This is a genomic window from Streptomyces sp. NPDC020845 (assembly GCF_044334165.1).
In the GTDB taxonomy this organism is placed as follows: domain Bacteria; phylum Actinomycetota; class Actinomycetes; order Streptomycetales; family Streptomycetaceae; genus Streptomyces.
Window position 1 is genome coordinate 1 of sequence record NZ_JBIRSJ010000017.1, and the last position, 51,732, is coordinate 51,732.

The window sequence follows — 51,732 nt, forward strand, 5'->3', positions numbered from 1 at the left end:
TTCACCCGGAAGCAATAGCCGACGGAACCTCCACCAGCGACCTTGCGCCCACCCCCAGCCGGAAACGGACATAGCCTTACGAACCGCCCACTCAGACGGGCTTACTGCTTCCCATTCACGGGGAGCAAGGCCGAGTAGGTGTCCGGGGATACGTAAGGCATCGGCAATCGTTGCGATCTTTTGGAATGAGCTAATGCGACCCTGGCCACGTGCCAGGGTGCCCACTCGCTCGGGCTTGATGTCACACTCAGCAGCGATCTTCGAATAGCTGATCTTGGCCAGGTCACGGGCCAGTGAGAAGACAGCACCGAAGTCGTGAGCCACGATCGCAGCCCGCATCTCCGCGTGGTTGAGCAGTTCACGCGGTAGCGCTGTCGGTGGTTGGTAAACGGTCATAGGTACCCCGTCGCGCCTGCTGGTGACAGTGTGTCGCAATGCCCGGAACGTCAGCCTACCCATGATGGGGATACCCACGGTCGGGAAGTCAGTGCCGTTGGAAGAAAGCACAGTTGGCAGACACGCCAGACCCCCGCGACCGGGCGTGGTCCGGGGGCACGGCCAACGCTGTGTAGGAGCGTCAACATGCAGAAGAATATCCCCCGAATCGTGGACGGGCTCTTGCGGCTGATGCTGCCCGCCCCCGGCCGCCATATCGGAACCATCGGGCACGGTGTGAAGGCGGTGGCGACATGAGCAAGCGGCCCCGCCTGCTGCCGTGGCCGAACTCGGCCGGGAAACGCTGCTATCTCGTGACGGATGACGACGGTGACAGTCGTCTGTCGAGACTCGCCGATGAGATGGAGGCGATGCAGCTCAGGGCAGGGGCCCAACTCCTCGGACATGCGGGCGAAATGCTCTGCGATCACAGGGCAGACGTGCGGGAGCTGCGGTTCCTCGCGAAGTGCCTGTGTGAGGCGCTGCGCGACGCGCTGCGGGTCGCCGAAAGTCGGGGCGGACGGCTTGCCTCAGCCAACGGCGAGCCGCACGACGGCCCGCAGGTCCATCTGGAGCCTTAGAGGGGCGTGCGAATGAGCCAATCCCAGTCAGGTGCGTCAGAGGGGCGGCAGGTCGTGCCCGTCCCGGTTCGCGGCCGCGAACCGATCCGCTTTGCCGGCGGCCGACAGCGTTACTCAATAGGTGGCCGGTGGCGTGGAGTACGTAACAACGATCCAGTCGAAGGGACGACACACAACATGAGCAACATGCAGATCATCACCGCTGCCGATGGCGGACAGCACGGCGGAGGCGGCGGAGAGGGAGACGACGGACACCCCGGCCAGCCCTGGACGCCTCCGCAGGAGCCCCCATCGCCCGACGGCGACACCCCGCCCGGCGATGGGACGCACCGCAAGTGACACCCGACTCCGTACGACGGGACCGCCCCAGCCGCGAGGAGCTGGGGCGGATCCTCCTTGAAACGCGTGCGATGTCGCCAGACTGGGCTCCGACCTTCGCGGCGGTCGACCGAGCCGCCTTTCTGCCTGACCTGATGTGGCCGTTCGACATGGACACCGGTACGAGCGTCAGTGTGGACAGGGCCGCTGACCCCGATGCCTGGTACGGCGCAGTGGACAGCAATGTCCCCATCGTCACCCAGTGGGACGACGGCAAGCACACCGGAACCGCACCGGGGAGGCTGTCCACCAGTTCCTCCTCCATGCCTTCCGTCAACTACGCGATGCTCCAAGCCCTGGACATTCACGAGCGCATGAGCGTGCTCGACGTGGGCACCGGCACGGGCGAGACGGCCGGGGCGCTGACACACCGCTGTGGCGGTCGTAACGTCACCACGGTGGAGGTGGACCGCGCCGTGTCGACGCGGGCCCGCGAACGGTTGTGCGCGGCCGGGCTGTACCCCGACGTCATAGCGGGCGACGGGATCAAGGGCTGCATCAGCAACGCGCCGTATGACCGCGTCCTGGCCACGGTCGGGCTCCGGGAGATCCCCGGGGCGTGGGTCGAGCAGACCCGACAGGGTGGCATCATCCTGGCCCCGTGGGGGACCCACTACTCCCATGCCGACGCCGTGGCCCGACTGGTGGTGAAGGGCGGGACAGCGTCGGGCCGCTTCGTCCGGCCCGTCGAATTCATGAAGACGAGGGCACAACGCCTACCTGCCCGGGATCATGGGGATTACGTTCCGTCGGACGGCTTCGACCATGCCGATACGTCCACCACAGACGTGACGGAGTCCGATTTTGTCACCGGCCAGTACACGGCGCTCCCCTTCGCCCTGGGGCTCCGGGTACGGAATTGCGCCCAAGCCGTGGCCGACAAGCGCAACGGGGCACGGCCTGTGTGGTTCTACGGGCTGAGTGACCGCTCCTGGGCGTGTGCGATGTTCCGCGATGGGGGCACAACGCGCGTCTGGCAGTCGGGCCCGCGCCGGTTGTGGGACGAGGTGGAGGCGGCATACCGGTGGTGGAAAGACCGGGGCAGGCCGGAGCACACCCGGTTTGGTCTTACGGTCACGCCAGAGGGACAGCGGGGGTGGCTGGACGACCCGGCCGACTCCTGGTCTGTGTGACCCCGGCCGGGTCCCACCCGGGGTCGGTGGGGCGCTGAGGCAGGATGGCTCCATGAGCATCGTGAAGATCAATGTGCTGACGGTCCCCGAGGAGCAGCGCGAGGTGCTGGAGAAGCGCTTCGCGTCGCGGGCCGGGACGGTCGAGAACTCGGACGGGTTCGAGTGGTTCGAACTGTTGCGGCCGGTGGAGGGCACCGACCAGTACCTCGTCTATACGCGCTGGCGCAGCGAGGAGGACTTCCAGGCGTGGATGGAGGGCCCGATGAAGGCGGCCCACCAGCGTGGCGGGGAGGGCGCGCCGCAGCAGAAGCCTGCCGCTTCCGGGTCGACGCTGTGGTCCTTCGAGGTCGTGCAGCAGACCGGACCCAAGCAGGACTGACCGCCCCCTAGGGCGTGCGGTGAGGAGGTGGGTCGTTGCGCGGGGAGCTGACGGCGAAGGGGAAGGCGACCCGGAGCCGGATCGTCGAGGGGGCCGCGGCGGTGCTGCGGGAGATGGGCGTCGCTTCGGCGACGCTGGACGACATCATGGCGCGGACCAGCACCAGCAAGGGCCAGCTGTTCCACTACTTCCCGGCCGGGAAGGATGAACTGCTCGTCGCCGTGGCCCAGTTCGAGGCGGATCAGGTCCTGGAGGACCAGCAGCCCTATCTGGGCTGTCTCGACTCCTGGGATGCCTGGGAGCAGTGGCGGAACGTGGTGATCACGCGCTACGAGGCCCAGGGGGACCAGTGTCCGCTGGGGTCGCTGTTCCTTCAGATCGGGCGTTCGACTCCCGGGACACGGGCGATCGTGATCGAGCTGATGCGTCGCTGGCAGGAGAGCCTGGCGGCGGGCATCCGGGCGTTGCAGGCGAACGGCAGGCTTCCCGCCGATGTCGATGTCGACGCGCGGGCCGCGGCGCTGCTGGCCGCGATCCAAGGGGGCGTGTCGATCCTGCTGTCGACGGGGCAGTCCACCCATTTGCGTGCCGCTCTCGATCAGGGGATCGCGGATCTGCGCCACGCGGGCCGCGCCGCGGCGTGATCTGCCGTCCGGTCGTCGGGCATGAGACGGGGGTGGGCGGTTTCACCGAAACCGCCCACCCCCGCCCCCTCAGGCGGCGATGACGGCGGCGGTCGTACGGCCGCCGTCGACGTCGAGCACGATGCCGTGCACGAATGAGGACTCGTCAGCGGCCAGGTACACCGCGGCGCTCGCGATGGCGTCGGGGGTGCCCATCCGGCCCGCTGGGGTGCCCTTCATCATCACCTCGGCGGCGTGGGCCGCTCCGGCGTCCGGCGCCAGCACCACGCCCGGGGAGATCGCGTTCACGCGTATGCCCTGCGGCCCGAACTCCGCCGCCCAGGCCCGGGTCAGGGTCTCCATGGCCCCCTTGGTGGAGCTGTACAGGGCGCCGACGGGAACGCCCAGCCGGGCGATCCAGGAGCCCAGGTTGATGATCGCTCCACCGCCGGACTCCGCCATGGCGGGGGCGACGGCCGCGGTCAAGAAGAACGGTGCCTTCACGTTGACCGCGTAGACCCGGTCGAAGGTCTTCTCGTCGGTGGCCGCGGTCGGGTCACCGGGGTAGATGCCGGCGTTGTTGACCAGGACGTCGACACGGCCGCCGAGGACCCGCGTCGCCTCCTGGGCCAGCGCCTGCGAGGCAGCGGCGCTTCCGTCCAGGTCGGCCCGTACGAAGTCGGCCTGGCCGCCGCGTACGCGGATCCCGTCGACGACCTCCTGACCGCGCTCGGCGCTGCGGCCCGAGACGATGACTTGTGCCCCCTCGGCGGCGAATGCCTCCGCGATCGCCCGCCCGATGTTGCTGGTCGCGCCGGTCACCAGCGCGGTCTTGCCCGCAAGCCGCATCGACATGGTCCACTCCGTTGCTTGATCTTGCTTGAATCTCCACCGTGAAACCGCGCGGCCGAACCGCATGCCGCCTCCGGCCGGACGGGGCCCTGGACGGCCAGGGCGCAGTGCCCACTGTGCGAGTCCAAAATTGGACCCGCAAGTCCAAAGTTCGGTGTGTGCCGGCCCGCTGCCCCTGCCCAACGCCCGCGACCGGGTATCCCGCGTACTGGTCGATGCCGGTCATGGGGAGCGCGCCGTCGCCGAGTGAGCGGCCGTGGGACTCGTCGCCGACGCCGCCGGAGATTGCCGAGTACGGCCGGTTCCCGGGTGCGTTCCCGGGCGAGGGGACATCGGGGCACCGTCATCCGGTGGCCGTCGAGGTGCTGAACCATGCGATCGGGCACCCGGGAGTGCCATGGACGAGCGCGCGCCCCGACGGAGAAGTGGCCGAAGAGGTCCACCGGCTGCTGACCGACGCACTCTCTTCGGGATCCGAAACGCTGGATGAACGGGCTCGCGAGCTGATCGCCGCACTGACCAGGGAACTGGCGGGAGGCTTTCGCGATCTGGTACGTGTCACGGTCGCCGCGGAGCCGGATGGCCAACCGCTCGGCGATGAGCTGCATCTGCTCGGCCGAGATCTCGGCGGGGACACGTTCCGGCTGTCCATAGCCCCCTCGGCCGCCCCGCCGCCCTCCGATGGGCTGTGGCCGGACCCTTCCCGGGTGCTGGACGGCGAGATCGCCGCGCCCCCGCCGCGTTCCGCGCGTGGTGGCCGAAGTCGGACCGCTGGGCGGAGCTGGTGGACGACGAGTGGTGGGAGGAGGACGAAGCCGATCTCCGCCGGCTGGACGACGAGACTCTGGCGAGGGTCCTGACGGACTTCGACGAGCACAATCTGGAGCAGGCCAGGACCGGCGCCTGGGCCATGGGGGACATCGACGACTACGACATCGACGACGACCCTCAGCCCCGCTTCCCAGGCGACCAGCTGGTGGTCTTCCTCGGCCGGGACGTGTTCGACACCGTCACCGCGCAGGTCACTGACGGCTCCGGCCGTGTGGCTCCGCCGGCGTACGGGATCGGCCTTCCGGTCGACGTCTCGGATGAGGACTACGGCTTCCAGGCCTGTCTGCTGCTTGTCGGAGCCGAGTCGGTCGGCATCGTCACAATCGACGCGTCGGCCTGACGCGGAGGCTACGCTCGCTCGGATGATCACTACTTGGGAGCCCACGGCGGCGGGCGTACTGCGGCTGCCTTCGGGTCGACTCGTACGGGGCAGGGGGCTGCGCCACCCCCTGCCGGCCGGGCCGGAGCCCGGCTTCGCGCTGTATCTGCTGGGCAAGGAGCCGCCCGCCGTCTCCTGGGAGGCGCGCTGGGTCCGCTGGCCGGACTTCCGGCTGCCGTCCGACCGTGCCGCGGCCGGGGAGGCGCTGCGCGAGGCGTGGGAGCGCGCCGCGGGCGAACGCGTCGAGGTCGCCTGCGGCGGCGGGGTCGGCCGCACCGGCACGGCGCTGGCCTGCCTCGCCGTGCTGGACGGGGTCCCGGGCCACGAGGCGGTCGGCTACGTCAGGGAGCACTACGCGCCGCGCGCCGTCGAGACCCCCTGGCAGCGCCGCTTCGTGGCCCGCTTCGCCCCGTGATCCAGCCCGTTCAGATGCTCAGCAGCCGGTCCAGGACGTTGCGGTAGCCGCGCATGGCCAGCCGCAGGTCTTCCGTCCGTACGGTGCCCGACTCGTTCTCCCGCCAGGCGTCTTTGAGCGTACGGCGGCGGTCGGCGAGGAGGTCGGCGAGGCGGCCGGACAGCTCGTCGAGGAGCAGATCGGCCTCTTCCACGGCGTCGCGCGGGGCGTCCACGAAGCCGCTGACCGCCTGCCTCAGGCGGCGGGCCAGCTCGTCCTGCTCGCTCGGCGGGAGGACCGGGAAGGTGGGGCCGTTGGGGACCTCGGGAATGGCCCCCGAAGCCCCCGTGGTGCCCGCAGCCCCCTTGGCTCTCGTGGCGCTTGCGGCGCGTGGAGCCGGGGTCGCATCGTGGGTCTCGGCCATCAGATGTCACCCCGTCCCAGGTTCCCGCCGCGCATCGCCCACGGCGCGTGCGTTTGCCTATGCGCATGCGGCCGCGTGCCGTCGCCGCCGTGGTGCGGGGGCTTGACCAGGTCCTCGAAGAGGACCCGGGCGTGCACCACGGCCTCGCGCAGCTCCTCGGTGTCCGCCCGGCCCTCACGGGCCCGCAGGGCGGCGGCGTGGACCTGGCGGTAGCCCTGCACGCTGTCCGCGTGGTGCACCGACAGGGCCGCGACCTGCTCGTCGTAGCGGTCGGAGGGGAAGCCGCGGTCGTGGGCGAGCCGGGCCAGCAGTTGGTCGGCGTCGGCCGTGGCGCGGGCCGGCTGCTCGATGAACTCCTCCTGCACCCGGGCCCATTCGGCCACGTACCGCTCGCGCAGCTCGCCGGAGAGCGGCCGGGTCTTGAGGCGGCCGTGCCGCCGCAGCCGCTCGTCGAGCTCCCGCTCCGCCGCTCTCGTATCGCCCGCGTGGCGGGCGACGGTCAGGTCGTACTCGGGCCCGAAGCGGCGTCGCAGAGCACGGTTCCGACCTCCGTCGCGCGCTCGGATGAATCCCGCGGCGAGCGCGGCAACGAGGACGACGGCGACGACAACCACGGTGATACTCACGCCAGTTGACATGGTCTGCTTCTGCCTTCCGCCCGTGCCCCCTTCCGTCCGGGGGCTGTTGTCCGCCGGGTTGCCCCCTTCACCGCCTTCAAACTCACGGGTCTCGGCAGGCGTGCGGAGCGGGCGCCTCGGGCGGCCGGCGGTAACTCGGGTGCGGGGTCCCGGTGGCAGCTGTCACGATGCCTGCCATGAGCACCAGCACGCCCCGCCCCCGCGCGCCCTTGACGGTCGCCCCGCGCCCGGTCGACGACCCGGTCTCGGCCGGTCTGCTGCGCGACTACCTCGTCGATGTCGCCGACCGCTGGTACGAGCTGTACGAGGGGCGCTCCACGACCCCCGAGGAGATCGACAAGCATCTCGCCGAGATGCCGAGCGACGACCTCGCCCCGCTGCACGGTGTGTTCCTGGTGGCCCACCACGACGGCGAGCTCGCAGGCTGCGCGGGCGTACGGCTGCTGGAGGGCGGCGGTACGGCGGAGCCGGGGCTCGGCCGTACGGCGGAGCTCAAGCGGATGTTCGTACGGCCGGCCAAGCGCGGCCTGGGCGCGGGCGGCGTGCTGCTCGCGGCGGCCGAGGCGGCCGCGCGTGAGCTGGGCGCCGGGCGGATCGTGCTGGAGACGCGGCTGGATCTGCGCGAGGCGCGGGCCCTGTACGCACGGCACGGGTACGCGGACGTGCCGCCGTTCTGCGAGGGTCCGTACTCGGAGGTCTGGCTGGGCAAGGAGCTGGACAGGGAGGCGAACAGGGAGGCAGGCAAGGAGCTCGGCAACCGCGTCGCCGGCTGACCGCCAGCGCGGCGACCCGGCGGGGGCCCACTCGGCGGGGGTGCCCACCCGCCAAGGCCGCGACCCGGCGGGGGCGCCCACCCGGCGGGGGCCCACCCGGCGAGGTGACGACCCGGCGAGGTGACGACCCGGCGGGGGTGTCCGCCCGGCGCAGCCGCTACGCGATCCCGCCTACGCCGTCCGCGGCGGTCCCGGGCGGTGTGCGTCGCCGCCGTCGCCCGGCTGTTCCGCGTCCGAGCCGCACAGCTCCCGGTTCAGCACCCGCACCAGCTCCATCAGATCGGTCGGGCGGTCCGGGGACCACCAGTCGCCCAGGAGCTCCGCCAGCGACTCCCCCCGGGCGCGGTAGAGCCGTTCCGCCACCCTTCGTCCTTCCTCGGTCGGCACGAGCGACACCCCGTCGCGCGCGCCCAGCCCCCGCTCCTCGATCTGCCGGGCCGCTTCGGTGATGACCCACGGCGGCGCGGTCGAGCGCTCGGCCAGCAGGTAGGGCTCGACCGCGCCGTAGTGGGTCATCCGCAGCAGCATCCAGCTCGCGGCCGGTCTGAGGTCGAGGCCGGCGCGCTTGGCGATGTCCTCGTAGACCTGTTTGCGGCCCTCGCGGCTGCCCAGCAGCGAGAGGGCGCGGGCGACCTCGTCGTGCGAGGAGCGCTCGACGGGGTTGCTGGCGACCACCTCGCTGGCCTCGGGCGCGGTGACGCTGGCCCGCAGCGGCTCCTCGTGCAGGAACCAGGCCAGGACGAAGGCGATCAGCACGAACGGCGCCGCGTACAGGAACACATCGGTGATGGAGACGGAGTACGCGTCCAGCACCCTCGCCCGCAGCGCCGCCGGCAGCAGCCGGACCCCGCGGGGGTCGGCACTCAGCGCGCTGGGGTCGACGCCGGGCGGCAGCCGCTGTCCGGCCAGCACATTGGCGAGGTGGGGGGCGAGGCTGTTGGCGAAGATCGTGCCGAAGACGGAGACGCCGAAGGAGCCGCCGATGGAGCGGAAGAAGGTGTTGCCGGAGGTGGCGACGCCGAGGTCCTGGTAGCGGACGGAGTTCTGCACGATGGTCACCAGGACCTGCATGACCAGGCCGAGCCCGAAGCCGAAGACGAAGAAGTACACGCTGGTCTCGGCCACGCCGGTGGACGGCCGCAGCTGGTGCAGAAGCAGCAGGCCGACGGCGGTGACGCCGGTGCCGAGGATCGGGAAGACCTTGTAGTGGCCGGTACGGCTGACGACCTGGCCGGAGCCGGTGGAGGCGAGCAGCATGCCGAAGACCATCGGCAGCATGTGGACGCCGGACAGGGTCGGGCTGACGCCCTGTACGACCTGCAAGAACGTCGGCAGGTAGGTCATGCTGCCGAACATCGCGAAGCCGACCACGAAGCCGATGACCGAGCAGACCGCGAAGGAGCGGCTGCGGAAGAGGTACAGCGGCAGCACGGGTTCGGCGGCGCGCCCCTCCACCCGTACGAAGGCCACCAGCAGCACCAGCCCCAGCAGCGCGAGCCCGACGATCTGCCAGGAGCCCCAGGGGTAGGTCACGCCGCCGAGGGAGGTCATCAGCACCAGCGCAGCGGCGACGGAGGCGATGAGGAGGGTACCGAGGTAGTCGATGGTGTGGCGGGCGCCGCGGACCGGGATGTGCAGCACGGTCGCGATGACGGCGAGGGCGATGATGCCGAGGGGGATGTTGATGTAGAAGACCCAGCGCCAGCTGAGGTGGTCGACGAAGAGCCCGCCGAGCAGCGGCCCGAGGACGCTCGTGGCGCCGAAGACCGCGCCGAAGAGCCCCTGGTAGCGGCCGCGTTCGCGGGGCGGGACGATGTCGCCGACGATCGCCATCGACAGCACGATCAGCCCGCCGCCGCCCAGCCCCTGGAGCCCGCGGAAGACGATCAGCTCCGGCATGTTCCGGGCGAGCCCGCACAGCGCCGAGCCGATGAGGAAGATGACGATGGCGGCCTGGAAGAGCTTCTTGCGCCCGTATTGGTCGCCGAGTTTGCCCCACAGCGGGGTGGCGGCGGTCGAGGCGAGCAGATACGCGGTGACGACCCAGGACAGATGCGACAGTCCGCCGAGATCGCTGACGATCGTGGGCAGGGCGGTGGCGACGATCGTCTGGTCGAGCGCGGCGAGCAGCAGTCCGAGCAGCAGGGCGCCGATCGCCACGAGGACCGTACGCTTCGTACGGTCCTCCCCCGGGCCGAGCGCCACGGGGCCCGGGGCCGGGGTCGAGGGGCTCGCGTCCTGCGCCATGGGTGACTCCGTACCTTGTCAGCGCGCGGCAGCCCGCGCGCGGGCCTCCGCGCTCCGTCCTCGACCAGCCGCCGACTCGTCCCTGACTCGTCGCCTTCGTCCCGGTCCGCGTTCTTCACCCCCATCCTCGCCTTTATGTCTCGTTACGGCCTGCTGAGAAGGCCCACACTCACTGGGAAGCGCTGCGCGGAACATGACAGGCTCTGCATAATCGCTGCGACTCCAGGAAGGGAAAGACCCGTGACGGCAGACCTCTGCCCGCACTGCTTCGCGCCGGCGCGCGACAACGGCCGCCCCGGTTGCGCGTGTGCAGCGCGCGCCGCCGCGGCTGCCGCGGCGGCGGGCGACAGCGAGGACCACATACGCGACGACCGCGACGGCATACGCGACAGCCTGCGTGAGAACACGCGCGAGGGCATGCGCGAGAGCATGCGTGAGGACACGCGCGACGGCTTCGACGACGAGATACGCGACGACCCCATGGGCCCACGCCCGTACGTCACGTTCGCCGGCGAAGAGCGCCGCAAGGGCCCCGAGCTCCGCGACATACGGCTGTTCGAGCGCATGACGACCCGTAGATCCGCCCGCGAGGACCACGACGCCCACGATGCGGACGCGGAACTCGAACAGACGGGGAGAGACCAGGCCGGGAGAGCGGACGGCGCGGACGGAGCAGCGGCCGGAGCGGGCAGAGCGCGCAGAGACGCGGGCAGAGACCACAGAACCGCCGCGGCCGCGGGGGCCGCCGCGGTGACCCAGGCGTTCGAGCCCGTCACGCAGCCCATCGACCGGATCAGCCCGGTCAACCGGACCGACCGGATCGGGGCGGCCGAGGCCGCGCGGACCGAGGCCGACGCGTCCGCTCCCGCCGGGGGCGGTGCCGGGCCCGGCACCGGGCGCCACCGGAAGAGCCGCAGAGGCCCGGTGGTGGCGGTGCTCTCGGGGGCCGCGGCGGTGGCGGTGGCGAGCACGCTGGCCTTCGGCACCGGCTTACTGGGCGGGGACAAGAAGCACGACCAGGAAGCCGACCGGACGCTGTCGGACCCGAGCTCCAGCGCACCGGACGACGACCCGTCGACCAAGGACGACAAGTCGCCCGACAAGAAGCCCTCGCCCTCGGCGTCGTCCACCACCCCCGCCACGACGCCTTCCGCCGCCAAGAAGGAGAGCGCGAGCCCGCGACCCAGCCACTCGCCGTCGGCCTCGAAGTCGAAGGCACCCTCCAAGTCGGCCACCTCACCCACCCCCTCGGCGACCGACGCGACCGGCAGCGTCTCCCCCGGCCCGACCGAGACCCCGACCCCCACCGGCCCGCCCGTGCTGCAGGAGGGCGACAGCGGCTCCGAGGTGGTCGAGCTCCAGAAGCGGCTGGGCCAGCTGCTGCTCTACCTGGGGTCGTCGGACGGCGAGTACGACGACGGCGTACGGAACGCGGTGACCAGCTTCCAGAACACCTACGGGGTGGAGGGCGACCCGAAGGGGGTCTACGGGCCCAATACGCGCCGTGCTCTGGAGTCGCGAACCGACGAACCGTAAAACGCGAAGGCCCCGCCGGTGCCACTGGCGCACCGGCCAAGGTCTTTGTATCGTAGAGGAACAAAGTGGTTCCGCCCGCACTCCCTGACCGGCGGGCGGAGCCACTTGTCTCTTTTACCGCGCCTTGGAGTACGCCGATGCCGGCCACCGCCCCGTTCACCGCCCGCGCCCTTCTCCTCGACATGGACGGCACCCTCGTGAACTCCGACGCCGTGGTGGAGCGCTGCTGGCGCCGCTGGGCCGCCGAGCACGGGCTCGACGCGGAGAGCATGCTCAAGGTCGTACACGGGCGGCAGGGGCACGCCACCATGGCGGTGCTGCTCCCCGAGCGGCCCATGGAGGAGAACCTGGCGGACAACCGGCGGATGCTGGAGTGGGAGACCTCGGACGTCGACGGCGTCGTGCCCATCCCCGGCGCCCCCGCCTTCCTGGCCTCGCTCGCGGACCTGCCGCACGCCCTGGTCACCTCCGCCGACGAGGGGCTGGCCCGCGCCCGGATGGACGCGGCGGGGCTGCCGATGCCGAGCGTGCGGGTCACGGCGGAGTGCGTCGGGGCGAGCAAGCCGGACCCGGAGGGCTTCCTCAAGGGGGCGGCCGAGCTGGGCTTCGACCCCGAGGACTGCGTCGTCTTCGAGGACTCCGAGGCGGGCATCGCGGCGGGCCGGGCGGCAGGTATGCGGGTCGTCGGGGTCGGCCCCCGAGCCGCGGGCCACGCCCCTGACGCACACGTACGGGACCTGGAGCAGATCCGCGTCGAGGCGCTGCCGGAGGGCACCCTGCGCCTGCACTTCGCGGACTGACAACACAGCCCGGTCAGCACAGCGTGAGACCCCCGGCCGGGCCGGGGGTCTCACGCTGTGGCGTACGGGCCGGGGTACGGCGAGCCGTCAGCCCGCCGCCGCCTCGTACAGGCTGAACCCCGCCAGCGCCAGCATCACCAGCGCCGCCACCTTCGTGATCAGCCGCAGCGGTACGTACCGCATCAGCGTGCGGCCGCCCAGGATGCCGAGCCCCGCGACCGCCCACAGGGCCAGCACGGCGCCGAGGCCGACCGACAGCGGGTCGTCGTAGCGGGCGGCCAGGTTGGCCGTCATGATCTGGGTCAGGTCGCCGAACTCCGCGACCAGGATGAGCATGAACCCCGCCCCCGAGACCTTCCAGAAGCTCTGGTCGGCGGGGGTGCGGATCTCTTCCTCCCCGTCGTCCTTCTTCAGCAGCAGCATCGCCGCGCCCCCGAGGAACAGCACTCCGACGACCGTCTGGACGAGGCGGTGCGGGAGCAGCCCGAGCACGCTGCCCGCCGCGATCGCGAGTACGACGTGGACCGCGAAGGCGGCGGCGACCCCGACGAAGACGTACGAGGCGCGGTAGCGGGTGCCGAGCATCAGCCCGGCGAGGGCGGTCTTGTCGGGCAGCTCAGCCAGGAAGACGACGCCGAAGACGACGGCGGCGATGGTGAGACTGATCACAGGGGTTACCTCAAGGGGCTCGGGCCGCACCGAGAGGGGCCCTTGGGGAGGGGTCGCTTCGGCACGGCAGCGTCGGACACTGCGGCCGAAGGTCTCGCTGGCGTACGCACCTCCCCATCGGGACGGGTGCCATACGCTCCGGGCGCCGGCCCGCACCACGAGGGGCGGGCAGTATGTCGACGGTCCGGCGAAGAGCTACTCCCCTTCTGCTGTTCGCAAGGATACGCGACGCGCCCGGTGCGGGAGCCAGGGGGCCGGGAGGCCGGGAGCGGGGCCCGGGGAGGCCGGGAGCGGGCCCGGCCCGAGGGAATCTCTGGGCCCGAACCCCTCGACATGACGTGTCCATGTCGCCAATCTGTTACCTGTCGCACTCCGGAGAGAAACGTTCCGGCGACAGCATTAACTCCGCGTTACCCGGCTCTCACCGGGCCGAACCGTCCCCCACTCCAAGGGAGTTCGCATGTCCCGAATACGCAACGCCTTCGCCCGGCGCGGCTTCTACGCGCGTCGACGGCTGAGCGTACTGGCCGCGGCCACCGGTCTGATGGCCCTGGCGGGCCTCTTCAACGGCCCGGCCGCCCAGGCGGCACTGCCCACCCCCGTAAGCGCCGCCACCGCCCGCACCTACCTCGCCTCGCTGACCGTGGCGACGGAGGACCGCACGGGCTACGACCGTGATCTCTTCCCCCACTGGATCACCCAGAGCGGCGCCTGCAACACCCGTGAGGTCGTCCTCAAGCGCGACGGCACCAACGTGCAGCAGGACTCCAGCTGCGCCGCCGTCAGCGGCACCTGGCGCTCCGTCTACGACAACGCCACCTGGACCGCCGCCTCCGACCTGGACATCGACCACCTCGTCCCGCTCGCCGAGGCCTGGGACTCCGGCGCGAGCGGGTGGACCACCGCCCGCCGCCAGTCGTTCGCCAACGACCTGACCCGTCCGCAGCTGATCGCCGTCACGGACAACGTGAACCAGGCGAAGGGCGACCAGGACCCGGCCGAGTGGCTGCCGCCGGTCACCTCGTACCGCTGCACCTACGCCCGCGCCTGGGTGCAGGTGAAGTACTACTACGGCCTGTCGGTCGACTCCGCCGAGAAGAGCGCCCTCAGCTCCATCCTCAACGGCTGCTGAGGCCCCGTCCGGACAACGTCCCGCACGACCCGAACGGGTGCTGAAGGCTCCGCACCGGAACCACCGCGCCCTCCTTCGTCGTTCCGTACCGTAAGGCCTTGCACGCCACCAAGCGACGGAGGAGGGCCGGATGGCCGGGTTGCGCCTGGGACCGCTGCTGCGCCATGTCGACTGGGAAACCGGCACCAGCGCGACGGTCTGGATCGAGGCCGACCGGCCTTGCGAGGCCGAGGTGCGCTGCGCCGGCGGCGCGGGTGGCGCGGCCCGCACCTGGTCGATCGCCGGCCACCACTACGCGCTGATCCCGGTCACCGGGCTGCGTCCGGGCGGCGAGACGGCCTACCGCGTGCTGCTGGACGGCGAGCAGGTGTGGCCGCTGCCCGACTCCCGCTTCCCGGATTCCACGATCCGCACCCCCGCCCGGCCCTCCGCCTCCGCCTCCGATGCCGATACCGGCTCCGCCACGGACCCTGACGCCGCCCCCGACGCCGTGCGCGTCGCGTTCGGCTCCTGCCGGTGGGCCGCGCCGCCCGCCGACGCCTCGGCCGATCCGATGGGCCCCGACGCCCTGGACACCCTGGCGCACACCCTCGCCCACACCCCCGGGGCCGAGCGCCCCGACGTGCTCGTTTTGCTGGGCGACCAGGTCTACGCGGACGAGACCTCCGAGGAGACCCGCCGCTGGCTCGCCGCGCGGCGCGATGTGACCCAGCCCCCGTGGCAGCAGGTCGCCGACTACGAGGAGTACACCCGGCTCTACTACGAGTCCTGGCTGGACCCCGAGGTGCGCTGGCTGCTGTCCACCGTCCCCAGCTGCATGATCTTCGACGACCATGACGTCATCGACGACTGGAACACCAGTGAGGCATGGCAGCGGGAGATGCGCGCCACCCCGTGGTGGCAGGAGCGGATCCTCAGCGGCCTGATGTCGTACTGGGTCCATCAGCACCTGGGCAACCTCTCCCCCGCCGAGTTGGCCGCCGACGAGTTGTACGCGGCGGTGCGGGCCGCGCCCGAGGGCGACGGCACGGATCTGCTGCGGGAGTTCGCCGCCCGCGCCGACGCCGACCCCACGTACGCCCGCTGGAGCTACCGCCGCGACTTCGGGCGGGTGCGGCTGCTGATGGTCGACACCCGGGCCGCGCGGGTGCTGGAGGAGGGCGCGCGGGCGATGGTCGCCGAGCCCGAGCTGGCGTGGCTGCGCGAGCAGGCGCTGGAGGGCACGGACAGCTATGCCACGAGCGGCCGCGCCGGGCCGTACGACCACCTCCTGATCGGCACCTCACTGCCCTGGCTGCTGCCGCACTTCGTCCATGACGTGGAGGCGTGGAACGCCGCGGTGTGCCGCGGCAAGCGCGGCCCGCGCTGGGCGCGGATCGCGGAAGACCTGCGGCAGCGCGGCGACTTGGAGCACTGGGCCGCCTTCCCTGCGTCCTTCGACGCGCTGACCGAGCTGATCGCGAAGGTCGGCGGCGGGCCCGCGGCGCCGGCGACGATCAGTGTGCTGTCCGGCGATGTGCACCATGCGTATGTCGCCGAGCCCGACTGGTCGCGCTGGCCGCAGCCGCCGGACAGCCAGGTGCGGCAGCTGACGTGTTCGCCCGTGCACAACCGCACTTACGCCTCGATCCGGCTCGGTTTCCGGTTCGGCTGGAGCCGGGCGGGCCGCCGGCTCGGCCGCGCCTTCGCCCGGCACGGACGAGTCACCCCGAGCCGCCTCGACTGGCGCAAGACGGGCGGCCCGTGGTTCGGCAACCAGCTGATGACGCTGACGCTGCGCGGGCGTTCCGCGCGGCTGCGGCTCGACCAGGCACAGCCCGATCCGTCGGGCGGCGGGGCGCGGCTGGTCACGGCCCTGGAAGCGGACTGGCCAGAGGGCTGACCCACACCCCCGCCGTCGATCAGCGCCTCCCGCAGTCGAATTGTGGCCGTGCGTCGAAACACCAACCCGGCGTGATCCCTCCCACAACGGAGGCCGGAGTTCCCTGCCTCGGCGCGATTCCCGGGAGCCGAGCGGCATGATGGGCGAACCCTGAGTCACATCTGCCCCGGGAGACACAATCTTGGCCGGAGACCCCCACGCCATAGCCGTCGTCGGTGCCGGTCCCCGCGGCACCAGCGTGCTCGAGCGGCTATGCGCCTCGGCCCCAGAACTCGCGCCCCACGCGCGGCTCACCGTCCACATGGTGGATCCGTCCCCGCCCGGCGCCGGCCGAGTGTGGCGTACGGCCCAGCCGGGCGAGTTGCTGATGAACACCGTGGCCTCACAGGTCACCCTCTTCACCGACGCCAGCGTCGAATGCGAGGGGCCGGTCCGCACCGGGCCGAGCCTGCACGAGTGGGTCGCCGCCCGCGGGCTCGACCCGGCCCTCGGCCCGGACGACTACCCCAGCCGCGCGCTCTACGGCCGCTATCTGGAGTGGGTGTTCGGGGAGGTGGTGCGGGGCGCGCCGGACACGGTGACCGTCCAGGTGCACGCCGCGCGCGCCGTACGCCTCGAGGAACGCCCGGACGGCGAGCAGGTGCTGACCCTGGAGGACGGCAGCCGGCTCGACGGGCTGCGGGCGGTCGTGCTCGCCCAGGGCCATCTGCCGACGGTGGCGGACGCGGCGGAGGAACGGTTCGCCGCCCATGCCGAGCGCCACGGGCTGCGCTACTACCCGCCCGCCAACCCGGCCGACGTCGACCTGTCGCCCATCGCGCCCGGCGAGCCCGTACTGCTGCGCGGCCTGGGCCTCAACTTCTTCGACCACATGGCGCTGCTGACGGCCGGCCGCGGCGGCAGCTTCGCACCGAGCGACGGCGACAGCGAGGGCGGCAAGCTGGTGTATCGCCCCTCGGGCCGTGAGCCACGGCTGTACGCGGGCTCCCGGCGCGGCATTCCGTACCACGCGCGGGGCGACAACGCGAAGGGTGCCCACGGGCGCCACCATCCGCTGCTGCTGACGCCCGAGGTGATCAGCCACTTCCGCAAGCGCGCGGAATCCGGCGATCCGCCGGACTTCCTCACCGAGGTCTGGCCGCTGGTCGCCAAAGAGGCCGAGACGGTCTATTACGAGGCGCTGCTGGGCCACTCGGAACGGCCGGGCCGCTCGGACCGCCCGGACTCCTCGAACGTGCCGGGCCGGCAGGGGCAGCCGGGTGAATCGAGCCAGCAGAGTCGGCCGGGACGCCAGGGATCTACGGGCCCCACGAGCTTCAGGGGGCGTTTTCTGGCCACCGAGCACGGCGGGGCGGAAGAGGCGGCGGTGCTGGACGATTTCGGCGTCGCACCGGCCGACCGATGGTGCTGGGATTCGGTGGCCCATCCGCACCGGGGCCGGGACTTCACCGGGCGGGAGGACTTCCGGCGGTGGCTGTTGGGATACGCGCGCGAGGACGTGGCCCACGCCCGGCTCGGGAATGTGTCCGGCCCCGTCAAGGCGGCCCTCGACGTATTTCGTGATCTGCGCAATGAGCTGCGGCAAATCGTCGACCACGGCGGTCTGTCGGGGCTGTCCCGGCGGTCCCATCTCGATCGCTGGTACACCCCGCTCAACGCCTTTTTGTCGATCGGCCCGCCGCGCCGCCGCATCGAGGAGATGGCCGCGCTGATCGAGGCGGGGGTGCTGGACGTTCTCGGTCCGCATCTGGAGGTGACCGAAGTGACCGCCGCGGAGCCGGGTGGAACCCCCGGTTTCGGGGGGCACTCGGCGCGGGTGCCGGGCCCTGTGGTGATCGCGACGACGCTGATCGAGGCGCGGCTGCCGGAGCCCGATCTGCGGCGGACGGCGGACCCGCTGCTGGACCGGCTGCTGCGCACCGGGGGGTGCCGTCCACACCGGGTGGAGGGCTACGAGACGGGCGGTCTGGATGTCACCCCGAGCCCATATCGCCTGGTGGACGCGGAGGGGCGACCCCATCCCCGGCGCTTTGCGATCGGGGTGCCGACGGAGGGCGTGCACTGGGTGACAGCGGCGGGTGCGCGGCCCGGGGTCAACTCGGTGACCTTGTGCGACACCGATGCGGTGGCCCGTGCGGCGCTGCGCGCGGCGGAGGCAAATTTGGCGGAACTTGAACTTGCAACAAAAGATAAGGGGAACCTAACCTGACTGTCCCATTGTTTCCCGTCCCCGGAACAAGGAGCAGTCCCCATGTCCCCGTCCGCCACCCCCCAAGGTCTCGCCGATCGCCTGGACGGCACGAGACCGTATGTCCTCTCGCTCTTCCGCATAGTCGTCGGCCTGCTCTTCTTCTGCCACGGCGCCTCCTCGCTGCTGGGCTGGTTCGGCGGCCTCATGGGCACCGGCAAGACCGTCGACGCCGGCACCTGGCCCGGCTGGTACGCGGCCGTGATCCAGCTCGTCGGCGGCGGCCTGGTGCTGCTCGGCCTGGGCACCCGCAGCGCGGCGTTCATCTGCTCCGGCTCGATGGCGTACGCGTACTTCCACGAGCACCAGCCCGAGAAGCTGTGGCCCATCCAGAACGGCGGCGAGGCGGCCGCGATGTTCTGCTGGGCGTTCCTGCTCATCGTCTTCACCGGCCCCGGTCCCTGGGCCCTCGACCGCTTCCTCGGCTCGGCGCGCCAGACCGTCACCGCCCCCGAGACACACCGTCAGCCGACCGCGGTCTGAACCGTCGCCCGAGCAGTCGCCCGAGCATCTGCCTGAACGTCCGCTCCAAGCCGCAGATCACGTTATGCGGGGGTACCTCCCTTTCGTCATCGGGGAGGAAACCCCCGTGTGACGTGATTCGAACAACATCATCACCTCCTTGCCGATATCCTCACCCGTCACAGGCGTACGCTGTATGGCTGTGAAAGGCCGCATCCGCCGCTCCCCGGCGGCGACGCGGCCGGGGGGAACCGGATCGGGAGAAACGTTGTTGGAACATTTGGGGTCGCTGACCAACACCCCATGGATTTACGCGGTTGTCGGCATGTCCGTTCTCCTTGACGTGTTCCTCCCCGTCCTGCCAAGCGGTGTCCTCGTCATCACGGCGGCCACCGCCGCCGCCGGAACCACCGTGGACGCGGTGGGCGTCGTACGCGTCCAGGCGGGCGCCGCCGACTTCTCTCAGATGTTCGCCCTCATGCTGTGCGCCGCCAGCGCCTCCGTCCTCGGCGACATGGTCGCCTACCGGCTGGCCTGGCGCGGCAGCGACCGCCTCGACCGCGCCATCGCCCGCTCCCGCCGGCTGACCTCCGCCCAGGAGAAGTTGGGCACGGCGCTGGTCAAGGGCGGCGGCGCGCTGGTCGTCATAGCCCGCTTCGCGCCCGCCGGACGATCCGTCGTCAGCCTCGGCGCGGGCGCGGCGCACCGCCGGGCCAAGGAGTTCCTGCCCTGGTCGGCGGTTGCCGGACTGGCCTGGGCCGCCTACAGCGTGAGCCTGGGTTACGTGGGCGGCCAGTGGCTCGGCGCCACCTGGCTGGGCACGGCGGTCTCGGTGCTCGCGCTCTTCGCGGCCGGTGCGGGCGCGGCGTACGTGATGAAGCGCCCCGTCGACGAGGAGCAGCCGCTCCCGGCGGCGCAGCCGGCAGTGAGCGGAGCCGGACAGGCGTAGGCAGAGCCGACGTCAACCGACCCGACGCCACTCGATGCCACCCCACTCGATGTCACACGACACCGCACGACGCCGCTCGATGTCACGAGAAGACCTTGCCCCGCGGCCCCGGCCGGAAGCCCTGATCCCGCGGACCCGCTCACGGAACGCGCGAATTCCGGGTCCGGCCCGGAATTCCGGCTACCGTCCCCTCATGCGCATCCCCGTCCCTCCGGCGCCCGCATGGTGACCCGCCGAAGCCGTACCACCGCCACCCTGGTCGGCACCGTCCTGGTGCTCGCCGCCGCGATCCTCGTCGTACGGCACTTCACCACCCCCTCGGAGCCCGAGCTTCCGACCATCCCCGCGGCCGAGCGCCCGGTGGTCGAGGCGGCCGCCCGCGCCTGCCCCAAGGTGAACGTGCCACTGCTGGCCGCGCAGATCCACGCGGAGAGCGGCTGGCGGGCGGACGCGGACTCCGGGCATGCGCAGGGCATCTCGCAGTTCACCCCGGAGACCTGGGCCGAGTGGGGCCGCGACGGGGACGGCGACGGAAAGGCCGACGTCTGGGAGCCCAAGGACGCCATCCCCTCGCAGGCCCGCTATATGTGTCATCTGTACGGCATGGTGAAATCCCTGCCCGGCAACCCGACCAAGCTGGCGCTGGCCGCGTACAACGCCGGTCCGACCGCGGTCCTCAAGGCCCGCGGGATCCCGAGGATCGCCGAGACCCGTGAGTACGTGGACCGCATCCTGAACACGCTGCTCCCCCAGTACCGCGAGAGCGAGGAGAAGTACGCGGCGGAGCACTCGGCGCGCCCTTCTGCTCGCGTCTCACGCCCCTCCGATTCCGCCCCGTCCGACGCGGCCCTCAAAGCCGCCGACTCCGGCCTCTCCGGTCCGTGATCACGCGTCCGCCGCGATGAAGTCCTCGACGGCGCGTACGAGTTCGAGCGGCGACTCGTCGGCGGGGTAGTGCCCGGCACCGGGCAGTTCGACGAGTTCGGCGCGCGGATACCAGCGCAGCCAGGTCTGCCGCATCAGCTCCGCCGTCAGCGCCGGATCCTGCGCCCCGACCACCACCCGGACCGGCACCCGGGAGCCCAGGATGTCCTCGTGGAAGTCCTCCAGGGCCCAGGAGTCCAGCCAGGCCCGGAACGCCTTGGCGTCGCTGTGCTCCAGCGAGTGCCGGACCATCATGTCGAGCCAGGCGGCGGGGTGGCGGCCGCCGGTGGTGTAGTCGATGATCGCCCGCCGGCTCTCGGGGCGTTCGGCGGCGGAGGTGAACAGCTCCCACTGCTCACCCTCCATCGGCATCCCGCTCGCGGGCACGGGGGCGACCCCGACCAGCCGCCCCACCCGGTCGGGGACGGCGGCCACGACGCGCTGCGCGACGGCGCCGCCCATCGAGTGCCCGAGGAGCGAGAACCGCTGCCAGCCGAGGTGATCGGCGAGCGCGAGCAGATCGCGGCCCGCCTCGCCGGTGGTGTACTCGCCGCGGATGTCCCGCGCCTCCCCGTAGCCGCGCAGATCGGGGAGTGCGTAGGTGAAGGCCCGACGGTCGATATGCGGCATCATGGCCGCGAAGGCGGCGCGGTCCGAGAACCAGCCGTGTATGGCCACGACCCGGTGCGGCCCTTCGCCGACGAGCTCGAACGGTGGAACGAGGGGTGGAACGATCGGTCCCATGGCACCTCCGGTCCCAGTCGAAGACGGGCGCGCGGCGCGCGTGCCCGTTGCCGGACAACGGTGTCGTCAACCGGCGGCCTCGGCAAGGCCGCTGCGCATATGCGAGCGAAGCCTGACCGTGATCTGACCGGCAGCGGGGGTGGGACGCGGCTCGCCCGCTCACGTACGGCGCCGACCCGCTCACGTACGGTGCGGACATGGGCGCGTACGGTGCGGACCTGGGCGCGGACGGCTACGACCGCGCCGTGCGGCGGCAGCCGCGTATCGAATGGCCCTTCTCCCCCTCCCTTCTCCCCCTCCCTTCTCCCGCCCCTTCCCCCGTGACCGCGCGTACCATAAGACGCGGGTCACAGCTCCCCCAGCAGGCGCTGGAGGTACCACTCGGAGCACCGATGAACCGCCGCCGAAGCACCCCGCACGAATCCGCCGAAGAGGCGCTGCGTTCCCTGGGGCGGCTGACCGCTCAGATCCTCGAGCGGATCAAGCTGCAGCAGGCGCGGGTGGAGCTGGCCGTGGCCCTGCAGCGGCAGATGCTGCCCGCCGAACTGCCCGCGCTCCCCGGTCTGCGGGCCGCGGCCCGCTACACACCCTCGCGGGACGGGCTGGACGTCGGCGGCGACTGGTACGACGCCTTCCCGCTGCCCGGCACCACCTCGGTCGGCTTCGCCATCGGCGACGTCCAGGGCCATGACGTGGAGGCGGCGGCCTTCATGGGCCAGGTCCGCACGGGGCTGCGCGCCGTCTGCACCACCACCTGCGACCCGGGCGAGGTGCTGCGCGGGGTCAACGAACTGCTCATCTCGATGGGCAGCGATCTGTTCACCACCTGCTCCTTCGTCCGCTTCGACCCGGTCGCGGGCGAGCTTGCCTGCTCCCGAGCGGGCCATGTCCCGGCCATACAGGCCTCGGCCGACTCCCCGCCCGAGATCGTCTGGGACCCCGGGGGCCTGCCGCTGGGGATCCAGAGCGGCGAGACCTATCCGGTGACCCGGCACCCGCTGACGCGGACGGGAGCCTTCGTGCTGATCACGGACGGGGTGGTGGAAGGGCCGTCCTTCCCGATCGACCGGGGGCTGGCCGAGGTGTCGCGGCTGGTCGGCGCGGGCTATGACGCGGACGCGGAGGAGCTGGCCGCGCGGGTGAGCGAGGTCGCCGACCGGACCGGCCACTGCGACGACGCGGCCGTACTCGTGCTCCGCCACGACGGCGTACGGCCGTAAGCGCTCAGCCTGCTCGGCGCACCCGGCGTGCCGCCGTACATCCGACGGCGCCCCGGTTCCTCCGTGCGGCGGACGCCGCGCCGCGGCTCTGCGTGTCACCCGCACCGAACTGCGACGACGTTGTCTGATGGCCGCTGTGGCAGGCGATGACTGGATCCGGCGATACGGTGCCACGGGCCTGCGGATCGTCGCCGTCACGGCGGCCTACTACGTCGCGGCCCGGATCGGGCTGCTGCAGGAGCTGGTGCGCGGGCAGGTCACCCCGCTCTGGCCGCCCACCGGTATCGCCCTGGCCTGTCTGCTCCTGCTCGGCCTGCGCACCTGGCCGGGCATCACGCTGGGCGCCCTCCTGGTCAACGCGCCGATCGGCCCGACGGCCCCCGCGGTCGTCGCGATCGTGGCGGGCAACACCCTGTCCCCGGTGTGCTCGTATCTGCTGCTGCGGCACATGGGGTTCCATACGGAGCTGAACCGGCTGCGGGACGCGCTGTCGCTGGTCTTCCTCGGCGCGCTGGCCGGCATGCTGATCAGCTCCACGGTGGGCACCGGTGTGCTCGTCCTGGAGGGCGCGCTCCCGGTCGAGGCCTTCTGGCCGACCTGGTCGGTGTGGTGGACGGGGGACGCGATGGGGGTCCTGGTGGTCACACCGCTGCTGCTGGTGCTGAGCAGGGCCCGGCTGCCGCGTGGCGTGCACCCCTACCGGTGGGCCGAGGCGGGGCTGCTGTTGGTGGTCACCACGGCCGTCGCGCTGTTCGCCACGCACTCGGTCGGCAGCCTGCTCTTCCTCGTCTTCCCCTTTCTGATCTGGGCCGCGCTGCGCTTCCAGCTCGCGGGGGCCGCGCCGTGCTCGCTCATCGTGTCGGTGTGCGCGATCCAGGCGACGGCGGCGGGGGTCGGCCCGTTCGCGGGACATACGCTGCTGGCGCGGATGGTCATCCTGCAGGCGTTCAACGGCTCCACCACGCTGACCGCGCTGCTGCTGTCGGCCATCATCGCCGAGCGGAACCGTACCCGCCAGCAGATCGAGCTGATCTGCACCCAGCTCGCCGAGGTGGTGGTCCGGCTGGCGCCGGGTGACGTACTACGGCAGTGGCCGCCGCCGCGCCACGGCGAGCGGCCGCCGGACTCCCCGTAGCGGTCAGCTCTTCGGCCCCCGGCTCTCTTCGGCCCCGGCCCTCTTCGACTCCCGTGCCTACTTCGGCTCCCGCGCCTACTTCAGCTCGCGCCAGTGAGTCGAGCTGCTGCCGTGCATATTGAATTCCTGGGCGAGGCCGGTCTGGTGGAGCCCTTGCATCTGCTTGCCGGTGACGGTGACGCCCGCGATATCGAAGGACGTATTGTCATCCCAGTTGTATCGGTCCCAGACGTTCACCTGGTAGTCGAGGGACACCTTGGGCTTCCCGCCGTGCGGTCCGGGCTCCACACTCACGACTCCCGAATGGTTCACCATTGCGTGGCCGACGGCGAAATTCCAGTCACGGTCGCCCTGCTCGTACCCCTGCGCCTTCGTCTCCACCGGAATGGCCACCGGCCGGCCGCCCGACTTCTCGAACGCCTTCAGGGCCTTTTCCCGCCACTCGTCCTCATACTTGGAGAGGTTCTCCGTGGCGGCCTTCCGGAATCCCTCGTCCTCGTCCCACATGCGGTTGATATCCAGATCCAGCGGCTTTCCGGACCCTCCGAGGTAGTGGGCCAACGCGCGGGCCCCCTGGTCGTAGCCCGCCAGCCGGCCGCCCTTCGCCATGGCCTTCGCCTCGAGCTGGAACAGATAGTCCTTGTAGCCAGGATCGCGCGAGTGGAACTTCCCGGATCCCACATCCGCTGGCTTCCACTTGTACTGCGGGTCCGTGATCCCGGCCGCCACCAGCCCCAGCGCGTCGGCCTCCCAGACCCGGCCGCGCTGTTCCGGGCTGAGACCGTCCCAAATCTTGCGCAGTTCGGCACGCTGCTCGGGGTTCACCCCCTGGCCCAGCGCGGCGAGGTCGATGGCCCGGTCGATCTGGGCGTCCTTCAGCGAGTGGTATTGGGCATGGCCCGCGTTGTACGGGTCGCCGCCGTGGCTCTTGGCCAGCGCGCCCTTGACGATGCCGTCGACCTCGACGGCCCGGGCGAGCTGCCGGTTGACGCGGTTGGCGTACGCCTCCTGAGTGTCCAACTGCGCTTGCGTCCGTACCCCGTCGTCCCCCGGCGTATGGGGGTAGAGAAAGCGCACGGTGCCGTCGAAATTGTCGGAGAGCCGGAGCCCGTCGTCCTGCGCCTGCGCGACGATCGACTTGACGCCGGCCTGAATCTCGGTCAGCTGTGAGTGCGCGTCGTCGAGGACGCTCCAGATGCTGCTGGCTTCTTTGTGCAGATCCGCGAACTCCTTCGCGGTCTTGCCGACGAATTCACGTGTGACGTCCGCGTTGAGTCCGGCCCACCGCGCCCCCTCCGACTTCTTCTGCAGGCCCGAACGCGCATCATTCATCAGCCTCTTCAAGCCATCGACGGCGCACTTCCAGTCCGTGACCGCAGTGCCGAGCTTCCCCAGATCAACGCCGATGAGATCCGCGTAGGTGAGAGCCCCCATCGTCTTTCCCCCGCCGTTTCCGCTACTTCACCATCTTGGATATCTCAGAAACACTCACGGCCGACCCGTCCCGGTTGCGCAACGAGGCCGCGATCTGCGCGTCGTCGTTCCCGTGCGCCTTCTTCGAGTAGTCCAGGTGATTGGAGATATGGGCGCACATCTGGAGCACGGTCTTCACCTGGGAACTCCAGACGGACACCGTGGTGCTCAGCGCGCTGCCCATGGTGAAGTTGTGGTCGCTCAGCGCCTTGGCCGCCTGCATGGACGACCCCACGCCCTGCTTGTTGGCCCCGGCCCCGGCGATATCGGCGACCTTCTGCAACTCTCCGTGCAGGACGAATGCCTCATGGCCGACGGCGCCCAAGTCGTCCTGGTGCACGACCAGATCGGAGCCCCCGCCGCCGCTCGTGGCCGACGCGCCTCCGCCGCCACCGCCCTCCGCGGGAAGCTGGTTGAGCCGGGTATGGGCGCTCTGCTGCCCGGCCGCGTCCGCCTTGAGTTGAGACCACTCGCTGTCGAATGACATTCCCCGTTACCTCCTGTAGAGGACATCCGCGCATCCGGTGCCGCGCCCGTTCCTCCCCTGGCCACACCGCACCACAGCGCAGATCAAAACGCATGGTAGCTGAATCGGATGACATCACTCCGGCTACGGCCGGACAAGCGCCTCCCCGGGCCGGGGGCGCCGGGTCCTAGACCTTGGGCCCCGGCCCGTCGTACACGCCGTCCGGCCCCGGCTGCCGGAAGTCGTAGTGCGTCACCGAACTGCTGCCGCGCATATCGAAGTCCTCGGCCAGCCCCGCTTCCTGCAGTTTGGCCAGGTCCGGGTCGGGGGGATCCGTGAGGTTGAGCTCGCTCTCGTTATGGCTGTATCGATCCCAGACATTCACCTGATAGTCGAGGTAATACTCGGGCTTCCCATATTCGTTGAGCTTCGCCGTCATCGCGCCGGAGACGTTGAACGTTGCGGTGCCGACGGCGTCGCGCCAGTCCTGGTCGCCAAAACCGAAATACTTGCCCTTCGTTTCCACCGGAACGGTGACGGTCTGCGCCCCGGACTTCTCCAGCTCCTTGCGCGCCTGTTCCGCCCACTTTTCCTGATGGTCGACGATGGCCCACTCGACATCTTCGTACATGGGTTTGTCGTCGCGCAGCATGCTGTCGACGTCCAAATCCACAGGGGTTCCCGTGTTCGAGAGGTAGTGCTCCAGATTCTGGCCACCGCGGCTGAGACCGTTCAGTTTGTCCCACGCCACCTTGCTTTTTGCCTCGAACAGGGTCCAGCGATCGCCTGCCGTCGGATCTCTCCATGCCCACCCCGGGTCACCCTTGACCGTGGATTTCCACTTGTACTTCGGGGAGATGACCCCGGCATCCATCAGCTTTACCCTGTCGGCATCCCACAGTTGGCCGCGCAGCTCCGGGCTGAGCACGTCCCAGAGCTTCCGCAGCTCGGCCCGCTGCTCGGGGTTCACGTCCTTGCCGAGCGAGGCGAGCGCCATCGCCCGGTCGAGCGCGACGTCGTCGAGCGAGTCGTACTGCGTGTGCCCGGCGTCGTAGGGGTCGCCGCCGTGCATCTTGGCCAGCGCGCCCTTGACCAGGCCGTCGATCTGGATGGCCCTGGCCATCTTCGCGTTGACGCGGCGGTTGTACTCGTGCTGGACGTCCCGGTCGTGCTGGTCGGGGTCCATCTCAAACGGGTAGACGAACTTGACGGTGCCGTCCCAGTTGTCGGTGACCTGAAGCTTGACTTCTTTCGCCTGCTCGACGATCGACTTGATATTGGACTGGATCTCGGTGAGCTGAGAATGCGCGTCGTCGAGGACGCTCCAGACGGCGTTGGCTTCTTGGTGCAGATCCGCGAGCTCTTTAGCCGCCTTCTTGACAAATTCACGCGTGACATCCGCGTTGAGCCCGACCCACCGAGCCCCCTCCGACTTCTTCAACAAGCCGGAACTCGCGTCCTCCATCAGCTTTTTCAAACCGTCAACAGCCGACTTCCAGTCCGCGACCGCACCACCGAGCTTCCCCAGGTCGATTTCGACCATGTCGTGGTAATTGAGACCGTCCAGATAGCTGGAACCGCTCATGGCCTTTCCCCCGTCACTCCATCAGCTTGGCGATCGCAGACTAGCCGAACCGGATGATCTTGTTCCGGGCCCTGGAACGAGGGAAGAACGGGACATTACAGAGCCAATCCGCCGCGACGACAGACATATGCGCAGGTGAATGCGCGGCGCCGGATACTCGCTGAACTTCTCCTGAACTCACCCGGGGCAAACTTCACCGAGAGTTCAGCGGCTCGACCGTCCTACTGCCGCCCCCGCCACCGCCCCCGCGGCGAGACGGACCCGTGGAACACGCAACCCCGACCGAGCCGAGGACGTCCCCAGGAGTGCCCCAACGCAACCCCGCAAAGGACACCCGTACGAGATGACCACAACGGCCGCGCGCTACCTCTACCTCACCCGCCACGGCGAGGCCTCACCCGACGAGACCGAGCTGACGGCGAACGGGCGCCGCCAGGCCGTACTGCTCGGCGAGCGGCTGCGCGGCCACCCCATATCCGCCATCCATCACAGCCCGCTCCCCCGCGCCGCCCAGACCGCCCACCTGATCGCCGAGCAGCTCACCGAACGCCCCGAGGCTCAGGAGGCCCCCGAAGTCCCCCTCCACCCCTCCGAACCGGCCGGGGACTACCTCCCGTACGTCCCCGACCGGAGCGAACTACCCGCGGACACCGCCGACGCCCTCCTCGGCTTCCTCGCCCAATTCCCCCCGGAAGCGCGCGACCACGGCCCGGCACTCGCCCGCGAGGCCCAGGCCCTCTTCACCGGCCCGGTGCCCGGCGACGAGCCGCGCCACGAACTGGTCGTCACCCACAACTTCCTCATCGGCTGGCTCGTCCGCGCCGCCCTGGACGCCCCCGACTGGCGCTGGCTCGGCCTCAACCACGCCAACGCGGCCCTGACGGTCATCCGCTACGCCCCCGGTCGGCTCTCCTCCGTCCTCTTCTACAACGACATGTCCCACCTCCCCGCCGACCTGTGCTGGACCGGCTTCCCACTCGAACTGCGCGTGTGAAGTGACCAATGGTCAGCCAGCGGTGGGACCCGAGACCGTGATGAGGACCGGCTCGGTCGCTCCCGCCGCCCGTAGCGCGTCGATCACGATCTCGGTGGCCCCGACGGCGGCGTCCAGGGACCCTCGACCGTGAGACCGCTTCCCTCGCCGAGACCACCGTGAACTCCACGGCGCCGTCGGGGTCGGCGAGGGCGAACCAGTCCGCCGCGCCGGCCAGATGGGGCAGGCTGTCGGGGGCGAGGCGGAGCGGCGCCCGTGCGTGCAGACCGGTCAGGCGGAACGCGCCCATGCGGCGCAGCGCGTCGCCGAGCACCGTCCCCGCTCAGACTTCCGCCACCGCGTCGATCTCGACGAGCACGCCCTCGCGCACGAGCTGCGCCACCACGGTGGTCCTGGCGGGCAGCGGCGAACTGTCCGCGAAGAACTCCCGGTACACGCGGTTGAACTCCGGAAAGTTCTTCCTGTCGCTCAGATAGCAGGTGCACTTGACGATGCGGTCCTTACCGCTGCCCGCCGCCTCGAACACGGCGACGAGGTTGCTCAGCACCTGCGTTGCCTGCGCGGCGAAATCGGCCGGCATCTCGTTCGTGGCGGGGTCCAGTGGCCCCTGGCCGGAGGTGAAGACCAGACCGCCGGACACGATGGCCTGGGACAGGGGCGGCTCGGTGCCGTCGGAGAAGCGCACGAACGGCGCCCTGTCGGTGTGAACGCCTTTGATCATGCGGGCATTCTGCACCGCGGGCCATGGCGTGTCATCGCGCAGTGGGACCGTCCCGGCGCTGATGTCAGGCGTGGATGTCAGGCGTGGATGTCAGGCGCGCTGCCCGGTACGACGCTCGTAGTCGGCGAAGCCGTCCTCGATCGTCGGCAGCACCATCTCCACGCGGAAGTAGGGCACGCTCCACAGCGGGCTGTCGCGAAGGCCTTCAAACAGGTCGGACCACGCGGTCAGATCGTCGGTCGTCGCCACCAGCACATCGGACGGAGCGGCCGCCCAAGCCTCGGCGTCGAACCAGCGGACCTGAACGGCGGAGTGCTTCTCCAGCAGCGGCTGCACATGATCAGCGATGATCCGCTGACGCTCGGGCCGCCCCAGGGCAAGCCATGCAGGCAGGGCCGTCAGGTGGACGAATATGGTGAACCGTGGCTGTGGCTGCGCGTCGCTCATACGCATCATTGTGGATCAGTAGCTGATCGTCCGGATGATCATTCGGCAAAGACCCCGCTGCCACCACTCGCGCGCCGAAGCGGGCCGGGGGCTCCGGGCGGACCCAGGCGGTCTTGCCGCGGTAGGCCACCGCTCCGCACACTGCCGGGTACGTGCGGGAGGGGGCAAGTTGACAGCGCGACGACGGCGCACATGGTCATCACGGCGGTTGAAGGCACGGGTACGCCGCTGGGCGTGGGGCGCCGGCGCCGTGGTGCTGCTCGGGTTGGCCCTGATGTGGAAGACAGTGTGGCCGTACGTCGTCGGGGTGGCTCTCGCGACGCTGCTCGGCGGGGTCGTTTGGTGGCTGCTGAGGGCCCACCGAAGCGCCGTATCCGGCGACCGCGCCTGGCAGGCCGCGGAGGAACGCAAGGCGCGGGAAGTGGCCATGTCCGATGTCGACGCGATGACCTGGCAGCGGTTCGAGCAGTACGTCGCGCAGCTGTGCCGCCGCGACGGCTGCACCCAGGTCGTGGTCTCCGGCAAGACCGGCGACTTGGGCGCCGATGTCGTCGGGCTGATGCCGGACGGGCGGCGGCTGGTGATCCAGTGCAAGCACTACGCGCCCCACCGCACCGTGGGCAGCGGTGAGATGCAGAAGTTCCTCGGCACGGCAAGGGCCGAACACGGCGCCGACATCGCCGTATACGTCGCCACCTGCAACTTCACGGCGGCAGCCGGGAAGCTGGCCATGAAGCACCAGATCTTCGCCATGCACCGGGACCTGCTCGGGGCATGGGTCCGAGGCTCCACCCTGGAGTCGCTGCTCCCCCTCAACGGGACAGGAGGCGGACCACCACGCGGACGCCGCCCCGCCCGCTAGCCGGTGGCTGTGGCCGGGCACCGCATTGATCGCGACACCTGGGACACCGCGGTATCGGCGCCCGACTGGCGGCCGGACGCCGATACCCGTCAGATCGGGTCAGATCAGGTCAGACCGGCGGCGTAGCGACCTGACCAAGATGCCGGGCGAAGAACCGGACCGCGCTGTCGACCTCGAACCTGGGCAGCTCCTTATGCCTGCCCACGTTGGCGTGCAGCGTCTTCTCCTTCGAGGCGAAGGCGTCGAACAATGCGAGACCGGATTGGCGCGGGATGTGCTCGTCGTCCCACTGGAGCACGTACTCGATCGGAATGGTGACCCGCCTCGCCGCCTCAGCCAGACAATCGGGCCAGTGGAGACCCAACACCGCGGCGACAATCCTGGCCTCGACCGCGGCCAACGGCACCCCGATCGCGGTGCCCATATTCAGACCGAAGTAACCGACCGGCCCTTCGTCGCCGATCTCCGGCAGCTCCTGAAGGGCGTCCAGGGTCACCCGCCACTCCGGCACAGCACGCTCCGCCAGGTGAGCGTTGTAACGGACGACGATCGGGCCAACCGGCTCACCCGCCGCCATCGCCTGCCGCAGCGCGGCGATCTCCCGTTCGTCCACCTCCGTACGCGGCCGGCCGCCGTGACCGGGCGCATCGATGGTGGCGACGTTGGACGCCACCCATCGAGGTGCTGAAGGCGGCGCTGGATGCGGGGCAGCGCCGCCCCTCAGGGGTCACCGTACGAATTGGGCACCCATGTAGCCCGGAGTTACGCCCCGTTGAGAAGCGGCCCCCTCAATCCGAGCAGATCGAGGGGCCGAAACAGACTCTCACCTACGGTCAATCACTGTGGGCGCAGACGGGTTCGAACCGCCGACATCTGCCTTGTAAGGGCAGCGCTCTACCGCTGAGCTATGCGCCCGGGATGAGGTGCCAGCCTACCCTGTCCGCGCCGCACCGCCGCAATCCAGGAGAGGGAGGGAAAGAACGGGCCTGATCGCGAACCATCCGTCATGCCTGTTCGTCAGTGACGAGTGGGAGAATGACAGCCGGGCCTGGGGCGATCCATGTGGGAGAGGGAAGTGGCGGCGACATCCGCGCAGTCTGCACGTCCAGTACGTCGTCCGCGTCCAGAGCATGGTCCGGGTCCGGTGCGTCGCCTGGGGGCGGGGTGGCGGGGGCTGGGGCGGCGGGTGGTCGAGGGGGTTGTGGGGGGTGTGGCGCTGGTGGTGGCGCCGTTGCCGTTGCTGATCGCGGTGGTGCCGGTCACGTTCGCGGGGGGCGGGGCGCGGCGGTGGTTCGGGGGGCGCGGGGAAGGGCAGCGGGCGCAGGCGCAGACCGCGAAGGACGAGGCCGCGGCGGCGTTCTACGAGCTGGACACCGCGCAGCGCGATCTGCGGATCTCGATCGAGACGATCACCGCGGTCGACGACTCCCCGGCCGCCCGGCGGGCAAGGGCCGACTTCGAGGCGCTCGGCCAGCGGATCGACCAGGTCAGCCGGGACTACATCACCGCCGTGGACGCCCATGACCTGGACCGCGACGACCTGGACGCGCAGGCCGCCTCGCGCGCCCGCGCCGATCTGGTCCGGGCCAAGGACGAGCTGCGGCGCACCAAGGAGGACCTCGACCGCTTCGCGCAGGGGCTCGGCCCGCTGCTGGAGCAGGCCGAGACCCAGCTGGCGCGGCTGGCGCCCGCCGTGGAGCGGGCCCGGCAGGCGCTGCGCGCGGCGAGCGACGCGCTGGATGCCGTACGGGGGTCCGGGCTGCGGGCCGACGATCTGGCGGCGCGGCTGGCCGCGCTGGCGCCCGAGCTGACCAAGCTCAACGAGGGGGCGGGCCGGCATGGTGTGCAGGAGACCATCCGGCGCGCGGACGATGTGCTGCGCCGGGCGGAGGCGGTGCGCGGCGAGGCGGAGCGGCTGCCGGAGCGGGCCGCGGAGATCGACCGGCGGCTGGTGTCGCTGCGTACCCGTGCACAGGCGATCACCACGCGTACGGAGGGCGTCGCGCCCGTGCTGAGCGAGTTGCGGCGGCGCTACAGCGCGGCCTGCTGGCAGGATCTGCAAACCGTCCCGGAGCAGGCCGAGGGCGACGTCGCGCGGGCCGAGGCGAAGCTCAAGGAGGCGCAGGAGGCGCGCGACGAGCAGCGCTGGGCCGATGCCACCGCCCTGCTCGCGACCGTCCGGGCGCTGCTGAACACCACGGACGAGGCGGTGTCCGCGGCCGGCGACCGGCTGCGGCGGCTCGACGAGGTGTCGTACGACCGGAACAAGGAAGTCGAGCGCACGCGCTTCGCCATCCGCGACGCGCAGCGCCTGGCCATGGCCGGGCGCGACACCCCCGACCTGCGCCACGCCCGGCCATTGGACGGTGCGGTGGAGCGGCTGGACCGGGCGATCGCCGGGCTGGAGGGGCGGCACCCCGACTGGTGGCACTTCCTGTCCGAGACGGAGGCCGTGCGGCAGACCGCCGCCCACGTGGTGCAGGAGATCCGCGAGGAGCGTGGCGGCGCGCACTGAGGGTGAGACCCACCGGCCGAGGCCGGTGGGGCGCGTTCCGTGTCCCCCTGCGCCACGCCCACGTGCTGGCCTGCGGTTTTGCGTGCTTTGCGCGCTGTTGGTCCGCCTCTCTCCTGGCTATGCTGCCCCTATGCCTCGCTACGAATACCGATGCCGCGCCTGCGGGACCACCTTCGAGCTGAACCGGCCCATGGCCGAGTCCTCGGCGCCCGCGTCCTGCCCCGACGGGCACGACGACACGGTGAAGCTGCTCTCGACGGTCGCCGTCACCGGCGCCGCCTCCTCCGCCCCGGCGCGCTCCCAGGCCTCCGGTGGCGGTGGCGGCGGATGCTGTGGGGGCGGCTGCTGTGGGTGAGGCTGCGCGCGGTCGTGCTTGAGCCCGGCCCGGTTGAGCCGGGCCGGTTGGGGGCGGATCCTGGGAGGTACGTACGCAGGTACGGCCTCGACCGCGCAGCACCGCGAGGCCGGGGTCTCCGCGAGCGGCAGGGGTAAAACCCATCAGCCCGAAGGAGGCCGGACATGGCTACTGGTCGCCCCTCCCCCATCGGTCCCCACCCAGCGGGGATCGGACGCCAGTTCCCGGAGCGGATCGGCGTCCGCATCAAACTCGACGAGCATCTGCCGGTCGACCACCGGCTCAGCCAGGTCTACCGCATCGGTGCGGGCCTGATGGGTCTGGTCCTGATCGCCTTCGGCATCCTGGGCCTGATCCACCAGATCGGTTTCTTTGACACCGGCGGTGCCACCGTTGCCGGTCTGAACACCAATGGCGCGCTGAGCGTGCTGTCCATCGTCATCGGCGCACTGCTGGTCGTCGGCATGGTCATCGGCGGCAACTTCGCCTCGACCCTCAACATCGTGCTGGGCGTTCTCTTCCTGCTGAGCGGTTTCGTCAATCTCGCCCTGATAAGGACGCCGTTCGATTTCCTGGCCTTCCGCCTCCAGAACGTGCTGTTCAGCTTTGTGGTCGGCCTGATGCTGATGTGGTTCGGCATGTACGGGCGGGTCAGCGGCGGGTTGCCGCACGACAATCCGTACTGGCAGGCCCGACACCCCCTACTCGCCGAACGTGAGGCGCGTGCCCGGGAGCTCCAGGCCGGTCGTGGCGCTCAGGCAACGGAGCAGCCGAGCGCTACGCCGCCCGGTAAATGGGGCAAGCTCGATCAGCCCCCTGGCGCGTCCGCAGCCTCGCGGTCCGAAGAGCGGCATCAAGAAGGGCGACAGCAAGAAGAGCGACAGCAAGGAGGGCGACAGCAGGGAGGCCGGCACGCCCGGCGGCTGCTGCGGCGGCGCAGGTTCAGCGGCGGCGGGCCAGGGTCAGCCCATCCGCGACCGTCAGCATGACCGACTCCATCCGGACGTCGGCGGCCACATGCTCGTTGAACGCCTTGATCGCCGCGCCCGAGCCCGTGGCCCCCGGGTCGACGACGGAGCCGTGGAAGAACACGTTGTCCGCGACGATCAGCCCGCCCGGGCTCATCCGCTCCACCAGCTCCTCCCAGTACGCGATGTAGTTGCCCTTGTCCGCGTCGAGATAGGCCAGATCGATATGCGGCTCGGCCGGCATCGCCCGCAGCGTGTCCAGCGCGGGCGCGATCCGCAGGTCGATACGGTCCGCTACCCCGGCCTTGGCCCAGGCGTCCCGGCCGTACGCCGTCCACTCCTCCGAGATGTCGCAGGCGATCAGCTTGCCGTCGGCGGGCAGTGCCTGCGCCATCGACAGGGCGGAGAATCCGGTGAAGGTGCCGACCTCGACGATGTGCCGGGCGCCGGTCAGCCGCACCAGGAACGCCAGCAGCGGGCCCTGCTCCTCGGCGGACTGCATACCCGCGTACCCGGGCAGCTGGGCATGCGTGACCTCGACGAGCTCGCGCTGGACCGGGTCGAGCGGCGGGTTGTGCCCCAGCATGTAGCCGTACAGCTCATCCGTCACCGGCGTGCTCTTGCTCTCGGCCAACATGGCCCCCTTCAACTTCCCAGATAACGCAGTACAGCCAGTACGCGGCGACTGTAACCCGAACTAGCCGGGAGTTCGAGCTTGTCGAAGATCGCATTGATGTGCTTCTCGACGGCGCTGCGCGAGACATGCAGCCGCTCCGCGATGGCCGTGTTGGCGTGGCCCTGCGCCATCGCGCCCAGGACGTCCCGCTCGCGCGGGGTGAGCCGGCTGAGCGGGTCGGTGTGGGTGCTGCGGGCCAGCAGTCTGCGGACCACCTCGGGGTCGAAGGCGGCCCGGCCCGCCGCGACCCGCTCCAGCGCGTCCAGGAACTCGTCGACCTCCACCACCCGGTCCTTGAGCAGATAGCCGACCCCCGCGCCGCCGTCCTCGGAGGTGAGCAGTTCGGTCGCGTACCGCTTCTCCACGTACTGCGACAGCACCAGCACACCGATGCCGGGGTGGCGCCGCCGGATCTCCAGCGCCGCCCGCAGCCCCTCGTCGCTGTGCGTCGGCGGCATCCGTACGTCGACCACCACCGCGTCCACGTCCGGGTGGAGCCCCACCGCCTCGACCAGCGCCGCGCCGTCGCCCACCGCCGCCACCACCTCGTGGCCCTCCTCGGCGAGCAGCCGCACCAGGCCCTCGCGCAGCAGCGTCGAGTCATCGGCCAGGATCACGCGCATGGCAGCTCCGGCAGCTCCGGCAGCTCCGCGCTGACCGTCGTGGGTCCGCCGGGCGGGCTGACCACCCGCAGCCGGCCGTCCAGCGCCGCCACCCGCCGGGCCAGGCCCAGCAGCCCGCCGCCCGCCGGGTCCGCGCCACCCCTGCCGTCGTCGGTGACCCGTACCAGCAGCCCGCCCAAGGACCCCACCTCCGTCTCCCGCCCGGTCAGCGCCACCGTGATCCGCTCCGCGCCCGAGTGCTTGATCGCGTTGGTCACCGCCTCGGCGACCACGAAGTACGCCACTGTACGAACCGCCTCCCCCGGCTCCGCCGTCAGCCCGTACTCCAGCCGCACCGGGATGGCCGACCGCTCGGCGACCGCCTCCAGCGCCGCCCGCAGCCCGGCCTCGTCCAGCGCCGTGGGGTAGACCCGCCACGCCACCTCGCGCAGATCGGTCAGCGCGGCCCGGCTCTCCTCGTGGGCCTGGACCAGCAGGGCGCGCGCCTTGTCGGGGTCCTGGCTGCGGCGGGCCCGGCCGAGCAGCATGCCGAGGGCGACGATCCGCTGCTGCACCCCGTCGTGCAGATCGCGCTCGATACGGCGGCGCTCGTCGTGCACCGCGTCCACCACCCCGGCGCGGCTGGTGGACAGCTCGTCGATCCGGCGGCGCAGTGCCTCGCGGTGGCTGGGGCCGAGGAAGTGGCGGGCCAACTGCCCCTCCAGGAGCGCGACGCCGACGATGCCCTGGAGGGCGAGGAACAGCAGGAAGAGCCCGCCGATCGCGGAGCTGGTGATCGTGATCCACTCGCCGTCGCGCATGATGAACCAGCCCCACAGCAGCAGGCTGCCGTACGCCGTGCCGGCCACCACGGCCAGCAGCACCAGCCCGCCCAGCAACCCCAGCGACCAGCGCGCCGCCACATACTGGCGGGCGCCGCGGTCGTCGTAGTCGGCCGCGATGTCATGGCCCAGGAAGCGGGCCAGCCGGCGGCGCTCGGCCTCCGTCAGCCGCCGCGCCCCGGCCGTCACCGCGCCCAGCACACACCGCCGGGCCGCCGGCCATCCGCCCGGCCAGGTCCGTACGCACAGCAGGGCCAGACCCGCCACCGCGACACACACCAGCTCCACGACGGCAGTGCCCGCGCCGGTCAGCAGCCCGCCCGCCAGGCGCAGCCCGCGCCGTGGCCAGCTCCCCAACGTCCCCCTTGTGCCCATGGACGGCAACGCTAGCGGCGCGCATCGGCCCGCACACTGAGGATTTCCGCAGGTTGTGGGTGCGGTGCGCGACCGCGGGGCCGGGTGGGCGCCCTCATGGTCCCCAGGCGGCCGCCTTTCTAGCGTCGTACGGCATGAGCGACCGGATCACCGACTGGGCCACTGGCCTGATGGACACCTTGGGCGCGCCCGGCGCGGGCGCCGCCATCGCCCTCGAAAACCTCTTCCCGCCCCTGCCCAGCGAGGTGATCCTGCCACTGGCGGGATTCGCCGCCGCGCAGGGCGATATGAACCTGTACGCCGCGCTGCTGTGGACCACGGCCGGCTCGGTGATCGGGGCGCTCGCCCTGTACTGGGTGGGCGGGCTGCTCGGCCGGGACCGTACGGTCGCGATCGCCGCGCGGCTGCCGCTGGTGAAGGTGGCGGACATCGAGCGCACGGAGCAGTGGTTCGCCCGGCACGGCACGAAGGCCATCTTCTTCGGGCGCATGGTGCCGATCTTCCGCAGCCTCATCTCCGTACCCGCCGGGATCGAGCGGATGCCGGTGCCCGGCTTCCTCGCCCTGACCACGCTCGGGAGCCTGATCTGGAACACGGTGTTCGTGCTGGCCGGATACGCGCTGGGGGACAACTGGCACGAGGTGACGGACTACGTGTCGGTGTACTCGAAGGTGGTGGCGGGCGCGGCGGCGCTGGGGGTGGTGGCGTTCGTGGGTGTACGGATCTTCCGGCCGGGGCGGGGGCAGCGGCGGGGTTAGCGACAGGGGCGAACGGGTTGCGGGGTATGAGGGTACGGGGGTACCGGGGTACGGGGGTACGGGGCTAAGGAGTTACGGCACCCTCGGCGTCCGCCACCCCGGCCCGCGCCGCGAACGCTCGCAGGATCTCCTCCCCCGCCGCCACGCCCCGCTCCTCCAACGCGATCACCTGCGGCGCCGTCCAGCCCTCGTCGGCGAGTTCGCCGTGGCCCGGCCGCCAGGCGCGGTCGGCGGCCAGGAGGAGGTCGGCGTCCAGGAGGGAGTCCCCGGCGCCCAGCACCTCGCGCGCCCCCGTACGGCGCGCGATCTCGGCGACCGCCGCGCTCTTGGTGAGCGGCTTCGGCACGGCGTAGATCTTGCGGCCCTGCAGCGAGACCGTCCAGCCGCGCTCCTCGGCCCAGGCGGTCAGCTCCTTGACGTATCCCTCGGGCAGCAGGGCCCGTTCGACGACCAGGTAGGCGAACAGGTCCTCGGCCACCCGCTCCTTGAGCAGCCAGGCCGGGTCCGCGGTACGGATGAGATGGGCGCGGACCTCCTCCAGCGGCGCACACGCCGCGGCGAGGCGGGCGCGTACGGACGCCTGCCAGTCCGGGTCGGACTCGCCGTCGACCAGCAGATGCCCGCCGTTCGCGCAGATCGCGAAGCGGGGGGCGGGGCCGGGCAGGCGGACGCGGCCGTACTGCTCGCGGGTGCGCGTGGTGGTCGGTACGAAGACGGCGCCGCGGGCCAGCTCCGTGAGCAGCCCGGCCGCGGTCTCCGTCATGTACGACAGCGGCTGGTGGCCGTACACCTCGACGCAGAGCAGGCGGGGCGCCTCGGCGTCCGGCATACGGAGGTCGAGGGCGGCCGCGGAGTAGATCAGCGTGCGGTCGAGGTCGCTCGCGATCAGCAGGGGCGGCGGCTGCTCATGGCTGGTCATCAGGTCGTTCAGCGCCGTGTCGCTCGTCATCAGGCCGTCACCGCCTTGCCGTCCGCGCCCGTCGCGCCGCGCGTATAGCGGGGGTGGATCAGTCCGACGCACGAGTACGGCAGACCGTCCACCTCCTCCACCGGCACCCCGCGCTGCTCGGCCAGCAGCCGCACATGGGCCAGGTCCGCGCCGGCGTCGCGCGAGGCGAGGATCTTCCACGGGACGCGGCGCAGCAGCACCCGCGTCGTCTCGCCCACGCCCGGCTTGACGAGGTTCACGTCGTGGATCCCGTACTCCTCGCTGATCCGCTCGACGGCCGCCCATCCCTCCCAGGTCGGGCTGCGGTCGGCGGCCGCGAGCTCCTTCACGTCGGCGGCGACCTGGTCCGCGACCTCGTCGAAGCGGGCCTCGACGGTGTCCAGGAAGAGTCCCGAGACATCGGCGTCGGCCAGCTCCCGGTAGAACTTCCCACCGTGGAAGTCGTCGGGCCCGACCAGGTCGGCGCGGAGCACGGTGCGCGATATCAGCCCGGAGACGGTCGAGTTGAGGCAGGCGGAGGGGATGAGGAAGTCATCGCGCGTGCCGTACGTCTCGACGCAGCGGCCGGGGTCGGCGAGTACGGCGATCCGCGGATCGAAGCCGGGGTACGGCCGTACGGCCTCGGCCAGTTCGCGGGTGATCGCGCCCTTGCCGGTCCAGCCGTCGATGAACACCACGTCGGCCGGGTCGTGACGGTCCGCCAGCCAGCGCAGCGCCGTGGTGTCGATACCGCGGCCACGCACGATGGAGATGGCGTAGTGCGGCAGGTCGAGACCGTGTGCGTGGCGCGCCCAGCGGCGCATCAGCACACCGACGGGGGTGCCGGCCCGGGCCAGCGACACCAGGACGGGGCGCGGTGAACGCTCGGCGAGCACGGTTTCGGTGACCGCGCCGACCGCGCGCGCCATACGCGCCGCGGAGGTGGTCAGCGCGGCCCGGAACAGCGCCTGGTACTCCTCGGTGGGCTGGTACTCGACGGGCAGCGACTCGGCGTAGTGCGCGCCGCCGCTCTGGATCGCCTCCTCGCGCTCCTCGGTGGGCGCCTCGAGCGTGACGTCGGAGAAGTCCTGCAGCAGCCAGCCGACCTCGTCGGGGGCGTACGAGGAGAACGCGGGGCCGCGCAGCGGCTCCGGCAGCGGCGGTTGTGACATGGGGGGCGCCTGTCGCTCGGGGGCGTTGGTGTTGGTGCTCGGCGTGTAGGACGGTACGACGGCCAGCAGGAGGCAGTCGGTATGCGCGGCGAGGTGGGCCAACAGCCCGTCCGGGGCGTGCAGTTCGGGGGTGTCGGCCGACGAGTCGACGACGGCGACGATCGCGTCGAAGCGGCGGGTGGGGTCGCCACCGGGGGCGACGTTGTAGGCGTAGCGCTCGCCGGGCCCGTCGGCGGGCGCGTCGTGCGCGGGGAAGGCGAGACGGGTACGGATCGCGTAGCCGGGGTCGTCGACTGCCAGCACGGGCGAGCGCGTGGTGGTCGAGTACCGCACCTCGACCCCGCCGGACCCGGTGTCCGATCCCGTGTCCTGACCAGTGCCCAGCGCGGTTTCCAGCGCTTCGGCGATCCTCAGCGGCGCGTACATCAGCTCCTCGAAGCCGAGGACGAGCACCCGCCGCGCCCCGCCGCCCAGTGCCTCGGCGATACGGGCCGCCATCCCCGGAAGCGCGGCCTCCAGCCGCTCCCGGTGGGCAGGCGTGAAGCCGTGCCGCCCACCGTCGGGCAGCCCCTGCGGCCAGCCGAGCTCGACACGGACCGCCCCCGTAGGCCCGGCGTGGCCGACGAGCCCGGCTTCGGCCGCGGGCGCCTCGCCGGGGCGCGCCCCCGGCGCCGGGTCGGACGCGGACGCCACCCCCGCCCCCGGCCGGGCCGTGGGGCCGTCGGCCCCAAGCCTCGCCGGGGCCGGCTCGTGCTCCGCCACCAGCCGCTGCCCACGCTCCAGGACCCCCGCGGGGAGCCGGACCGTGCCCGTCGCCGACGCGATCAGGTCCACCCGCGCGCCGAGGTCGGCCGCGAAGGCGTCGAGGTGGGCACGGTCCTCGGAGGAGCGCATGTCGACCAGGGCCACCACCACGTACCGCTCGCGCGGGAAGCCCCGGTGGAGGGCGGCGATGGTGTTGAGCACCGTCCGGCCGGTCGAGAACTCGTCGTCGACGAGGACCAGCGGGCCGTCCGTGGCCAGCAGGGCGGGGTCCTCGGGGAGGAGGAGGTGGGATGTGGCGTGGCTGTGCTCCTCCTCGAAGCCGCCCACCGGGGCGACCCCGGCGACCGGGCGGCGGGTGGAGTGGAGGTAGGGGGCGAGGCCCAGGCCGTCCGCGACGCTGTGGCCCAGGCCCGTCGCGGTCTCCGCGTAGCCGAGCACGACCGCGCGCGCCGCGGCCTCGTCGCCCAGCAGCTCGCGGACCCGGCGGCCGAGCCGTACGCCCGCGCCGTGGACGGCGCGCGGGCGCTGCGGCACATGCTTGCCGAGCACGTTGGACACCAGCAGATGCGCGCGCTTGGGGTTGCGCCGCAGCGCGAGCCCCAGCAGTTCGCGCAGTTCATCGCCGCCTTCGAGCCCGACTCCCAGCCGGTCCGCGACCCACTGCCCCGACCACATCACGTCGTACGCCCCATCAGCCCGCTCAGCCCCATCAACCCTGTCCGCTCCATCAGGCACCCGGCATCCCGGTAGCCCCTTACTCCGTCCGCAGCCCCGCCGCCAACAGCTCCACAAAGCTGATGTGCTCCTGGGCCACGCCGAAAACCTCCGCGCGCCGCAGGGTCCGCTCGGCCCAGGCGCGGTGCGGCTTCACCTCGTTCATCTTGTTGGTGTACGCCGAGCGCAGCACACCGCCCCCGTCGCGCTGCGGTTCGAGGATGTCCACGGCGTCGCTGTACTCCTCGTGGCTGACCACGGACAGCGCATGTACGGGGGCGACATGCGAAGGGTGGATGCAGGTCTTGCCCTGCAGGCCGTTGGCGCGGTCGAGTTCGATCTCGCGCAGCAGCCCGTCCATGTCGTGCTCGATGAGGGCGGTGCGCAGCGACGACGCGGCGCGGCCGGTGAAGGGGCTGAGGCGCAGCTGCGGCTTGAACATCCGCTCGTGCGGCTTGAAGTACTCCCACACCGGCCCGGTGACCGTGAAACCGGTGCCGTCCGCGCGGCCCAGCATGTTCACCACGTCCGCGATGACGGAGGCGACGAGCTGTACGTCGTACGCCGTCATATCGGGCGCCCGGCGCAGCCCGTAGGCCGAGCACAGGTCGGTGACGCCGAGGCGGAGCGCCAGGACCCGCTCGCGGTGCTTGTCGACGGTGCGGCCGATACCGGCCAGGGTCTCGGTGCGGGTCTCCCGGTGCATCAGCTCGGGCGATTCGAGGACCGGCATCGCGTACAGTTTCCGGCCGCCCAGGGCGTCGGCCGCCTGCGGGGTTTCGGCCGAAATCAGCGCCTCGAGGAAGGGGACGCCGCGCTCCTCGGTGAACTTCGGCAGTACGAATCCGGACAGCAGTCCCGCGGCGGAGCCGAGCCGCCGGACGAGGTCGACGATCTGCTCGGGGGTCCGGATCCGGATGAACAGCAGGGGCAGCGAGAGGTGCGGGCCGCGCGCCGAGAGTTCGCTCAGCTGCCGTACCAGGTTCTCCTCGGCCGCGGGCACCTCGTTGTCGTCTATCGAGTCCTCCAGGCAGAGCACCATGGAGGTAACACCCTGACCTGCCTGTTTGGCGATGTCATCGGCGAGGCGGGGGCGGGTGGCAGGGCTGTAGAGAGTGGCGCCGAGCGCGACGGCGAGCGTCTGGGCCGGAGAGTCCGCGGTGAATTCGCCGGGCTCCCGGTGGAACAGTTCTTTCCGCACCTCGGCGGACAGGTGTCCAAAATGCCGCATAGTTCTCCCCACGCTGCCGTGCCCGCGCTGGCCGCTCCGGCCCGGGTGGTGGCCGATAATCGTACGTGCGGCGATGGGTCAAAAGTTCCCCAAGGGTGTGAAAATCGCGTAACTCATGTGCGTCCACTGCGTGTCCGGGATACTGACCCTTCCACCCTTTCCGATCTTTTCCCGGACCCGCACAGGCCCCCTGCGTTGTCCCAGCCAGGTCCGGGAGGGCAGGATTGCGGCCATGACGCACGCGATGCTGAAGGGATCGAACATCCCGCTGGAGGCCACCGCCGTACGGGCCGTGCTCCGCTGGACTCCCGGCACGGACGTACCCGATGTGGACGCCTCGGCGCTGCTGCTGGGCGCGGACGACCGCGTGCGTTCGGACGAGGACTTCGTCTTCTACAACCAGCCACGCCATCCGTCCGGCCTGGTGCGGCATCTGCCCAAGAAGCGGGTGTCGGAGGGGCTGACGGACACCGTCGAGGCCGATCTGACGGCGCTGGAGCCGGCCGTCCACCGGGTGGTGCTGGCCGCGTCGGCGGACGGCGGCACCTTCGGCCAGGTGACGGACCTGAGCCTGCTGCTGTACGACGCCTCGGGCGGGGCGGACGCGGCACCGCTCGCGGAGTTCGTGGTGACGCCGGAGACCGGCCAAGAGACCGCGCTGCTGTGCGGCGAGCTCTACCGGCGCGGGGGCTCGTGGAAGTTCCGCGCGCTCGGGCAGGGCTATGAGTCGGGGCTGGTCGGGCTGGCCACCGAGTACGGCATCTCGGTGGACGACGGCGAGGGCGGCGGCGAGGACAACGGCGAGGTCGGCGCCGCCCCCGACCCGGGCACGGACGCCCCCGCGAACGGGGCCGGAAACGGAAACGAGGGCCGGCCGGAGTCCGCGCCCGCCCCCGTGCCACCGCCCCCGGCGCCGATCGCCGCTGACACCGGCGCGGCGCCCCCAGGACCCGCCTTCGGGCAGGACTCCTGGGACGACTCCCAGCTGACCCAGCCGATGACGGCGGCGCCCACACCGCTGCCGGCCGGCTACGGCCCCGTACCGCCCCCGCCGACCGCCCCACCGGCCGCCCCGCCGCAGCCCCCGTCACAGCCCGGCTACGGCTATCCGCAGCAGCCCGCATACGGCTATCCGCAGGGCCCCGCCCAGCCCCCGGCGGCGCAGGCGGCGCAATCCGGGTACGGCTACCCCCAGCAGTCGGCGTACGGATATCCGCAGCAGCCCGTGTACGGCTATCCGCAGCAGGTGCAGCGCACCCAGCCGATACCGCCGCCCCCGCTGCCCGACCCCAACTTCACGCTGCCGCCGCAGGGGCCCCAGTTCCAGCACCGCTGAGCGGTCGGCGGGCCGGGCGCCCGGGGCACGCCCCGGCGCCCGGCCACGCCGCTCTCAGACCTTCTCCTTGTAGCCGCGGCCCCACTGCAGCCCCCAGCCGTAGAGCCGGTCCAGCTCCGCCTGGAAGCCGTAGACGTACTTGACCTCGCGGCGGACCAGCATCTCGCCCTTGACGTTCTCGATCAGCACCACGGCGCAGGAGCGGGCCTGCGGGGCGCGCTCGTGGAGCTCGATCTCCACCCGCGGTCCGTTGCTCGGGTAGAGCGTGACCATGCCGTGGGTGCGGTCGAAGGCCGGGGTGCCGTCGTAGATGTAGACGAAGATCAGCAGCCGCTTGATGTCGTCCTTGTGGTCCATGTTGATGTAGATCGTCTCGCCGGATCCGGACCCGAACCGGTCGTCGCCGCTGAGCTTGACGTACGGCGCCTCATTGAGGTTGCCCAGGAAGTTGCCGAGCGGCTGGACCACGCCCTTGGAACCGCTCTGCAGCTCGTACATGCAGGCCAGGTCCAGGTCGACGTTGACCATGGCGGAGCCTTGGGCCTGCACCATCTCCGGTTTGAACATCCGCAGCGGATGGCGCAGCGAGCCGCTCCCCGACCTGTCGTTGAAGTCCGACGTCCGCATCCGCCAGGACAGGTTGATCCGCAGGTTGCCGCTGGCCGCCCCCTGCTTGGTCAGCGAGATGGTCTGGTGCCGCTTGGTCAGCGAAACCACACCCGAGGCGTCACCGCTCTCGAATTCGCGCCACGCGCCCCGTCCCCAGTTGCTCCAGAACGCCATCGTGCGCACCCCCACCAGTCGACTACTCAATCGCCCAACTGCCCGCGGGGCGGGCCGGGAGTCAGGACTCCCGGCCCGCCCCGCTCAGAGCGTTCCTCAAACGGACCCGCGTCACACTCCGGACGTGACTTCCGCCTTGCTCTCGGCGTCCGCGCCGCCCGCCTCCGCCTCCCGGCGGTTGCGCACCACCGAGGACCAGTACGAGGCGCCGATCAGGACCACACCGACCAGGCCGGTGATGACCTCGTTGATCTCGTACTTGATCGTGATCAGCAGGATCGCGGCGAGCGCGCCGATCGCGTAGTGCGCGCCGTGCTCCAGGTAGACGTAGTCGTCCAGGGTGCCCCTGCGGACGAGGAAGACGGTCAGCGACCGGATGTACATGGCGCCGATGCCCAGACCCAGTGCCATCTCGAAGATGTCGTTGGTGACCGCGAAGGCGCCGATGACGCCGTCGAAGGAGAACGACGCGTCGATGACCTCCAGGTAGAGGAACAGGAAGAACGCGGCCTTGCCGGCCAGGCCGACCACCGTGGCGCCCTGGCTGCCCTTCTGGGCGCCGGAGGCCGCCTTCTCGGCCTTCTCCGCCTCCTCGGCTTCCTCGACCTCCTCCTCTTCCTCCTCCAGCTTGTCCTCGAAGTAGCCGGAGATACCGCCCACGATCAAGTAGGTGAGCAGACCGGCGACACCGGCCAGCAGCACCGTGGCGGTCTTGTCGCCGCCGCCGTGGGCCACGTCGGTGGCGAAGGTCATGGCGGTCACGAGGAGCGCCAGCAGGGCGACGACGATCGACAGCGTCTCCAGCTTGCCGAGCTTGGCCAGCGGGCGCTCCAGCCAGCCCAGCCACTTGATGTCGCGCTCCTCGAAGATGAAGTCGAGGAAGATCATCAGCAGGAAAATCCCGCCGAACGCGGCGATCGCCGGGTGTGCGGCGGTGACCAGGTGTTCGTACTTGTCCTTGTTGTTGATCGCCAGGTCGACGGCCTCCAGCGGCCCCATCTTCGCCGTGATGGCCACGATGATCACGGGGAAGACGAGGCGCATGCCGAAGACGGCGATCAGGATGCCGACCGTCAGGAAGATCTTCTGCCAGAAGGCGTTCATCTTGCGGAGGATGCCCGCGTTGATGACCGCGTTGTCGAACGAGAGTGAGATCTCCAGGATCGAGAGGATCCCGACGATGGCGAGCCCCTTCCACCCCCAGAGGACGCCAGCCAGGGCCAGGCCGGCCGCCGTGACGGCGAACGACCAACCAAAGGTTTTGAGGAGCACTTCCTGTCCAATCCCTCTTCGTAAGGTCTCGCCCGCGCTCTTTACGCGGCTTTACGAAACGTTGACCCCGAAGTCTAGAGCGATGCCCCGAAGACCCGACGCGTACCCCTGCCCTACGGCCCGGAACTTCCACTCACCGCCATAGCGGTAAACCTCCCCGAAGATCATCGCCGTCTCGCTTGAGGCGTCCTCCGAGAGGTCGTAGCGGGCCAGCTCGGCGCCGTCCGCCTGGTTCACCACACGGATGAAGGCGTTGCTGACCTGCCCAAACGTCTGCCGTCTTGTGTCTGCGTCATAGATCGACACGGGGAAGACGATCTTGTCGACCTGCGCCGGGACCTTGGCGAGATCGATCAGGATCGACTCGTCGTCGCCCTCGCCCTCACCGGTGAGGTTGTCGCCGGTGTGCTCGACCGAGCCCTCGGGGCTCTTCAGGTTGTTGTAGAAGACGAAGTACTCGTCCCCGAGCACCCGCCCCGACTGGCACAGCAGCGCGCTGGCGTCGAGGTCGAACGGCGCCCCGGTGGTCGAGCGCGCGTCCCAGCCCAGGCCGACCATCACCTGGGTGAGATTCGGCGCGGCCTTGGTGAGGGAGACATTGCCTCCCTTGGCGAGGGTAACGCCCATGGTCCTGGTTCCTCCCCTGGTGTAGCGAAATGCGCATGAAGGCGCGGAGCGCCTCATGCGCCGAGAAGCAGCGCGTCCGGCGCCGCGCTCCTGCCGGTGTGCAGGGACGCGGCGCCGGACGCGCGGGCCGTACGGTGCGTACGCGGAACGTACATACGCGGGTGGTGCTACAGGCGTATCAGACGTTGACGCCGAAGTCCTGTGCGATGCCGCGCAGCCCGGAGGCGTACCCCTGGCCGATCGCCCGGAACTTCCACTCCGCCCCGTGCCGGTACAGCTCGCCGAAGACCATGGCGGTCTCGGTCGAGGCGTCCTCGGTCAGGTCGTAGCGGGCGAGCTCATTGCCGTCGGCCTGGTTGACCACGCGGATGAACGCGTTCCGAACCTGGCCGAAGCTCTGCTGGCGGGTCTCGGCGTCGTAGATCGAGACCGGGAACACGATCTTGGCGACATCGGCCGGCACGCCGACCAGGTTCACCTTGATCTGCTCGTCGTCGCCCTCGCCCTCACCGGTGAGGTTGTCACCGGTGTGCTCGACCGAGCCGTCGGGGCTCTTCAGGTTGTTGAAGAAGACGAAGTTCTGGTCGCTGGCGACCTTGCCTTCGGCGTTGGTCAACAGGGCGCTGGCGTCGAGGTCGAAGTCAGTGCCCGTGGTGGTGCGGACGTCCCAGCCCAGACCCACGGTGATGGCGGTCAGGTTAGGGGCTTCCTTGGTCAGCGAGACGTTGCCGCCCTTGCTGAGGCTGACTCCCACGAGTCCTCCCAAAAAGGTTCGTCAGGAGCACGGTGTGCCCCTTCATTGCTATGCCGGGTGCCGGGGGCGCCCCAGGCGCGGCCTGGGGCGCCCAGGGATCCCATCAGGATCAACGCGTCGATCCTAGTGAGCGGTTCCCCCTCGTCACAGGGTTTCCGTCGGGACAAGGTTTCTGCCGTGACAGGGGTTTCCGTCGTCACAAGGATTCCGGGGCCTTACAGGGTTTCCAGGGCCTTGACGTAGTCGTTGAGGTCCCGGGCGTCGGGGAGGCCGTTGACGACGGTCCAGCGGACCACGCCCTCCTTGTCGATCACGAAGGTGCCGCGCACCGCGCACCCCTTCTCCTCGTCGAAGACGCCGTACGCCCGGCTGGCCTCGCCGTGCGGCCAGAAGTCCGACAGCAGGGGGTACTCAAGACCCTCCTGCTCGGCGAACACGCGCAGCGTGAAGGGCGAGTCGTTGGAGACGGCGAGCAGCTGCACCTCGTCGTTGACGAACTTGGGCAGCTCATCCCGCAGGGCGCACAGCTCGCCGGTGCACACGCCGGTGAAGGCGAACGGGTAGAAGAGGAGGACGACGTTCTTCTCACCCTGGAAGTCGGAGAGCCGGACCGACTCCCCGTGCTGGTTCTTCAGCTCAAAATCGGGGGCCTTCGCGCCGACCTCTATCGCCATGGGTGGCATCCCTTCGCTGGTAGCTGGTGTGGCCTGATTGGCTGGTTTGGCTGGGGTCACCCTATGCGCAGAGCCCCCCTCCGAAGGTTACGGAGGGGGGCTCTCAACAGGGTGTCGCGGGGCCGTACGCCGACGTCGGGACCGCGCGGTGGCGGACCCGCCGGACGGCGACCACCGGGCCGGCCCAGCGCCGGACCGGCTCACGCCGGACCGGCTCAGCGCTTCGACTTCGCGGCTTTCGGGGTGACCAGACGGCTGCCCGTCCAGTCCTTGCCCGCGTTGAAGCTCTTGGTCTGGGACAGGCCGGCGGTGGTCGCGGCCTCGTTGATGTCGCTCGGCTCGACATAGCCGTCACGGCCGGTCTTGGGGGTCAGCAGCCAGACCGGCGCGCCGTCGTCGATCATCTGGATGGCGTCCACCAGCGCGTCCGTCAGGTCGCCGTCGTCCTCACGGAACCACAGCACGACGGCGTCGGCCACGTCCTCGTAGTCCTCGTCGACAAGCTCCTGGCCGGTGATCTCCTCGATGGCCTCGCGGAGCTCCTGGTCGACATCGTCGTCGTAGCCGATCTCCTGGACCACCTGATCGGGCTGGAAACCCAGCCTCACGGCAGGGTTGGTCCGCTCCTCCGCGTGGTCCGCGGTCGCGCTCACGGATTGCCTCCTGTCATCTTGCGTTCATTCTTCAAGTCGTTGTGCGCCACGCGCGTGCGCGGGGCATGGGGCGTAGTCCACACGGGCCGGGCGGATCGCGCAAGTACCTGGCCAGCGATCCCGCCCAAACGTGGGGGGTCCGCCCATACGGCGTGCAACGGAGCATTGGGGGAGTGTCGCCGCAACTCCCATCATGGACGAACAGCCACGAGTGAGTCACATCACTCCAAAATGTCCCGTTTGAACGCGCGTACCGACACGATACGCCGGGTAGGCCTCCCAGGGCCGAACGGGCGTACGCGTACCCGTCCGGGGTGAGCGTATGGTTGCGGTTTGGCCGTCGCACCCCGACGCCCACGCAGCGCCAGTCTCACCACGTGATGGTTACCACCCGGTAGAGGTGACGTATCCCCTACGCGAGGTACACGATGGAGATCGGCGCGACCCAGCAGAGCACGAATCCATTGCGTGCACAGCACGACCGAAAAGCGAAGGAATAGCGTGGCTTCCGGATCCGATCGCAACCCGATCATCATTGGCGGCCTTCCCAGCCAGGTCCCGGACTTCGATCCCGAAGAGACCCAGGAGTGGCTCGACTCGCTCGACGCAGCTGTCGATGAGCGAGGCCGGGAACGTGCCCGCTACCTCATGCTCCGCCTGATCGAGCGCGCCCGCGAGAAGCGCGTCGCGGTGCCCGAGATGCGCAGCACCGACTACGTCAACACCATCGCCACCAAGGACGAGCCGTTCTTCCCCGGCAACGAGGAGATCGAGCGCAAGATCCTGAACGCGACCCGCTGGAACGCGGCGGTGATGGTCTCGCGCGCCCAGCGCCCGGGCATCGGCGTCGGCGGCCACATCGCCACCTTCGCCTCCTCCGCCTCGCTGTACGACGTGGGCTTCAACCACTTCTTCCGCGGCAAGGACCGAGGTGACGGCGGCGACCAGATCTTCTTCCAGGGCCACGCCTCCCCCGGTATCTACGCCCGCGCCTTCCTGCTGGACCGGCTGGACGAGGCGAACCTGGACGCCTTCCGGCAGGAGAAGTCGAAGGCCCCGCACGGTCTGTCCAGCTACCCGCACCCGCGGTCGATGCCGGACTTCTGGGAGTTCCCGACGGTCTCCATGGGCCTCGGCCCGCTCGGGGCGATCTACCAGGCGCGGATGAACCGCTATATGGAGGCGCGCGGCATCGCCGACACCTCCCAGTCGCATGTGTGGGCGTTCCTGGGCGACGGCGAGATGGACGAGCCGGAGTCGCTGGGCCAGCTCTCCCTCGCCGCCCGTGAGGGCCTGGACAACCTGACCTTCGTCGTCAACTGCAACCTCCAGCGCCTCGACGGCCCGGTGCGCGGCAACGGCAAGATCATCCAGGAGCTGGAGTCGCAGTTCCGCGGCGCCGGCTGGAACGTGATCAAGCTGGTGTGGGACCGCACCTGGGACCCGCTGCTCGCGCAGGACCGCGACGGCCTGCTGGTCAACAGGCTGAACACCACGCCCGACGGCCAGTTCCAGACGTACGCGACCGAGACCGGCGCCTACATCCGCGAGCACTTCTTCGGCGACGACCAGCGGCTGCGCAAGATGGTCGAGCACATGACCGACGACCAGATCCTGCACCTGGGCCGCGGCGGTCACGACCACAAGAAGATCTACGCGGCGTACGCGGCCGCCAAGGCCCACAAGGGCCAGCCGACGGTGATCCTGGCCCAGACGGTCAAGGGCTGGACGCTCGGCCCGAACTTCGAGGGCCGCAACGCGACCCACCAGATGAAGAAGCTGACGGTCGACGACCTCAAGCGCTTCCGCGACCGGCTGCACCTGCCGATCCCCGACCAGGAGCTGGAGTCCGGCCTGCCGCCGTACTACCACCCGGGCCGGGACTCGGAGGAGATCCAGTACATGCACGACCGGCGCAAGTCGCTGGGCGGGTATGTCCCGACCCGCGTGGTGCGCGCCAAGCCGCTGCAGCTGCCGGGCGACAAGACGTACGCGACGACCAAGAAGGGCTCCGGTCAGCAGCAGATCGCCACCACCATGGCGTTCGTGCGGCTGCTGAAGGACCTGATGCGGGACAAGGAGATCGGCAAGCGGTTCGTGCCGATCGCGCCCGACGAGTACCGCACCTTCGGCATGGACTCGCTCTTCCCCTCGGCGAAGATCTACTCCCCGCTGGGCCAGACCTACGAGTCGGTCGACCGCGAGCTGCTGCTGGCCTACAAGGAGACGCCGACCGGCCAGATGCTGCACGACGGCATCTCCGAGGCGGGCTGTACGGCCTCGCTGATCGCGGCGGGCTCGGCGTACGCCACGCACGGCGAGCCGCTGATCCCGGTCTACGTCTTCTACTCGATGTTCGGCTTCCAGCGCACGGGCGACCAGTTCTGGCAGATGGCCGACCAGCTCGCGCGCGGCTTCGTACTGGGCGCGACCGCCGGCCGTACGACCCTGACCGGTGAGGGTCTGCAGCACGCGGACGGCCACTCGCAGCTGCTGGCCTCGACCAACCCGGCGGTCGTCGCGTACGACCCGGCGTTCGGCTTCGAGATCGCGCATATCGTGCAGGACGGTCTGCGCCGGATGTACGGCGAGTCCGCCAGCGGCGAAGATCCGAACGTCTTCTACTACCTCACCGTCTACAACGAGCCGATCCAGCACCCGGCCGAGCCCGCCGACGTGGACCGCGAGGGCATCCTCAAGGGCCTGTACCGCTTCAAGGAGGGCGAGAAGGGCGCCATCCCGGCGCAGATCCTCGCCTCGGGCGTGGCGGTGCCGTGGGCGATTGAGGCGCAGCGCATCCTGGCCGACGAGTGGGATGTGAAGGCCGATGTGTGGTCGGCGACCTCCTGGAACGAGCTGCGGCGCGACGCCGTCGAGGCGGAGGAGCACAACCTGCTCCACCCGGAGGAGGAGCAGCGCGTTCCGTATGTGACGCGGAAGCTGGCGAACGCGGAGGGGCCGAAGGTGGCCGTCTCCGACTGGATGCGGGCCGTTCCGGACCAGATCGCGCGCTGGGTGCCGGGCAGCTACCAGTCGCTGGGCGCCGACGGCTTCGGCTTCGCGGACACCCGTGGGGCGGCGCGCCGCTTCTTCCACATCGACGCGCAGTCGGTCGTCCTGGCGGTGCTCACCGAGCTCGCCAAGGAGGGCCGGATCGACCGTTCGGTGCTCAAGCAGGCGATCGACCGCTACCAGCTGCTCGACGTGGCCGCCGCCGACCCGGGCGCGGCCGGGGGCGACGCGTAGCCTCCCTCTCCGGGGCTCCGCCCCGGACCCCGGTCAGCAAAACGCCGGGCGGGCTGGATCTCGCACGAGATCCAGCCCGCCACGCGGTTAACCGCACGGCCCGCCTTTTCCGCGAGCCGGCCGGGCCCGCGGTATCCCCCCCCGGCGCGCGCCCGCCACCACACCGCCCG

49 protein-coding genes, 1 tRNA gene and 2 pseudogenes are annotated in these 51,732 nt (G+C 70.7%); 26 read left to right on the forward strand and 26 right to left on the reverse strand.

Features of this window, described 5'->3' with window-relative positions; all coding sequences use genetic code 11:
- A pseudogene (locus tag ACH4U7_RS38555) lies at nt 1–396 on the reverse strand (hypothetical protein); the annotation flags it as partial.
- 293 nt (nt 397–689) lie between these two features.
- On the opposite strand from ACH4U7_RS38555, the gene ACH4U7_RS38560 reads away from it, so the two are divergent.
- The 5 genes from ACH4U7_RS38560 (at nt 690) to ACH4U7_RS38580 (ending at nt 3,550) form a co-directional block, all read left to right on the forward strand.
- Nucleotides 690–1,016: a hypothetical protein gene (locus ACH4U7_RS38560; protein WP_398532433.1), complete on the forward strand. Its 327-nt coding sequence runs from the start codon at nt 690–692 to the stop codon at nt 1,014–1,016.
- Nucleotides 1,017–1,193: 177 nt separating this feature from the next.
- Nucleotides 1,194–1,355 (forward strand): hypothetical protein, encoded by a 162-nt coding sequence (locus ACH4U7_RS38565; RefSeq protein ID WP_398532434.1) that lies wholly within the window; start codon nt 1,194–1,196, stop codon nt 1,353–1,355.
- A gap of 71 nt (nt 1,356–1,426) precedes the next feature.
- Nucleotides 1,427–2,527 carry a protein-L-isoaspartate O-methyltransferase gene (locus tag ACH4U7_RS38570; protein WP_398532435.1) on the forward strand — a complete coding sequence of 367 codons (1,101 nt, stop codon included), beginning with the start codon at nt 1,427–1,429 and terminating at the stop codon, nt 2,525–2,527.
- Nucleotides 2,528–2,579: 52 nt separating this feature from the next.
- Nucleotides 2,580–2,906 carry an antibiotic biosynthesis monooxygenase family protein gene (locus ACH4U7_RS38575; protein WP_398532436.1) on the forward strand — a complete coding sequence of 109 codons (327 nt, stop codon included), beginning with the start codon at nt 2,580–2,582 and terminating at the stop codon, nt 2,904–2,906.
- Between the two features lie 35 nt (nt 2,907–2,941).
- Nucleotides 2,942–3,550 (forward strand): TetR/AcrR family transcriptional regulator, encoded by a 609-nt coding sequence (locus ACH4U7_RS38580; RefSeq protein WP_398532437.1) that lies wholly within the window; start codon nt 2,942–2,944, stop codon nt 3,548–3,550.
- 69 nt (nt 3,551–3,619) lie between these two features.
- Here the strand turns inward: ACH4U7_RS38580 and ACH4U7_RS38585 are convergent, their stop codons facing one another.
- Nucleotides 3,620–4,384 carry an SDR family NAD(P)-dependent oxidoreductase gene (locus ACH4U7_RS38585; RefSeq protein ID WP_398532438.1) on the reverse strand — a complete coding sequence of 255 codons (765 nt, stop codon included), beginning with the start codon at nt 4,382–4,384 and terminating at the stop codon, nt 3,620–3,622.
- A 685-nt stretch (nt 4,385–5,069) separates the two neighbouring features.
- On the opposite strand from ACH4U7_RS38585, the gene ACH4U7_RS38590 reads away from it, so the two are divergent.
- Both ACH4U7_RS38590 and ACH4U7_RS38595 read left to right on the forward strand, forming a co-directional pair.
- Nucleotides 5,070–5,552, forward strand: coding sequence for a hypothetical protein (locus ACH4U7_RS38590; RefSeq protein WP_398532439.1), 483 nt, complete (start codon nt 5,070–5,072; stop codon nt 5,550–5,552).
- Between the two features lie 22 nt (nt 5,553–5,574).
- Complete coding sequence (locus ACH4U7_RS38595) at nt 5,575–6,006, forward strand: protein-tyrosine phosphatase family protein (RefSeq protein WP_398532440.1); 432 nt, start codon at nt 5,575–5,577, stop codon at nt 6,004–6,006.
- A gap of 10 nt (nt 6,007–6,016) precedes the next feature.
- Here the strand turns inward: ACH4U7_RS38595 and ACH4U7_RS38600 are convergent, their stop codons facing one another.
- Together ACH4U7_RS38600 and ACH4U7_RS38605 are read right to left on the reverse strand one after the other, a co-directional pair.
- Nucleotides 6,017–6,409 carry a hypothetical protein gene (locus ACH4U7_RS38600; RefSeq protein ID WP_398532441.1) on the reverse strand — a complete coding sequence of 131 codons (393 nt, stop codon included), beginning with the start codon at nt 6,407–6,409 and terminating at the stop codon, nt 6,017–6,019.
- Entirely contained in the window at nt 6,409–7,047 is a 639-nt protein-coding gene (locus ACH4U7_RS38605; RefSeq protein WP_398532442.1) for a hypothetical protein, read from the reverse strand. The genes ACH4U7_RS38600 and ACH4U7_RS38605 overlap by 1 nt, the downstream gene beginning before the upstream one ends.
- A 176-nt stretch (nt 7,048–7,223) precedes the next feature.
- Here ACH4U7_RS38605 and ACH4U7_RS38610 point away from each other — a divergent pair, with 176 nt between their 5' ends.
- The gene (locus ACH4U7_RS38610) at nt 7,224–7,820 is read left to right on the forward strand and encodes a GNAT family N-acetyltransferase (RefSeq protein WP_398532443.1); all 597 of its coding nucleotides are present in this window, start codon (nt 7,224–7,226) and stop codon (nt 7,818–7,820) included.
- 171 nt (nt 7,821–7,991) lie between these two features.
- On the opposite strand, the gene ACH4U7_RS38615 is transcribed toward ACH4U7_RS38610, so the two are convergent.
- Nucleotides 7,992–10,067 (reverse strand): DHA2 family efflux MFS transporter permease subunit, encoded by a 2,076-nt coding sequence (locus tag ACH4U7_RS38615; RefSeq protein WP_398532444.1) that lies wholly within the window; start codon nt 10,065–10,067, stop codon nt 7,992–7,994.
- 240 nt (nt 10,068–10,307) lie between these two features.
- Between ACH4U7_RS38615 and ACH4U7_RS38620 the strand changes: the two genes are divergently transcribed.
- Nucleotides 10,308–11,603 (forward strand): peptidoglycan-binding protein, encoded by a 1,296-nt coding sequence (locus tag ACH4U7_RS38620; RefSeq protein WP_398532445.1) that lies wholly within the window; start codon nt 10,308–10,310, stop codon nt 11,601–11,603.
- A gap of 137 nt (nt 11,604–11,740) precedes the next feature.
- Nucleotides 11,741–12,403: an HAD-IA family hydrolase gene (locus ACH4U7_RS38625; protein WP_398532446.1), complete on the forward strand. Its 663-nt coding sequence runs from the start codon at nt 11,741–11,743 to the stop codon at nt 12,401–12,403.
- 87 nt (nt 12,404–12,490) lie between these two features.
- Here ACH4U7_RS38625 and ACH4U7_RS38630 read toward each other — a convergent pair whose 3' ends face one another.
- A complete protein-coding gene (locus ACH4U7_RS38630; protein ID WP_398532447.1) occupies nt 12,491–13,072 on the reverse strand; it encodes a TMEM165/GDT1 family protein in 582 nt (193 codons plus the stop codon).
- Between the two features lie 460 nt (nt 13,073–13,532).
- On the opposite strand from ACH4U7_RS38630, the gene ACH4U7_RS38635 reads away from it, so the two are divergent.
- From ACH4U7_RS38635 to ACH4U7_RS38660, 6 genes are all read left to right on the forward strand, one after another.
- Nucleotides 13,533–14,204 carry an HNH endonuclease family protein gene (locus ACH4U7_RS38635; RefSeq protein WP_398532448.1) on the forward strand — a complete coding sequence of 224 codons (672 nt, stop codon included), beginning with the start codon at nt 13,533–13,535 and terminating at the stop codon, nt 14,202–14,204.
- 130 nt (nt 14,205–14,334) lie between these two features.
- Nucleotides 14,335–16,086, forward strand: a complete 1,752-nt coding sequence (locus tag ACH4U7_RS38640) for an alkaline phosphatase D family protein (protein ID WP_398532449.1) — start codon at nt 14,335–14,337, stop codon at nt 16,084–16,086.
- A gap of 181 nt (nt 16,087–16,267) precedes the next feature.
- Nucleotides 16,268–18,295 (forward strand): FAD/NAD(P)-binding protein, encoded by a 2,028-nt coding sequence (locus tag ACH4U7_RS38645; protein ID WP_398532450.1) that lies wholly within the window; start codon nt 16,268–16,270, stop codon nt 18,293–18,295.
- A gap of 42 nt (nt 18,296–18,337) precedes the next feature.
- Nucleotides 18,338–18,817, forward strand: coding sequence for a DoxX family protein (locus ACH4U7_RS38650; protein WP_385625284.1), 480 nt, complete (start codon nt 18,338–18,340; stop codon nt 18,815–18,817).
- Nucleotides 18,818–19,064: 247 nt separating this feature from the next.
- A complete protein-coding gene (locus tag ACH4U7_RS38655; protein WP_398532451.1) occupies nt 19,065–19,745 on the forward strand; it encodes a DedA family protein in 681 nt (226 codons plus the stop codon).
- A gap of 222 nt (nt 19,746–19,967) precedes the next feature.
- Nucleotides 19,968–20,630 (forward strand): lytic transglycosylase domain-containing protein, encoded by a 663-nt coding sequence (locus ACH4U7_RS38660; protein WP_398532452.1) that lies wholly within the window; start codon nt 19,968–19,970, stop codon nt 20,628–20,630.
- On the opposite strand, the gene ACH4U7_RS38665 is transcribed toward ACH4U7_RS38660, so the two are convergent.
- Complete coding sequence (locus ACH4U7_RS38665) at nt 20,631–21,413, reverse strand: alpha/beta fold hydrolase (protein WP_398532453.1); 783 nt, start codon at nt 21,411–21,413, stop codon at nt 20,631–20,633.
- A 392-nt stretch (nt 21,414–21,805) separates the two neighbouring features.
- Between ACH4U7_RS38665 and ACH4U7_RS38670 the strand changes: the two genes are divergently transcribed.
- Nucleotides 21,806–22,633 carry a PP2C family protein-serine/threonine phosphatase gene (locus ACH4U7_RS38670; RefSeq protein ID WP_398532454.1) on the forward strand — a complete coding sequence of 276 codons (828 nt, stop codon included), beginning with the start codon at nt 21,806–21,808 and terminating at the stop codon, nt 22,631–22,633.
- Nucleotides 22,634–22,760: 127 nt separating this feature from the next.
- Entirely contained in the window at nt 22,761–23,768 is a 1,008-nt protein-coding gene (locus ACH4U7_RS38675; protein ID WP_398532455.1) for an MASE1 domain-containing protein, read from the forward strand.
- A gap of 75 nt (nt 23,769–23,843) precedes the next feature.
- Here the strand turns inward: ACH4U7_RS38675 and ACH4U7_RS38680 are convergent, their stop codons facing one another.
- The 3 genes from ACH4U7_RS38680 to ACH4U7_RS38690 form a co-directional block, all read right to left on the reverse strand.
- Nucleotides 23,844–25,100 (reverse strand): hypothetical protein, encoded by a 1,257-nt coding sequence (locus tag ACH4U7_RS38680; RefSeq protein WP_398532457.1) that lies wholly within the window; start codon nt 25,098–25,100, stop codon nt 23,844–23,846.
- A gap of 124 nt (nt 25,101–25,224) precedes the next feature.
- On the reverse strand, nt 25,225–25,728 hold the full coding sequence (locus ACH4U7_RS38685; RefSeq protein WP_398532458.1) for a hypothetical protein: 504 nt from the start codon (nt 25,726–25,728) through the stop codon (nt 25,225–25,227).
- Between the two features lie 166 nt (nt 25,729–25,894).
- A complete protein-coding gene (locus ACH4U7_RS38690) occupies nt 25,895–27,292 on the reverse strand; it encodes a hypothetical protein (RefSeq protein ID WP_398532459.1) in 1,398 nt (465 codons plus the stop codon).
- A 343-nt stretch (nt 27,293–27,635) separates the two neighbouring features.
- Here ACH4U7_RS38690 and ACH4U7_RS38695 point away from each other — a divergent pair, with 343 nt between their 5' ends.
- Nucleotides 27,636–28,286 carry a histidine phosphatase family protein gene (locus ACH4U7_RS38695; RefSeq protein ID WP_398532460.1) on the forward strand — a complete coding sequence of 217 codons (651 nt, stop codon included), beginning with the start codon at nt 27,636–27,638 and terminating at the stop codon, nt 28,284–28,286.
- A gap of 322 nt (nt 28,287–28,608) precedes the next feature.
- Here ACH4U7_RS38695 and ACH4U7_RS38700 read toward each other — a convergent pair whose 3' ends face one another.
- Nucleotides 28,609–29,007: a RidA family protein gene (locus ACH4U7_RS38700; protein WP_398532461.1), complete on the reverse strand. Its 399-nt coding sequence runs from the start codon at nt 29,005–29,007 to the stop codon at nt 28,609–28,611.
- A gap of 90 nt (nt 29,008–29,097) precedes the next feature.
- Nucleotides 29,098–29,454 (reverse strand): darcynin family protein, encoded by a 357-nt coding sequence (locus ACH4U7_RS38705; RefSeq protein WP_398532462.1) that lies wholly within the window; start codon nt 29,452–29,454, stop codon nt 29,098–29,100.
- 169 nt (nt 29,455–29,623) lie between these two features.
- Here ACH4U7_RS38705 and ACH4U7_RS38710 point away from each other — a divergent pair, with 169 nt between their 5' ends.
- On the forward strand, nt 29,624–30,316 hold the full coding sequence (locus tag ACH4U7_RS38710; protein WP_398532463.1) for a restriction endonuclease: 693 nt from the start codon (nt 29,624–29,626) through the stop codon (nt 30,314–30,316).
- 109 nt (nt 30,317–30,425) lie between these two features.
- Here the strand turns inward: ACH4U7_RS38710 and ACH4U7_RS38715 are convergent.
- Together ACH4U7_RS38715 and ACH4U7_RS38720 are read right to left on the reverse strand one after the other, a co-directional pair.
- Nucleotides 30,426–30,980: pseudogene (locus tag ACH4U7_RS38715) on the reverse strand (alpha/beta hydrolase); the annotation flags it as partial.
- A gap of 179 nt (nt 30,981–31,159) precedes the next feature.
- Nucleotides 31,160–31,231: transfer RNA gene (locus tag ACH4U7_RS38720), tRNA-Val, on the reverse strand.
- 145 nt (nt 31,232–31,376) lie between these two features.
- Between ACH4U7_RS38720 and ACH4U7_RS38725 the strand changes: the two genes are divergently transcribed.
- The 3 genes from ACH4U7_RS38725 to ACH4U7_RS38735 all read left to right on the forward strand — a co-directional run bounded on the left by ACH4U7_RS38725 (nt 31,377) and on the right by ACH4U7_RS38735 (nt 34,175).
- The gene (locus ACH4U7_RS38725; protein WP_398532464.1) at nt 31,377–32,831 is read left to right on the forward strand and encodes a hypothetical protein; all 1,455 of its coding nucleotides are present in this window, start codon (nt 31,377–31,379) and stop codon (nt 32,829–32,831) included.
- 130 nt (nt 32,832–32,961) lie between these two features.
- Nucleotides 32,962–33,186 carry a zinc ribbon domain-containing protein gene (locus ACH4U7_RS38730; protein ID WP_385625321.1) on the forward strand — a complete coding sequence of 75 codons (225 nt, stop codon included), beginning with the start codon at nt 32,962–32,964 and terminating at the stop codon, nt 33,184–33,186.
- A 164-nt stretch (nt 33,187–33,350) separates the two neighbouring features.
- A complete protein-coding gene (locus tag ACH4U7_RS38735; RefSeq protein WP_398532465.1) occupies nt 33,351–34,175 on the forward strand; it encodes a DUF4383 domain-containing protein in 825 nt (274 codons plus the stop codon).
- On the opposite strand, the gene ACH4U7_RS38740 is transcribed toward ACH4U7_RS38735, so the two are convergent.
- Genes ACH4U7_RS38740 through ACH4U7_RS38750 form a run of 3 tightly spaced genes read right to left on the reverse strand, consistent with a single transcriptional unit; the run spans nt 34,129 to nt 36,649 of the window.
- Complete coding sequence (locus tag ACH4U7_RS38740) at nt 34,129–34,791, reverse strand: O-methyltransferase (protein WP_398532466.1); 663 nt, start codon at nt 34,789–34,791, stop codon at nt 34,129–34,131. The two genes, ACH4U7_RS38735 and ACH4U7_RS38740, sit on opposite strands and share 47 nt — an antisense overlap.
- Before the next feature lie 8 nt (nt 34,792–34,799).
- Complete coding sequence (locus ACH4U7_RS38745; RefSeq protein ID WP_179285055.1) at nt 34,800–35,453, reverse strand: response regulator transcription factor; 654 nt, start codon at nt 35,451–35,453, stop codon at nt 34,800–34,802.
- Nucleotides 35,444–36,649, reverse strand: coding sequence for a sensor histidine kinase (locus tag ACH4U7_RS38750; protein ID WP_398532467.1), 1,206 nt, complete (start codon nt 36,647–36,649; stop codon nt 35,444–35,446). The genes ACH4U7_RS38745 and ACH4U7_RS38750 overlap by 10 nt, the downstream gene beginning before the upstream one ends.
- 134 nt (nt 36,650–36,783) lie before the next feature.
- Between ACH4U7_RS38750 and ACH4U7_RS38755 the strand changes: the two genes are divergently transcribed.
- The gene (locus ACH4U7_RS38755; protein WP_398532468.1) at nt 36,784–37,407 is read left to right on the forward strand and encodes a DedA family protein; all 624 of its coding nucleotides are present in this window, start codon (nt 36,784–36,786) and stop codon (nt 37,405–37,407) included.
- A 64-nt stretch (nt 37,408–37,471) separates the two neighbouring features.
- Here the strand turns inward: ACH4U7_RS38755 and ACH4U7_RS38760 are convergent, their stop codons facing one another.
- The 3 genes from ACH4U7_RS38760 to ACH4U7_RS38770 all read right to left on the reverse strand — a co-directional run bounded on the left by ACH4U7_RS38760 (nt 37,472) and on the right by ACH4U7_RS38770 (nt 42,217).
- A complete protein-coding gene (locus ACH4U7_RS38760; protein ID WP_398532658.1) occupies nt 37,472–38,326 on the reverse strand; it encodes an HAD family hydrolase in 855 nt (284 codons plus the stop codon).
- Nucleotides 38,327–38,355: 29 nt separating this feature from the next.
- Nucleotides 38,356–40,947, reverse strand: a complete 2,592-nt coding sequence (locus ACH4U7_RS38765; RefSeq protein ID WP_398532659.1) for a phosphoribosyltransferase — start codon at nt 40,945–40,947, stop codon at nt 38,356–38,358.
- Between the two features lie 79 nt (nt 40,948–41,026).
- A complete protein-coding gene (locus ACH4U7_RS38770; RefSeq protein WP_398532469.1) occupies nt 41,027–42,217 on the reverse strand; it encodes an HpcH/HpaI aldolase/citrate lyase family protein in 1,191 nt (396 codons plus the stop codon).
- A gap of 232 nt (nt 42,218–42,449) precedes the next feature.
- Between ACH4U7_RS38770 and ACH4U7_RS38775 the strand changes: the two genes are divergently transcribed.
- Nucleotides 42,450–43,553 carry a TerD family protein gene (locus tag ACH4U7_RS38775; protein ID WP_398532470.1) on the forward strand — a complete coding sequence of 368 codons (1,104 nt, stop codon included), beginning with the start codon at nt 42,450–42,452 and terminating at the stop codon, nt 43,551–43,553.
- Between the two features lie 54 nt (nt 43,554–43,607).
- Here ACH4U7_RS38775 and ACH4U7_RS38780 read toward each other — a convergent pair whose 3' ends face one another.
- The 6 genes from ACH4U7_RS38780 to ACH4U7_RS38805 all read right to left on the reverse strand — a co-directional run bounded on the left by ACH4U7_RS38780 (nt 43,608) and on the right by ACH4U7_RS38805 (nt 48,316).
- Nucleotides 43,608–44,336 (reverse strand): Tellurium resistance, encoded by a 729-nt coding sequence (locus ACH4U7_RS38780; protein ID WP_398532471.1) that lies wholly within the window; start codon nt 44,334–44,336, stop codon nt 43,608–43,610.
- Between the two features lie 111 nt (nt 44,337–44,447).
- Nucleotides 44,448–45,608 (reverse strand): DUF475 domain-containing protein, encoded by a 1,161-nt coding sequence (locus ACH4U7_RS38785; protein ID WP_398532472.1) that lies wholly within the window; start codon nt 45,606–45,608, stop codon nt 44,448–44,450.
- Between the two features lie 51 nt (nt 45,609–45,659).
- A complete protein-coding gene (locus tag ACH4U7_RS38790; RefSeq protein ID WP_311722767.1) occupies nt 45,660–46,235 on the reverse strand; it encodes a TerD family protein in 576 nt (191 codons plus the stop codon).
- Nucleotides 46,236–46,413: 178 nt separating this feature from the next.
- Complete coding sequence (locus tag ACH4U7_RS38795) at nt 46,414–46,989, reverse strand: TerD family protein (RefSeq protein WP_398532473.1); 576 nt, start codon at nt 46,987–46,989, stop codon at nt 46,414–46,416.
- A gap of 215 nt (nt 46,990–47,204) precedes the next feature.
- Entirely contained in the window at nt 47,205–47,663 is a 459-nt protein-coding gene (locus ACH4U7_RS38800) for a peroxiredoxin (RefSeq protein ID WP_398532474.1), read from the reverse strand.
- A gap of 215 nt (nt 47,664–47,878) precedes the next feature.
- The gene (locus tag ACH4U7_RS38805) at nt 47,879–48,316 is read right to left on the reverse strand and encodes a DUF3052 domain-containing protein (RefSeq protein ID WP_014180045.1); all 438 of its coding nucleotides are present in this window, start codon (nt 48,314–48,316) and stop codon (nt 47,879–47,881) included.
- A gap of 501 nt (nt 48,317–48,817) precedes the next feature.
- Between ACH4U7_RS38805 and aceE the strand changes: the two genes are divergently transcribed.
- Complete coding sequence (gene aceE, locus ACH4U7_RS38810; RefSeq protein WP_398532475.1) at nt 48,818–51,562, forward strand: pyruvate dehydrogenase (acetyl-transferring), homodimeric type; 2,745 nt, start codon at nt 48,818–48,820, stop codon at nt 51,560–51,562.
- Nucleotides 51,563–51,732 lie beyond the last annotated feature (170 nt).

Coding starts and splice junctions, on each gene's coding strand:
- ACH4U7_RS38605 (WP_398532442.1), bottom strand. CDS start 7,047: ATGTCAACTGGCGTGAGTATCACCGTGGTTGTCGTCGCCGTCGTCCTC.
- ACH4U7_RS38755 (WP_398532468.1), top strand. CDS start 36,784: ATGAGCGACCGGATCACCGACTGGGCCACTGGCCTGATGGACACCTTG.
- ACH4U7_RS38610 (WP_398532443.1), top strand. CDS start 7,224: ATGAGCACCAGCACGCCCCGCCCCCGCGCGCCCTTGACGGTCGCCCCG.
- ACH4U7_RS38690 (WP_398532459.1), bottom strand. CDS start 27,292: ATGAGCGGTTCCAGCTATCTGGACGGTCTCAATTACCACGACATGGTC.
- ACH4U7_RS38575 (WP_398532436.1), top strand. CDS start 2,580: ATGAGCATCGTGAAGATCAATGTGCTGACGGTCCCCGAGGAGCAGCGC.
- ACH4U7_RS38680 (WP_398532457.1), bottom strand. CDS start 25,100: ATGAATGATGCGCGTTCGGGCCTGCAGAAGAAGTCGGAGGGGGCGCGG.
- ACH4U7_RS38800 (WP_398532474.1), bottom strand. CDS start 47,663: ATGGCGATAGAGGTCGGCGCGAAGGCCCCCGATTTTGAGCTGAAGAAC.
- ACH4U7_RS38770 (WP_398532469.1), bottom strand. CDS start 42,217: ATGCGGCATTTTGGACACCTGTCCGCCGAGGTGCGGAAAGAACTGTTC.
- ACH4U7_RS38775 (WP_398532470.1), top strand. CDS start 42,450: ATGACGCACGCGATGCTGAAGGGATCGAACATCCCGCTGGAGGCCACC.
- ACH4U7_RS38760 (WP_398532658.1), bottom strand. CDS start 38,326: ATGACCAGCCATGAGCAGCCGCCGCCCCTGCTGATCGCGAGCGACCTC.
- ACH4U7_RS38560 (WP_398532433.1), top strand. CDS start 690: ATGAGCAAGCGGCCCCGCCTGCTGCCGTGGCCGAACTCGGCCGGGAAA.
- ACH4U7_RS38675 (WP_398532455.1), top strand. CDS start 22,761: ATGGCCGCTGTGGCAGGCGATGACTGGATCCGGCGATACGGTGCCACG.
- ACH4U7_RS38585 (WP_398532438.1), bottom strand. CDS start 4,384: ATGTCGATGCGGCTTGCGGGCAAGACCGCGCTGGTGACCGGCGCGACC.
- ACH4U7_RS38790 (WP_311722767.1), bottom strand. CDS start 46,235: ATGGGCGTTACCCTCGCCAAGGGAGGCAATGTCTCCCTCACCAAGGCC.
- ACH4U7_RS38570 (WP_398532435.1), top strand. CDS start 1,427: ATGTCGCCAGACTGGGCTCCGACCTTCGCGGCGGTCGACCGAGCCGCC.
- ACH4U7_RS38780 (WP_398532471.1), bottom strand. CDS start 44,336: ATGGCGTTCTGGAGCAACTGGGGACGGGGCGCGTGGCGCGAATTCGAG.
- ACH4U7_RS38660 (WP_398532452.1), top strand. CDS start 19,968: ATGGTGACCCGCCGAAGCCGTACCACCGCCACCCTGGTCGGCACCGTC.
- ACH4U7_RS38595 (WP_398532440.1), top strand. CDS start 5,575: ATGATCACTACTTGGGAGCCCACGGCGGCGGGCGTACTGCGGCTGCCT.
- ACH4U7_RS38725 (WP_398532464.1), top strand. CDS start 31,377: ATGTGGGAGAGGGAAGTGGCGGCGACATCCGCGCAGTCTGCACGTCCA.
- ACH4U7_RS38695 (WP_398532460.1), top strand. CDS start 27,636: ATGACCACAACGGCCGCGCGCTACCTCTACCTCACCCGCCACGGCGAG.
- ACH4U7_RS38635 (WP_398532448.1), top strand. CDS start 13,533: ATGTCCCGAATACGCAACGCCTTCGCCCGGCGCGGCTTCTACGCGCGT.
- ACH4U7_RS38565 (WP_398532434.1), top strand. CDS start 1,194: ATGAGCAACATGCAGATCATCACCGCTGCCGATGGCGGACAGCACGGC.
- ACH4U7_RS38640 (WP_398532449.1), top strand. CDS start 14,335: ATGGCCGGGTTGCGCCTGGGACCGCTGCTGCGCCATGTCGACTGGGAA.
- ACH4U7_RS38730 (WP_385625321.1), top strand. CDS start 32,962: ATGCCTCGCTACGAATACCGATGCCGCGCCTGCGGGACCACCTTCGAG.
- ACH4U7_RS38615 (WP_398532444.1), bottom strand. CDS start 10,067: ATGGCGCAGGACGCGAGCCCCTCGACCCCGGCCCCGGGCCCCGTGGCG.
- ACH4U7_RS38740 (WP_398532466.1), bottom strand. CDS start 34,791: ATGTTGGCCGAGAGCAAGAGCACGCCGGTGACGGATGAGCTGTACGGC.
- ACH4U7_RS38765 (WP_398532659.1), bottom strand. CDS start 40,947: ATGTGGTCGGGGCAGTGGGTCGCGGACCGGCTGGGAGTCGGGCTCGAA.
- ACH4U7_RS38650 (WP_385625284.1), top strand. CDS start 18,338: ATGTCCCCGTCCGCCACCCCCCAAGGTCTCGCCGATCGCCTGGACGGC.
- ACH4U7_RS38745 (WP_179285055.1), bottom strand. CDS start 35,453: ATGCGCGTGATCCTGGCCGATGACTCGACGCTGCTGCGCGAGGGCCTG.
- ACH4U7_RS38705 (WP_398532462.1), bottom strand. CDS start 29,454: ATGAGCGACGCGCAGCCACAGCCACGGTTCACCATATTCGTCCACCTG.
- ACH4U7_RS38735 (WP_398532465.1), top strand. CDS start 33,351: ATGGCTACTGGTCGCCCCTCCCCCATCGGTCCCCACCCAGCGGGGATC.
- ACH4U7_RS38685 (WP_398532458.1), bottom strand. CDS start 25,728: ATGTCATTCGACAGCGAGTGGTCTCAACTCAAGGCGGACGCGGCCGGG.
- ACH4U7_RS38665 (WP_398532453.1), bottom strand. CDS start 21,413: ATGGGACCGATCGTTCCACCCCTCGTTCCACCGTTCGAGCTCGTCGGC.
- ACH4U7_RS38670 (WP_398532454.1), top strand. CDS start 21,806: ATGAACCGCCGCCGAAGCACCCCGCACGAATCCGCCGAAGAGGCGCTG.
- ACH4U7_RS38700 (WP_398532461.1), bottom strand. CDS start 29,007: ATGATCAAAGGCGTTCACACCGACAGGGCGCCGTTCGTGCGCTTCTCC.
- ACH4U7_RS38625 (WP_398532446.1), top strand. CDS start 11,741: ATGCCGGCCACCGCCCCGTTCACCGCCCGCGCCCTTCTCCTCGACATG.
- ACH4U7_RS38600 (WP_398532441.1), bottom strand. CDS start 6,409: ATGGCCGAGACCCACGATGCGACCCCGGCTCCACGCGCCGCAAGCGCC.
- ACH4U7_RS38750 (WP_398532467.1), bottom strand. CDS start 36,649: ATGGGCACAAGGGGGACGTTGGGGAGCTGGCCACGGCGCGGGCTGCGC.